Annotated in this window: 53 protein-coding genes and 5 tRNA genes (2 of these 58 cut by a window edge); 24 read left to right on the top strand and 34 right to left on the bottom strand. The window is 70.9% G+C overall.

All coding sequences use genetic code 11. From position 1 onward, the window contains the following. From ACIBSV_RS19665 to ACIBSV_RS19675, 3 genes are all read right to left on the bottom strand, one after another. Positions 1-570, bottom strand: partial view of a DEAD/DEAH box helicase gene (locus tag ACIBSV_RS19665; RefSeq protein ID WP_395864604.1) — the beginning only. 1740 nt of this gene lie to the left of the window's left edge; the window shows 570 of its 2310 coding nt (coding positions 1-570); it begins with the start codon at positions 568-570; its stop codon lies off the left edge, out of view. Positions 571-778: 208 nt separating this feature from the next. Continuing rightward, entirely contained in the window at positions 779-2188 is a 1410-nt protein-coding gene (locus ACIBSV_RS19670) for a hypothetical protein (protein WP_395864606.1), read from the bottom strand. A 125-nt stretch (positions 2189-2313) separates the two neighbouring features. Next, positions 2314-2673: a metallopeptidase family protein gene (locus ACIBSV_RS19675; RefSeq protein WP_395864608.1), complete on the bottom strand. Its 360-nt coding sequence runs from the start codon at positions 2671-2673 to the stop codon at positions 2314-2316. Positions 2674-2824: 151 nt separating this feature from the next. Between ACIBSV_RS19675 and ACIBSV_RS19680 the strand changes: the two genes are divergently transcribed. The 6 genes from ACIBSV_RS19680 to ACIBSV_RS19705 all read left to right on the top strand — a co-directional run bounded on the left by ACIBSV_RS19680 (position 2825) and on the right by ACIBSV_RS19705 (position 6108). After that, positions 2825-2897: transfer RNA gene (locus tag ACIBSV_RS19680), tRNA-Glu, on the top strand. Positions 2898-3003: 106 nt separating this feature from the next. Next, a tRNA-Asp gene (locus ACIBSV_RS19685) sits at positions 3004-3078 on the top strand. A 45-nt stretch (positions 3079-3123) separates the two neighbouring features. Next, a tRNA-Phe gene (locus ACIBSV_RS19690) sits at positions 3124-3197 on the top strand. A gap of 219 nt (positions 3198-3416) precedes the next feature. Beyond that, the gene (locus ACIBSV_RS19695; RefSeq protein WP_395864610.1) at positions 3417-4145 is read left to right on the top strand and encodes a VIT family protein; all 729 of its coding nucleotides are present in this window, start codon (positions 3417-3419) and stop codon (positions 4143-4145) included. A 321-nt stretch (positions 4146-4466) separates the two neighbouring features. Then, on the top strand, positions 4467-4865 hold the full coding sequence (locus tag ACIBSV_RS19700; RefSeq protein ID WP_395864612.1) for a hypothetical protein: 399 nt from the start codon (positions 4467-4469) through the stop codon (positions 4863-4865). A 31-nt stretch (positions 4866-4896) separates the two neighbouring features. Further along, complete coding sequence (locus ACIBSV_RS19705) at positions 4897-6108, top strand: glutathionylspermidine synthase family protein (RefSeq protein WP_395864614.1); 1212 nt, start codon at positions 4897-4899, stop codon at positions 6106-6108. Positions 6109-6904: 796 nt separating this feature from the next. Here ACIBSV_RS19705 and bldC read toward each other — a convergent pair. Both bldC and ACIBSV_RS19715 read right to left on the bottom strand, forming a co-directional pair. Continuing rightward, the gene (gene bldC / locus ACIBSV_RS19710; RefSeq protein ID WP_020555617.1) at positions 6905-7111 is read right to left on the bottom strand and encodes a developmental transcriptional regulator BldC; all 207 of its coding nucleotides are present in this window, start codon (positions 7109-7111) and stop codon (positions 6905-6907) included. 534 nt (positions 7112-7645) lie between these two features. Beyond that, on the bottom strand, positions 7646-8527 hold the full coding sequence (locus tag ACIBSV_RS19715) for a hypothetical protein (RefSeq protein WP_395864616.1): 882 nt from the start codon (positions 8525-8527) through the stop codon (positions 7646-7648). 147 nt (positions 8528-8674) lie between these two features. Here ACIBSV_RS19715 and ACIBSV_RS19720 point away from each other — a divergent pair, with 147 nt between their 5' ends. Both ACIBSV_RS19720 and ACIBSV_RS19725 read left to right on the top strand, forming a co-directional pair. Continuing rightward, positions 8675-9775: a Glu/Leu/Phe/Val dehydrogenase gene (locus tag ACIBSV_RS19720; RefSeq protein ID WP_395864731.1), complete on the top strand. Its 1101-nt coding sequence runs from the start codon at positions 8675-8677 to the stop codon at positions 9773-9775. 239 nt (positions 9776-10014) lie between these two features. Beyond that, positions 10015-10266 carry a DUF3073 domain-containing protein gene (locus ACIBSV_RS19725; protein ID WP_020555620.1) on the top strand — a complete coding sequence of 84 codons (252 nt, stop codon included), beginning with the start codon at positions 10015-10017 and terminating at the stop codon, positions 10264-10266. Between the two features lie 195 nt (positions 10267-10461). Here the strand turns inward: ACIBSV_RS19725 and purM are convergent, their stop codons facing one another. From purM to ACIBSV_RS19740, 3 genes are all read right to left on the bottom strand, one after another. Continuing rightward, on the bottom strand, positions 10462-11535 hold the full coding sequence (gene purM, locus ACIBSV_RS19730) for a phosphoribosylformylglycinamidine cyclo-ligase (protein ID WP_395864618.1): 1074 nt from the start codon (positions 11533-11535) through the stop codon (positions 10462-10464). A gap of 112 nt (positions 11536-11647) precedes the next feature. Then, positions 11648-13204 (bottom strand): amidophosphoribosyltransferase, encoded by a 1557-nt coding sequence (gene purF, locus ACIBSV_RS19735; protein WP_395864620.1) that lies wholly within the window; start codon positions 13202-13204, stop codon positions 11648-11650. A gap of 37 nt (positions 13205-13241) precedes the next feature. Next, positions 13242-14030: a sterol carrier family protein gene (locus ACIBSV_RS19740; RefSeq protein WP_395864622.1), complete on the bottom strand. Its 789-nt coding sequence runs from the start codon at positions 14028-14030 to the stop codon at positions 13242-13244. 105 nt (positions 14031-14135) lie between these two features. On the opposite strand from ACIBSV_RS19740, the gene ACIBSV_RS19745 reads away from it, so the two are divergent. The 3 genes from ACIBSV_RS19745 to ACIBSV_RS19755 all read left to right on the top strand — a co-directional run bounded on the left by ACIBSV_RS19745 (position 14136) and on the right by ACIBSV_RS19755 (position 16058). Further along, positions 14136-14483 (top strand): hypothetical protein, encoded by a 348-nt coding sequence (locus tag ACIBSV_RS19745; protein WP_395864624.1) that lies wholly within the window; start codon positions 14136-14138, stop codon positions 14481-14483. Then, positions 14468-15370: a hypothetical protein gene (locus tag ACIBSV_RS19750; RefSeq protein ID WP_395864626.1), complete on the top strand. Its 903-nt coding sequence runs from the start codon at positions 14468-14470 to the stop codon at positions 15368-15370. The genes ACIBSV_RS19745 and ACIBSV_RS19750 overlap by 16 nt, the downstream gene beginning before the upstream one ends. A gap of 121 nt (positions 15371-15491) precedes the next feature. Then, the gene (locus ACIBSV_RS19755; RefSeq protein WP_395864628.1) at positions 15492-16058 is read left to right on the top strand and encodes a hypothetical protein; all 567 of its coding nucleotides are present in this window, start codon (positions 15492-15494) and stop codon (positions 16056-16058) included. Between the two features lie 42 nt (positions 16059-16100). Here the strand turns inward: ACIBSV_RS19755 and purL are convergent, their stop codons facing one another. From purL to purS, 3 genes are read right to left on the bottom strand one after another with little or no spacing between them, the layout of a single operon-like run. Beyond that, on the bottom strand, positions 16101-18350 hold the full coding sequence (gene purL, locus ACIBSV_RS19760; protein WP_395864630.1) for a phosphoribosylformylglycinamidine synthase subunit PurL: 2250 nt from the start codon (positions 18348-18350) through the stop codon (positions 16101-16103). After that, positions 18350-19027, bottom strand: a complete 678-nt coding sequence (purQ, locus tag ACIBSV_RS19765; RefSeq protein WP_395864632.1) for a phosphoribosylformylglycinamidine synthase subunit PurQ — start codon at positions 19025-19027, stop codon at positions 18350-18352. The genes purL and purQ overlap by 1 nt, the downstream gene beginning before the upstream one ends. Then, positions 19024-19281, bottom strand: coding sequence for a phosphoribosylformylglycinamidine synthase subunit PurS (gene purS, locus ACIBSV_RS19770; protein WP_391589184.1), 258 nt, complete (start codon positions 19279-19281; stop codon positions 19024-19026). The genes purQ and purS overlap by 4 nt, the downstream gene beginning before the upstream one ends. Positions 19282-19779: 498 nt before the next feature. On the opposite strand from purS, the gene ACIBSV_RS19775 reads away from it, so the two are divergent. The 3 genes from ACIBSV_RS19775 to ACIBSV_RS19785 all read left to right on the top strand — a co-directional run bounded on the left by ACIBSV_RS19775 (position 19780) and on the right by ACIBSV_RS19785 (position 20557). Further along, on the top strand, positions 19780-20106 hold the full coding sequence (locus tag ACIBSV_RS19775) for an Lsr2 family protein (RefSeq protein WP_126636576.1): 327 nt from the start codon (positions 19780-19782) through the stop codon (positions 20104-20106). Between the two features lie 212 nt (positions 20107-20318). Beyond that, a tRNA-Gly gene (locus tag ACIBSV_RS19780) sits at positions 20319-20390 on the top strand. A gap of 91 nt (positions 20391-20481) precedes the next feature. Beyond that, positions 20482-20557, top strand: a tRNA-Gly gene (locus ACIBSV_RS19785). A 157-nt stretch (positions 20558-20714) separates the two neighbouring features. On the opposite strand, the gene ACIBSV_RS19790 is transcribed toward ACIBSV_RS19785, so the two are convergent. From ACIBSV_RS19790 to ACIBSV_RS19820, 7 genes are all read right to left on the bottom strand, one after another. Beyond that, entirely contained in the window at positions 20715-21617 is a 903-nt protein-coding gene (locus ACIBSV_RS19790; protein WP_395864634.1) for a phosphoribosylaminoimidazolesuccinocarboxamide synthase, read from the bottom strand. A gap of 130 nt (positions 21618-21747) precedes the next feature. Next, the gene (locus ACIBSV_RS19795) at positions 21748-23124 is read right to left on the bottom strand and encodes a hypothetical protein (protein ID WP_395864636.1); all 1377 of its coding nucleotides are present in this window, start codon (positions 23122-23124) and stop codon (positions 21748-21750) included. Positions 23125-23316: 192 nt separating this feature from the next. After that, positions 23317-24597, bottom strand: coding sequence for a phosphoribosylamine--glycine ligase (purD, locus tag ACIBSV_RS19800; RefSeq protein WP_395864638.1), 1281 nt, complete (start codon positions 24595-24597; stop codon positions 23317-23319). 38 nt (positions 24598-24635) lie between these two features. After that, positions 24636-25238: a hypothetical protein gene (locus tag ACIBSV_RS19805; protein ID WP_355545100.1), complete on the bottom strand. Its 603-nt coding sequence runs from the start codon at positions 25236-25238 to the stop codon at positions 24636-24638. A gap of 73 nt (positions 25239-25311) precedes the next feature. Further along, on the bottom strand, positions 25312-26034 hold the full coding sequence (locus tag ACIBSV_RS19810; protein WP_395864640.1) for a GntR family transcriptional regulator: 723 nt from the start codon (positions 26032-26034) through the stop codon (positions 25312-25314). Positions 26035-26320: 286 nt separating this feature from the next. Continuing rightward, positions 26321-27673 (bottom strand): aspartate aminotransferase family protein, encoded by a 1353-nt coding sequence (locus ACIBSV_RS19815; RefSeq protein WP_395864642.1) that lies wholly within the window; start codon positions 27671-27673, stop codon positions 26321-26323. Positions 27674-27781: 108 nt separating this feature from the next. Continuing rightward, positions 27782-29074 carry an adenylosuccinate synthase gene (locus ACIBSV_RS19820; protein WP_395864644.1) on the bottom strand — a complete coding sequence of 431 codons (1293 nt, stop codon included), beginning with the start codon at positions 29072-29074 and terminating at the stop codon, positions 27782-27784. A gap of 124 nt (positions 29075-29198) precedes the next feature. On the opposite strand from ACIBSV_RS19820, the gene ACIBSV_RS19825 reads away from it, so the two are divergent. Beyond that, the gene (locus ACIBSV_RS19825) at positions 29199-30149 is read left to right on the top strand and encodes a diacylglycerol kinase family protein (RefSeq protein ID WP_395864646.1); all 951 of its coding nucleotides are present in this window, start codon (positions 29199-29201) and stop codon (positions 30147-30149) included. 95 nt (positions 30150-30244) lie between these two features. On the opposite strand, the gene ACIBSV_RS19830 is transcribed toward ACIBSV_RS19825, so the two are convergent. Together ACIBSV_RS19830 and fbaA are read right to left on the bottom strand one after the other, a co-directional pair. Beyond that, on the bottom strand, positions 30245-30661 hold the full coding sequence (locus ACIBSV_RS19830; protein WP_395864648.1) for a DUF3151 domain-containing protein: 417 nt from the start codon (positions 30659-30661) through the stop codon (positions 30245-30247). Between the two features lie 98 nt (positions 30662-30759). Further along, complete coding sequence (fbaA, locus tag ACIBSV_RS19835; RefSeq protein WP_395864650.1) at positions 30760-31782, bottom strand: class II fructose-bisphosphate aldolase; 1023 nt, start codon at positions 31780-31782, stop codon at positions 30760-30762. A 615-nt stretch (positions 31783-32397) separates the two neighbouring features. Here fbaA and ACIBSV_RS19840 point away from each other — a divergent pair. Both ACIBSV_RS19840 and ACIBSV_RS19845 read left to right on the top strand, forming a co-directional pair. Further along, entirely contained in the window at positions 32398-33021 is a 624-nt protein-coding gene (locus ACIBSV_RS19840; RefSeq protein WP_395864652.1) for a SigE family RNA polymerase sigma factor, read from the top strand. Next, a complete protein-coding gene (locus tag ACIBSV_RS19845) occupies positions 33018-34019 on the top strand; it encodes a hypothetical protein (protein WP_395864654.1) in 1002 nt (333 codons plus the stop codon). The genes ACIBSV_RS19840 and ACIBSV_RS19845 overlap by 4 nt, the downstream gene beginning before the upstream one ends. A 92-nt stretch (positions 34020-34111) precedes the next feature. Here the strand turns inward: ACIBSV_RS19845 and ACIBSV_RS19850 are convergent, their stop codons facing one another. Beyond that, complete coding sequence (locus tag ACIBSV_RS19850; RefSeq protein WP_395864656.1) at positions 34112-35479, bottom strand: FAD-dependent oxidoreductase; 1368 nt, start codon at positions 35477-35479, stop codon at positions 34112-34114. 171 nt (positions 35480-35650) lie between these two features. Between ACIBSV_RS19850 and ACIBSV_RS19855 the strand changes: the two genes are divergently transcribed. Further along, positions 35651-36319, top strand: a complete 669-nt coding sequence (locus tag ACIBSV_RS19855; RefSeq protein WP_395864658.1) for a DedA family protein — start codon at positions 35651-35653, stop codon at positions 36317-36319. Positions 36320-36533: 214 nt separating this feature from the next. Here the strand turns inward: ACIBSV_RS19855 and ACIBSV_RS19860 are convergent, their stop codons facing one another. From ACIBSV_RS19860 to murJ, 4 genes are all read right to left on the bottom strand, one after another. Beyond that, positions 36534-37472: an LPXTG cell wall anchor domain-containing protein gene (locus tag ACIBSV_RS19860; RefSeq protein WP_395864660.1), complete on the bottom strand. Its 939-nt coding sequence runs from the start codon at positions 37470-37472 to the stop codon at positions 36534-36536. A 314-nt stretch (positions 37473-37786) separates the two neighbouring features. Next, positions 37787-38326, bottom strand: coding sequence for an orotate phosphoribosyltransferase (pyrE, locus tag ACIBSV_RS19865; protein WP_395864662.1), 540 nt, complete (start codon positions 38324-38326; stop codon positions 37787-37789). Between the two features lie 169 nt (positions 38327-38495). Beyond that, positions 38496-39296, bottom strand: a complete 801-nt coding sequence (locus ACIBSV_RS19870; protein ID WP_395864664.1) for a hypothetical protein — start codon at positions 39294-39296, stop codon at positions 38496-38498. 88 nt (positions 39297-39384) lie between these two features. Continuing rightward, positions 39385-41202, bottom strand: coding sequence for a murein biosynthesis integral membrane protein MurJ (murJ, locus tag ACIBSV_RS19875; RefSeq protein ID WP_395864666.1), 1818 nt, complete (start codon positions 41200-41202; stop codon positions 39385-39387). 174 nt (positions 41203-41376) lie between these two features. On the opposite strand from murJ, the gene ACIBSV_RS19880 reads away from it, so the two are divergent. Further along, a complete protein-coding gene (locus ACIBSV_RS19880; RefSeq protein WP_395864668.1) occupies positions 41377-42573 on the top strand; it encodes a lipid II:glycine glycyltransferase FemX in 1197 nt (398 codons plus the stop codon). A gap of 21 nt (positions 42574-42594) precedes the next feature. Here ACIBSV_RS19880 and ACIBSV_RS19885 read toward each other — a convergent pair whose 3' ends face one another. The 3 genes from ACIBSV_RS19885 to ACIBSV_RS19895 form a co-directional block, all read right to left on the bottom strand. After that, entirely contained in the window at positions 42595-44166 is a 1572-nt protein-coding gene (locus tag ACIBSV_RS19885; protein WP_395864670.1) for a polyamine aminopropyltransferase, read from the bottom strand. A 175-nt stretch (positions 44167-44341) separates the two neighbouring features. Further along, positions 44342-44767, bottom strand: a complete 426-nt coding sequence (locus ACIBSV_RS19890) for a DUF350 domain-containing protein (protein WP_395864672.1) — start codon at positions 44765-44767, stop codon at positions 44342-44344. A gap of 71 nt (positions 44768-44838) precedes the next feature. Continuing rightward, a complete protein-coding gene (locus ACIBSV_RS19895; protein WP_395864674.1) occupies positions 44839-45345 on the bottom strand; it encodes a DUF2617 family protein in 507 nt (168 codons plus the stop codon). 230 nt (positions 45346-45575) lie between these two features. Here ACIBSV_RS19895 and ACIBSV_RS19900 point away from each other — a divergent pair, with 230 nt between their 5' ends. Then, entirely contained in the window at positions 45576-46733 is a 1158-nt protein-coding gene (locus ACIBSV_RS19900) for a pyridoxal phosphate-dependent aminotransferase (RefSeq protein ID WP_395864676.1), read from the top strand. 69 nt (positions 46734-46802) lie between these two features. Here the strand turns inward: ACIBSV_RS19900 and ACIBSV_RS19905 are convergent, their stop codons facing one another. Next, positions 46803-47291: a YbjN domain-containing protein gene (locus ACIBSV_RS19905; RefSeq protein WP_395864678.1), complete on the bottom strand. Its 489-nt coding sequence runs from the start codon at positions 47289-47291 to the stop codon at positions 46803-46805. Positions 47292-47370: 79 nt separating this feature from the next. Next, a complete protein-coding gene (locus ACIBSV_RS19910; RefSeq protein WP_395864680.1) occupies positions 47371-48459 on the bottom strand; it encodes an RNA ligase (ATP) in 1089 nt (362 codons plus the stop codon). Positions 48460-48574: 115 nt separating this feature from the next. Here ACIBSV_RS19910 and ACIBSV_RS19915 point away from each other — a divergent pair, with 115 nt between their 5' ends. Continuing rightward, positions 48575-48937 (top strand): cupin domain-containing protein, encoded by a 363-nt coding sequence (locus tag ACIBSV_RS19915; protein ID WP_395864682.1) that lies wholly within the window; start codon positions 48575-48577, stop codon positions 48935-48937. Between the two features lie 58 nt (positions 48938-48995). Here ACIBSV_RS19915 and ACIBSV_RS19920 read toward each other — a convergent pair whose 3' ends face one another. From ACIBSV_RS19920 to ACIBSV_RS19935, 4 genes are all read right to left on the bottom strand, one after another. Then, a complete protein-coding gene (locus tag ACIBSV_RS19920; RefSeq protein ID WP_395864684.1) occupies positions 48996-49949 on the bottom strand; it encodes a hypothetical protein in 954 nt (317 codons plus the stop codon). 43 nt (positions 49950-49992) lie between these two features. Continuing rightward, entirely contained in the window at positions 49993-50823 is an 831-nt protein-coding gene (locus tag ACIBSV_RS19925; RefSeq protein ID WP_395864686.1) for a hypothetical protein, read from the bottom strand. Between the two features lie 85 nt (positions 50824-50908). After that, positions 50909-51859, bottom strand: coding sequence for a hypothetical protein (locus tag ACIBSV_RS19930; protein ID WP_395864688.1), 951 nt, complete (start codon positions 51857-51859; stop codon positions 50909-50911). Continuing rightward, complete coding sequence (locus ACIBSV_RS19935) at positions 51856-52917, bottom strand: hypothetical protein (RefSeq protein WP_395864690.1); 1062 nt, start codon at positions 52915-52917, stop codon at positions 51856-51858. Before ACIBSV_RS19935 ends, ACIBSV_RS19930 begins: the two co-directional genes overlap by 4 nt. Before the next feature lie 325 nt (positions 52918-53242). Here ACIBSV_RS19935 and dnaK point away from each other — a divergent pair, with 325 nt between their 5' ends. The 3 genes from dnaK to dnaJ all read left to right on the top strand — a co-directional run. Beyond that, a complete protein-coding gene (dnaK, locus tag ACIBSV_RS19940) occupies positions 53243-55093 on the top strand; it encodes a molecular chaperone DnaK (protein ID WP_395864692.1) in 1851 nt (616 codons plus the stop codon). Beyond that, positions 55090-55683 (top strand): nucleotide exchange factor GrpE, encoded by a 594-nt coding sequence (gene grpE / locus ACIBSV_RS19945; RefSeq protein ID WP_391589215.1) that lies wholly within the window; start codon positions 55090-55092, stop codon positions 55681-55683. Before dnaK ends, grpE begins: the two co-directional genes overlap by 4 nt. Before the next feature lie 121 nt (positions 55684-55804). Then, a protein-coding gene (dnaJ, locus tag ACIBSV_RS19950) for a molecular chaperone DnaJ (protein WP_395864695.1) crosses the window boundary here: on the top strand, positions 55805-56612 show its 5' portion. The gene runs 365 nt beyond the window's last position; 808 of the gene's 1173 nt are visible here — the first part of the coding sequence; it begins with the start codon at positions 55805-55807; its stop codon lies beyond the right edge, outside the window.

The following is a 56612-nucleotide window of genomic DNA, read 5'->3' on the forward strand; positions in this document are numbered from 1 at the left end:
CACCTGCATCGCGAGCTCACGCGTGGGCGTGAGGATCAGCGCGAGGGGGCGACGGGCGCGGGCCTTGCGACCGGACAGACGGGTCAGCATCGGCAGACCGAAGCCCAGCGTCTTGCCGGAACCGGTCCGGCCGCGGCCGAGGATGTCCTTGCCGGCCATCGCGTCCGGCAGCGTCGCGGCCTGGATCGGGAACGGGTGGGTCACGCCGCGGCGCGCGAGCGCGTCCACGACGTCCTTGTGCAGACCGAACTCGGCGAAGCTGGGGCCGGTCGGTTCGGGCTTGGCCTCGACCTCGTCCGAGGCGTCGTCCGCCTCGTCGAGCCCGGCCTCGTCGGCGGCGTCGTCCTCGACGCTCGCGTCGACATCCGTGTCGGTGTCGTCGTCGGTGTTCGCATCGGCGTCCGTCGCGGCCTCGTCCTGCGCCGCGAACCCGGTGTCGCCGTCGGTGGTGTCGTCGCTCTCGACGACCTCGGGAGTGATCTCGGTAATCTCCGCGGCGACCTCGGTCACCTCGGCTGCCTGCGCATCCGCCACACCCTCCTGCACCTCGGCACCTTCGGTGCCGGGCATGGGCGTAGCAGTGTCATTGGCATAGGGGGGCATGCAAAACCTTCCGGATGCGGCCCGTCTCGAAGGTCCGCAGCCGAAATGTGGTCGCACGAGAAAGCGACACTTCTGCGGAGCACCAGAACGAGCCTACGAGGCGCCGCGACTCATGGCGGCGCCTGGATATGGGCAAAGCGATTCACCAGCGTACCCGATCACTGCTCGTTCATGCCTATCGGGTGCGTTCGTACTCGACCCTCAGGCGTGCGTCCTCGTGCACGACGAGCAGCCTCGGACGCTGCCACGACCAGTGCTCGGGGAGCAGGAACAGCGTCCCCGGGGCACGGCGCAACAAGCGCAGTCCGGTGTAGCGGTAACGATAGGAAGCACCGATTTCTTCCTCGACCGCGACGCCGTCGTCCGATCGCATCCGCAGATCCTGCACCGAGTACAGCACCACGCCCGTCCGCCTGGGCAGTTGCTGCGCGACGGCCTTGCCCGCGTCGCGCCCGGACACCTTCGCGTACGCCCCCGAGGCCCAGAACAGGCACAACACCACGGCAGCGGCGACGAGCAGCGCCGACGGCGACCACGGCCGGGCCCCGGCTCCGGAATCGCGCCGATGCGCGCCGATCCGCCGCGACAGCAGCACCCCGTACGCGCAGACCAACAGCCCCGCCGCGAGCGCGCACGGCAACAACAGCGACCACCACTGGGCACCGCGGGCCGGCCACCGATGCACCGCGACCCAGGTCGCGCCGGGCACCGCGAACCACCCGCAGCGCAGCGCCCACGTGCACCACGCGGCGATCCGCCGGTGTCGGCGCAGCCACACCAGCAGCCGTGGATGCGCCGCCCGGGCCGCGAGCAGAGCCGCGACGGCCACGAGCAGCGGCCGGTACAACGCGCGCAGGCCGTCCGCGAGGTACTCCCGGGCCGGCGTGTCCAGCACGCTCTCGTCGAACCCGAGATAGGCGGACCGGGCCGAGGCACGAGCCCAGCCGAAGTAGTAGAGCAGCCCGGCGAGCACGAGCGCGGGCACCACGACGACGGCGGCGAACTCCCAGCCGACGCTTGCCGATCGCCCGTCCGAAACGCCCTTCGCGACCTCGGTGCGCGCGGTCTCGGCGGCCCGGTGGGCCCGGTGCGCGGACCTGCGCCGCCCGGTCGCCCGCCGGTTCGGCGACGCGGATCCGTGTTCCACCGCGCCGGCCCGCGGGGCGGCCGGTTCGCCGAACCACCGGGTGAGCATCGAGACCGGTTCGCCGTAGCAGACCCGAGCCAACTCGGAGGTGAGTTCGCCGGTCGTCCGGAACGGGGCGAACTCACCCGCCGGTGGCGCGACTTGGTCGACCGGGCCGGCCGACGGCGCGAACCGCGGGTCGGACCCGACGGACCCGCTCGAATCCGTCTCCTCGACGTCGCCGCCCGCCTCCCGCATCCGCGGCTCCGGGCTCCCCCACGCCTCACCCGCGACCGGCTCGTATGCCTCGGGGCCCGCCGACCGCCGCCACTCGCCCTCGCGAGCGCGCGGCACGGTCGAGTCGTGCTCGCCCACACGGGTCAACGACCCGGTTCCGGGAAACTCCGGCTCATCCTCGACGAAGTCCGGCACCGGCCCGATGTCCCCCTGCGTGGTCACCGCTTCAGCATGGGCACGGCAAAAGTCCCGCTCCAATTTCGGAGCATCGCCCGTCACCCGTTCGGCCGCGGCGCGTGAGCGCACGACGGGAGCGCACGCGATCCGGCCTGTCCCGGCTCGCCGGCTCAGCCGTACCCGTGCTCGTGCAGCCACTCGTCGCCGATCCCGAAGTGGTGTGCGACCTCGTGCACGACGGTCACCTCCACCTCCTCGACGACGTGTTCGTACGTCTCGCAGATCCGCAGGATGGGATTGCGGTAGATGGTGATCCGGTCGGGCAGCACACCCGCGTACCAATCCCCACGCTCGGTGAGTGGGATGCCCTCGTAGAGGCCGAGCAGGTTGGTCCCGTGCTCGCCGTCGGGGGCCGGTTCGTCCTCGACGAAGATCGCCACGTTGTCCATGAGCTTGGTCAGCTCAGGCGGGATCCGGTCCAGGGCCTCGGCCACCAGTTCCTCGAACTCCTCGCGCGACATCTCCAGCACGCCCCCATTCTGCGGCCTCCGCGCCCACTCCGGGGGGGTGCGTACGCGGGCCCGCGCGGGCCCCCGGCTATCTGTTTTGCAAGCGCCGCCGAAAACCCCGTATAGTTCGGGACGTCCCCGACGGCAACAAGACGCCGGACACGGCCAACAAGCCCCCATCGTCTAGTGGCCTAGGACGTCGCCCTTTCAAGGCGGTAGCACGGGTTCGAATCCCGTTGGGGGCACGCAACAAACCCCCTCGGGGGCCGCAACAAGCCGGACAGCCAGTACGGTAGGGTTCAACACGAAACACCGCGAGGGAAGCCCGGGAAGCCGGGTGGAGATCGTAGAGGTCCTGTGGAGCAGTTTGGAGTGCTCGTCACCCTGTCAAGGTGAAGGCCGCGGGTTCAAATCCCGTCAGGACCGCAAGATGGAAAGATCGGGGCGCCGAAAGGCGCCCTGATCCATCGAGGCCAGGTAGCTCAGTTGGTACGAGCGTCCGACTGAAAATCGGAAGGTCGGCGGTTCGACCCCGCCCCTGGCCACCGCAGCCGGATACACCGACGCCCCAGACGGAATCCCGTCCGGGGCGTTCTTGCGTGTGCGGATCGCCGGCCGGATCCCCGCCCGGCCACCACGACGACCGGGACGCGAAGGTCGGCCGCGACGAACCGGCCCGGCAGGACTGACCCGCTCGGGTTCCGCCCGGGGCCCGAGCTCGTGTCCACGCCGCCCGCATGGGACTTCGTCGTGATACTTCGTCCATGAGCGCCGCGGACGATCCCGATCGGATGCCCACCCATCCCCCGCACGACGAGGCGATGGGGACGCGGCTGAACTGGCTGCGGGCGGCGGTGCTGGGCGCCAACGACGGGATCGTGTCCACGGCGGGCCTGGTGGTCGGGGTCGCCGGAGCCACCGACGAGCGCGCGCAGTTGCTCACCGCGGGGCTGGCCGGACTGCTCGCCGGGTCGATGTCGATGGCCGCCGGCGAATACGTCTCGGTGAGCACCCAGCGCGACGCGGAGCGGGCCGCGCTGGTCCAGGAGCGCCGCGAGCTGACCGACGAACCCGAGGCCGAACTCGACGAGTTGACCGGGCTGTACGAACAGCAGGGACTCACCCGGCGACTCGCGCGCGAGGTGGCCGAACAGCTCACCGCACACGACGCGCTCGCCGCGCACGCCCAGGTCGAGCTCAAGATCGACCCGGACGAACTGACCAACCCGTGGCATGCGGCCGGGGCCAGCTTCCTGGCCTTCACCGTCGGCGCACTGCTACCGCTGCTGGCGATCGTGCTGCCGCCCGCCTCGGCCCGACTGCCGATCACGGTGGCCGCCGTCCTGGTCGCCCTGGTGTTGTGCGGGTGGAGCGGCGCCCGGCTGGGCGGCGCGCCGCCGACCCGCGCGATCGTGCGCATCACCGCGGGCGGGGCACTGGCGATGGCGGTCACCTACGCGGTGGGCAGCCTGCTCGGCGCGAGCGGGATCTGACCCGGCCCGCCGCCGGGATCGCCGGGCGCCCGGCCCGCGCCTTCTCTCGAGCCGTGACACTGCGTACACACCCCCGCACGGGCAGCGCCCGCCCGTGCACTCCGCCGTGACGAGCGGTCCGCACCCGCGTCCCGCCGCGTCGAACGCACGGACATCGCGGGGGTCGGACATCACCGACACCGATCGACAAATCACCCCGGGCACGTCGAGGACTTCCCGGTTTCCCCCTCCCGGGGCCACCGTTGGCCCGCAGGTCTCGGTACCGTCCTCGGAGTCGGTCCACACCGGACCGTCACCGGCAGCCCTTCGAGCGGAGGACCCGTGGCCACCCCATCTCGCGCCACCAGGCTCGTGTCGTCAGGCTCGCGTCCGCAACGCAAGGGCGGCGTGAAGTCGACCGCGGTCGCGGCGACCCTGACGCTGACCCTCGCCGGCGCACTCACCGCGTGCGGGAGCGGCGGCGGCAAGAGCTCGGCGAAGAGCGGTTACGCCGAGGTCTGCGCGGACCGGACGCACAACGTGCGCGTCGACGACTTCCGCTGCCTGGGCCGCACCGACCCGAGTCTGTCCTGGTACTACGTGCCGCATTCGTGCGGGCAGACGCTCAGTCCGACCAGGGGTATGACACTCGTCTCCGGGCAGGGATCCTTCGATCGCCCGCGCAAGGGCAAGATCGAACGCGGCGGCTTCGGCTCGTGCCCGTCGAAGAGTTCAAGCTGACGCGGTGTCACATCCGGGGAGGGCCTGAGCCATGCGTCGTATACCCAGCACGCCTCGACCGGGCTGGAAGCCACTCGTCGAGTCGCAGGGACTGCTCTACGCGGCCTGGGAGGACGACGACGGCACGGAGGTGCCGTACTGGCACGAGGAGGCGTACTACGAGCTGACCCTCGACGAGGTCGACCGGCTCGAGGACGTCACCGAGGAACTGCACGAGATGTCCGTGGCCGCCGCCCGGCACGTGATCGAGCGCGGTGACCTGACCGCGTTCGGCCTGCCCGACGAGGCCCGCGACTACCTGCGGATCACCCTGGAGGAGGAACACCCGAGCGTCTACGGGCGGTTCGATCTCGCGTGGGGCGGCGACGGGCGTGCGGCCAAGCTGCTCGAGTACAACGCGGACACCCCCACCGCGCTGATCGAGGCCTCCCTGGTCCAGTGGTACTGGTTGCGCGACTGCTTCCCCGAGCGCGACCAGTGGAACAGTCTGCACGAGCGACTCGTGCGCGCGTGGGGCCGGATCAAGCCCTATCTGCGCTCGGAGACGATGCACTTCGCGCACGTGGAGGGCACCGAGGACGAGGAGGAGTGGCTGCACACCGCCTACCTCCGGGACACCGCGACCGAGGCCGGGCTGACCACGATCGGTCTGGAGGTCGCCGAGATCGGCTGGGACAGCGAGCGGCTGCGCTTCGTGGACCTGGAGGAGCGGGGCATCGACACGATGTTCATGCTCTATCCGTGGGAGGACATGCTCGCCGAGCCGTTCGGGAAGCACCTGATCACCCACCCCCGGTCGTGCCTGTTCATCGAACCGGCGTGGAAGGCGATCCTGTCCAACAAGGCACTGCTCGCGGTGATGTGGGAGCTGTATCCCGGCCACCCGAACCTGCTGCCCGCCTTCCTGGACTCACCGCGCGGCATGGAGTCCTATGTGGCCAAGCCGCTGCACGGACGCGAGGGCGACGCGATCCGGATCGTCACGCCCGACGGCGAACACGTGCAGCCCGCCGAGGCGTACGGCGACGAGGGCTGGTGCTTCCAGGAGTACGTGCCGCTGCCCGACTTCGACGGCAACAAGCCCGTACTCGGCGCGTGGGTGGTGGACGGGAAGTCCGCCGGCGTCGGCATCCGCGAGTCCAGTGGTCCGGTCACCGACGGGTACGCCCGCTTCCTGCCGCACGTGATCGACGGCCCGGCGCCGGACGAGGACACCCGGCTCGCCTGGCTCGACGAGGACTGACCGGACACAGCGCGCGCACGCGTCCCCCGAACCCGGTCACCTTGCTCGCACACAGTCACGAAGGCCGGCGATTCGGCGGGATCCCGATCGCCGTGGATCGGCCCGGATACTCACTCAGCGTGGTCGATCGGCGATCGTTGGGCCGGGTCCGTTGAATCCCCCGACCCCGCGCGGTTCGGGTCCCCGCGACGCCCGCGGGCCCGGCCCGCGCATCCGCCGGGCCCGGCGCGGCGACCGCCCATCGACCCACCCGACGCGGCCCGGTGCCCCCGGCGTCGCTCACCGGCCCCGTGACGTCCGCGGAACCCCGGCCGACCGGGTCGCGGGCGCACCGGCCGGCGGACCCGGCCGACCGCCCTTCGACCGGCTCCCCGACGGAGAGGTTCGAACCACTGCCGTGAGCGGCCCGTCGAAGCACACACGGAGCCGGCATGTGACCAAGGTCACTGTTTTAAAGGGCGATGGTTTTCGTCGGCGGCCGGAAATCGACCGCGCATTCTATGTGATATTTTACTGGCCGCCGTCGGGAATCCCGGATGGAAGCGGCCGAGCGAGGCCCTCCGCAGCCCCCGACCGACCCGGATCCGACCGCGCCGCGGCCCCGGCACCCGCCCCGGAGCGACGCCGAACCGGCGTCCCAGCCGGCTCCCCCCGCTCCCACCTCCTGCGACCGTGCAGACGCGGAGTGGGACTCACAGGCACGCGCGGGGCACTTCCGGGCGCACAAAAAGAGTGCTGCACCGGACCCGGCGGGATCCGGTGCAGCACTCAGGGGAAAAGCTTTTCGACGCAGCCCTCAGGCTTCGCTGCGCTGCTGCGGAATGCCCGCGAGCAGGGCGCGGACCTCCACCTCGCGGTAGCGACGGTGTCCGCCGAGCGTGCGGATCGACGTGAGCTTGCCGGCCTTGGCCCAGCGCGTCACCGTCTTGGGGTCGACGCGGAACATGCTGGCAACCTCGGCCGGCGTCAGCAGCGGCTCGGCATCAGGCGTACGAGCGGTCATGAGCGGCCTCCTCGGGAGAACCGAACCAACACGGTTCTTTCTTCAAATTCTGCACCTTGACCCACGATGTCCTAAATAGTTCACGAGGGCCAAGTCGGTTATAGGACGAACGGCTTGTCCTTCACAGTACAAGTACACCATCCGCCGCACCCGGTTGGTCAAACCGCCGGAATTGGCATCCCAGGGTTCAAGCCACGCGATCCCGAAGGACCAGGCATAGCGGACAGTCACATGACTGTGACGATGAGTCACTCGAGCCCGAACGACCCCTCGTGTCCACCCCGTCCCACCAGCAACGAAGTATCCCCGATGACTCGACCCGGCCAGACCGACTACATCTGGTTTGTCCTTTTCATCATATACGAACCATTCGCTGGCGTATGCACCCTGTTGTGAGTCGATCTCCGTCAACCTGGAGGACTGGGAGTCCCACAACTCGAACCAGCAGGTTGAGAGGCTTTCAGATCACGGGGTGACTGAACACGAAAGAGTGACGACGGTCACGCCGAAACTTCATGAAATGCGGACGCTTGCTCAGCTCGCGTGCTCCAGGGCACGTACCGATTGCCAACGCTCCGTAATCCTGCGGTAGGCGGCCGATGCTCGCGCTCCGTCACCGGAGCCCAGTGCGGCGATGCCCTCCGCGACGTCCGCGACCGAGTTCTCGGCGGCCGGATCGCCCGACCCGATCAGCCGCACCAGACCGCCGTAGTCCAGCTCGACCAGCGCGCGCGGATGGAACTCCTCCAGCCAGCGGCCCACGCTCTCCAGCCCGGTGATCAGCGCGCCGTCCCCGACCGTCTCGCGGAGCACCTTCAGCGCCCTGGCCACCCGCCGCCGGGCCTGCACCATCGGCGTGCGGTAGTAGAGCTCGCCCGGTCCCGCCGCCGCGCCCTCGGCCGCGGGCACCAGGACCCGCTCGTCCGGCGCGAACAGCACGAACCAGCGCACCGGGACGTGCCACGTGCTGCTGTGGATGTGCGGCTGCACGTCGGGATGCGCGGACTTCCAGCGCTCGTGCTCGACGTGGGCCTGGTCGATCACCAACCGCGGCCAGAACACGTCCAATACCGCCGCCGGATACTCCCGACGCAACTCGGCCAGCGCCGTCCAGCAGCGCAGCCGGGTCTGCCGCGGGCAGATCACCGTGACGCCGTCCAGGACGTGCACGTAGGCGTCCTCGCTCTCGTGCGGTGGCGCGATCACCGGAGGGGTGGCCAGGAGGTTCTCCAGGCCGCTCCGGTGCTCCTGCGCGGTCAGTCCGGCGGGCGAGGGCGCCTCGGGCGACGCGGGGGTGCCTGCGGGCTGTGTGGCGGCGTACGCGGCCCACCGCTCGCGTTCCGGTTCGGGAAACGCGGCAAGCGGCTCGTACACCCGCAGGTACGCCGCGTAGGGGGCAACCACCGAAGTCCGCACGAGGGAATCTTGGCACGTCGGGCGGGCCCCGACGTGGAGAAGGTCCAACCCGGTGATCCGCACGGGTTCTAGGCTTGAACCGCCGCGCAGATCCGCGCGGCACCAACGTCACCACGATCCCATGGAGTCACCACAGTGACCGACAGGATGGAAGGCCCCGACGGCACGACGTCGGGCCTGGTGTTCGGCAGGTCGACCGGCCACGAACAGGTCGTCTTCTGCCAGGACCGCGCGAGCGGCCTGCGCGCGATCATCGCGATCTACTCCAGTGCCCTGGGACCCGCCCTCGGCGGCACCAGGTTCCACCCCTACGAGAGCGAGGAGGAGGCCGTCGCGGACGTCCTCAACCTCTCCCGCGGCATGGCCTACAAGAACGCCCTCGCCGGACTCGACCACGGCGGCGGCAAGGCCGTGATCATCGGCGACCCGACCCGGGACAAGACCGAGGTGCTGTTGCGCGCCTACGGCCGCTTCGTCCAGTCCCTGGGTGGTCGCTACATCACCGCGTGCGACGTGGGCACCTACGTCGACGACATGGACGTGGTCGCCAAGGAGTGCGCCTACGTCACCGGCCGCTCCCCAGAGAACGGCGGCGCGGGCGACTCGTCCGTGCTGACCGCGTACGGGGTCTTCCAGGGCATGCTGGCGTCCGCCGAGCACCGCTGGGGCAGTCCGACGCTGCGCGGTCGCCGGGTGGGCGTGGCGGGCGTCGGGAAGGTCGGCCGGCACCTGGTCGGGCATCTGCTCGCGGACGGCGCCTCGGTGGTGATAACCGACGTCGACGAGCGCGCCGTGGCGCGGGTGCGGCACGAGCACCCCGAAGTGGACTTCGTCGCCGACACCGACACCCTGATCCGCCTCCCGGACCTGGACGTGTACGCGCCCTGCGCGCTCGGCGGCGCACTCGACGACGTCACCGTCCCGGTGCTGACCGCGGCCGTGGTGTGCGGCGCGGCCAACAACCAACTGGCGCATCCGGGCATCGAGAAGGCGCTCGCCGAGCGCGGCGTGCTCTACGCGCCGGACTACGTGGTGAACTCCGGCGGGGTGATCCAGGTGGCCGACGAGCGGCACGGATTCGACTTCGAGCGGGCCAAGCGCAAGGCCGGCGGCATCCGCGCGATCACCGCGAAGATCTTCGCGTCGGCCGAGGAGGAGGGCGTGCCACCGGTCGTCGCGGCGGACAGATTGGCCGAGCGGCGCATGGCGGATGTGGGCCGCCTGCGTGACATCTACCTCCAAACCTGACCGACACGGTATCGTCAGACCCGGCAAAGGACCCCAGATCAGGCCCCTGACCAGCCGGAACGACAGAGCCCGGTCGGGGTCCGAGCCCCGCTGTCACCCATGCGACGTACCGTCCGGCGGCGGAAGCAGGTACCGTTAATCCCCTACGGGCCGGTTCTCAAGCGTCATCGAACCGTCCCTGACTATGAACGCGTGTCAAGACCCGGGGCCGTGAGCCCCGTCGTTGAGGGGGTCGAGCCATGGGGCGCGGCCGGGCCAAGGCCAAGCAGACAAAGGTCGCCCGCCAGCTGAAGTACAACAGCGGCGGTACGGATCTGAGCCGTCTGGCTGAAGAGCTGGGCGCGTCGTCGCCAACCGACTTGCCGATCGGCAAGCCAGAGGTTGACGACGACACGAGTGAAGACGAGTTCGACGACCCCTACGCGGGGTATTCGGCTCGTTACAACGATGACGAGGACGAGGAAGACGACGGCCGATCGCGCCATCGTTGACGCCCCGCTCCTCTTCTTCGAGCACGGGAGACAACGCCCAATTCAGCCGGGGCGCCCGTGCGCTGTGACACCGCCCGGTCCGGGACCGAGTAGGACGACTACTCGACCCCGGGCCGTTTGGCGTGTTCGCGAACGCGCCCACGGAGGTACCGCCGTCCCGATCCGGGACGACGGCGACCGCCGCGGGTGCTTTCGTCATGCCCGGTGATCGCCGCTCAGTACGGCCCGGCCGGAGCCGGTGACGATGTCGCCCAGGACCCAGGCCGGCACGCCGCGCTCGGCGAGCACCGCCAGGGCCGCGTCGGCCGCGTCCGCGGCGACCACCGCGATCATGCCCACGCCCATGTTCAGCGTCTTCTCCAGTTCGGCGCGGGCCACGTCGCCGAGCGAGCCGACCAGGCCGAAGATCGGTGCCGGGGTCCAGGTCGAACGGTCCAGGCGGGCGTCCAGGTGGGCCGGGAGCACGCGCGCCAGGTTGGCCTCCAGGCCGCCGCCGGTGACGTGCGAGAACGCGTGCACGTCGGTGCGTCGGGCCAGGTCGAGGCAGTCCAGCGAGTAGATCCGGGTCGGCTCCAGGAGTTCCGCGCCGAGGGTGCGGCCCAGTTCCGGCACGTCGCGGTCGAGCTTCCAGCCGGCGATGGTGAAGAACACGTGCCGGGCCAGCGAGTAGCCGTTGGAGTGCAGGCCGGAGGCGGCCATCGCGATCACCACGTCGCCCTGGCGCACCCGCTCCGCGCCGAGCAGGCCGTCGGCCTCCACGACGCCGGTGCCGGCGCCCGCGACGTCGTACTCGTTCGGGTCGAGCAGGCCGGGGTGTTCGGCCGTCTCGCCGCCGACCAGCGCGCAGCCGGCCAGCACGCAGCCCTCGGCAATGCCCTTGACGATCGCCGCGATGCGTTCGGGGACGACCTTGCCGGTGGCGATGTAGTCGGTCATGAACAGCGGCTCGGCACCGCACACGACCAGGTCGTCGACGACCATGCCGACCAGGTCGTGGCCGATCGTGTCGTGCTTGTCCATCGCCTGCGCGATGGCGACCTTGGTTCCCACCCCGTCGGTCGCGCTGGCCAGCAGGGGGCGTTCGTACCGCTTGAACGCGGACACGTCGAACAGGCCCGCGAAGCCGCCCAGGCCGCCGACGACCTCGGGCCGGGTGGCCTTGCCGACCCATTGCTTCATCAGCTCGACGGCGCGGTCACCGGCCTCGATGTCGACGCCGGCCGCGGCATAGGTCGCGGTACGGGGGGTGGGGGTGGACTGGTCGCTCACGGCGGCGGCCCTTTCGGGTCGGGTCGGTGGATCTTCTCGGGGCGCCCCGTCGCGGCCCCGGGTGGGGACGCGACGCGACGATCCGAAGGAGAGAACTCGGGGACTCGGCTGATCAGGGACGGCGGAGCGCGTCCTCGGCCCCGCCGCCGCCGAGGAGGGCCTGCACGCCGTCCACGTCGGTGCGGACGGTCTGCTCGATGCCTTCGAGGAGGTGCTTGCCCAGCCGCTCGGGGTCGGGCAGCTCGATCGGGTACTCCCCGTCGAAGCAGGCCCGGCAGAGCCGGTCCTTGGGGATGGTGGTCGCCTCGACCATCGCGTCGATCGAGATGTAGGCGAGCGAGTCGGCCCCGAGGGACTTGGCGATCTCGTCCACCGAGAGACCGTTGGCGATCAACTCGGCCCGGGTGGCGAAGTCGATGCCGAAGAAGCACGGCCACTTCACCGGCGGCGAGGAGATCCGCACGTGTACCTCGGCCGCGCCGGCCTCGCGCAACATCCGCACCAGCGCGCGCTGCGTGTTGCCGCGCACGATCGAGTCGTCGACGACGACCAGCCGCTTGCCCTGGATGACCTCGCGCAGCGGGTTGAGCTTGAGCCGGATGCCCAGTTGCCGGATGGTCTGGCTGGGCTGGATGAAGGTGCGACCCACGTAGGAGTTCTTGACCAGGCCGTTGCCGTACGGGATGCCCGACTGCTCGGCGTAGCCGATCGCGGCGGGGGTGCCGGATTCGGGGGTCGGCATGACCAGGTCGGCGTCGACCGGGAACTCCTGGGCGAGCCGTCGGCCCATCTCCACCCGGGACGCGTAGACGCCTCGGCCGGCGATCGTGGTGTCGGGGCGGGCCAGGTAGACGTACTCGAAGACGCAGCCCTTGGGCTTGGCCTCGGCGAACCGTCGGGTGCGCAGGCCGTGCTCGTCGACGGCGATCAGCTCGCCCGGTTCGATCTCGCGAATGAACGAGGCACCGACGATGTCGAGTGCGGCGGTCTCGCTCGCGACCACCCAGCCGCGCTCCAACCGACCGAGCACGAGGGGCCGGATGCCCTGGGGATCGCGCGCGGCGTAGAGCGTGGTCTCGTCCATGAAGACCAGCGAGAAGGCGCCCTTGACCTTGGGCAGCACCTGCATCGCGGTCTGTTCCAGGGACAGGTCCGGGCTGCCGGCCAGGAGCGAGGTCAGCAGATCGGTGTCGCTGCTGGCCTCGATCCGGCCCTGGTAGGGATAGTTGAGCTCGCCGCGATCGGGGCCCTGCTCGGCGACCAGACGGGACAGCTCACCCGTGTTGGTGAGGTTTCCGTTGTGGCCGAGCGCGATGCTGCCGGTCGCGGTGGCCCGGAAGGTCGGCTGGGCGTTCTCCCAGACCGACGAACCGGTGGTCGAGTAGCGGGCATGGCCGACGGCCATGTGCCCGCGGAGCGAACCCAGAGTGGTTTCGTCGAAGACCTGGGAAACCAGGCCCATGTCCTTGAAGACCAGGATCTGGGATCCGTTGCTCACAGCTATGCCGGCGGATTCCGTTCCGCGGTGCTGCAATGCGTAGAGACCGAAGTAGGTGAGTTTTGCGACCTCTTCGCCGGGGGCCCAAACGCCGAAGACGCCGCAGGCATCCTGCGGGCCCTTCTCGCCGGGGAAGAGATCGTGGTTGAGTCGTCCATCGCCACGTGGCACGTGATCGAGTCTACGACAGGGCCGGATCGGTCGCGGTTCACCCCATCAGTGGCAGGTATCCGGACAAGTCGCTGCGTTCTCCACTGGCCAGAACCCGACCGTCCTCGACCGCGTCCGCCCAGGTCAGGCGGCCGGTGGCGAGGCGGAGCCAGGTCCTGGGGTCGGTCTCGACCACGTTGGGCGGAACGCCCCGAGTGTGCCGGGGGCCTGTGACGCACTGCACTACGGCGAACGGCGGGACGCGGACCTCGACCGAGTGTCCGGGGGCCCTGGTCGCCAGCGCGTCGGCCAGCGCGCGGACCACGGTGCCCAGCGCGTGCCGGTCGTGCGGGAACGGCTCGCCGATCGCGCGTTCGAGGTCGTCGCAGTGCACGACGCCCTCCACCAGACGGGTCACCAGCATGTCGGCGACCCGCATCGGGCCGATCCGGGTGATGGTGATCCGGGTGTCCGGGACGCCGTCGAGGGCGGCGATCGCGTCGTCCACGAAGTCGGCGGGGGTGTGGCCGGCCTCGGCCATGTCGTCGGCGATGGCGGAGACCACCGCGGCGTACGCGGAGGTGCCGTTCGCCCACTGCTCGACGGTGATCGGGGGGCCGCCGGGGATCGGCTCGGCGAGCCAACGCGGCACCGCCTGCACGCTCGCGGCCAGGTGGCCGACCAGGTTGGCGGTGGACCAGCCGGTCAGCCCGGAGGGAGCCGCGAGTTGGGCCGGGGTCAGCCGGGACGTCACCTCCACCATCGCGTGCCACTGCGCGATCAGCGCGGCGCGCACCTTGACCGGGTCGACCTTGCGGGGGCGCGGGGCGGCGGGGCGGCTCGTCATGGGTGCAGATTAGAGGGCTCGATCGGGGACGAGTAGGCGATTCGTTTCTGCACCGATTCGCCGCGCGGGCGCCCGGCCGGGCGCCCGCGTCGCCACGCTGGGGACATGAGCAATTACGGGGACCCCGACCGGGTCGAGGCGATCGCGAGTGAGTTGGCGGCGGCCGGCGAGCGGGTGCGGCCCGGGCCGATGACCATCGAATGGCGCGGCACCGCGGCGGACGCCTTCGCGGCCCGGGCGCAGGCCTGGCGCCGCGAGTGCGCGGCGGCCGAACCGGCCGTGCTCGCGGTGGTCGAGGCGCTGCGGGCACACGCTGCGGCGATGCGGGCGGCACTGGCCCGGATCGCGGCCAACGAGCGGGCGGCCCGGGCTGCGGCCGGGCCGGACGCACGGGAGCGCCTTCCGGCCGGCGGCAGCGCGGCCTGGCTGGACGAGCGGTGGGCGACGCGGTGACCGCCGGGTTCACCGCGGTGCCGGACGCGCTGATGGCGCTCGCGGGCCGGCTGCGCGCGGTCGCCGGCGAGGTGTGGGCGCTGCGCGAGCGGGTCGCGGCGGTGGATGTCGCGGCGAGCAGGCCGCTGGCGCCGGCGACCTTCGAGGTGCTGCGGGCCCGGCTGCGCGACGCGGTGGAGACGCTGGATCGGGCCGAGCGCACCGGCGTGGATCTGGCCGACCGGCTGACCGAGAGCGCCCGGGCGTACGCGGAGGTGGACACGACCGCGGCGACCCGGTTGCCGGCCCTGGTGTCGGCCGGTCCCGCTCTCCCACCGCCGCCCGCCGCGTCGGTCCGGGTCGCCGAGCCGCCGTTCGTGCTGCCCGAGGCCTTCCGCGGCCCGGTCACGATCCGGCCGATGGGCCGCGGCGCGGGCATCGCCCGCATCACGTCGGTCGTGTCGGGCGGGGCGGGTGCGGCGGGTGCCGCGGCCCCGCCGGACGGCTCGCCCGCGCCGGACGGGGACGAGATCGTGGCCCGCGCGAAGCGGTGGGCCGACCTGCGGCTGGGCTACAGCATGACCGGGCTGCACGACGGCTACCGCACGGATTGCTCGGGGCTGGTCTCGATGGCCTGGGGCCTGCCGCCACCGGGGCTGACCACGGTGACCCTCCCGGAGGTGTCGCACCCGATCGGCAAGGACGACCTGCGTCCCGGGGACATCCTGCTCGACACCGCGCCCGGCGCGGCCGGGCACACGCTGATCTTCGCGGGCTGGGCGGACGCGGCGCACACGAGGTATCACGCGTACGAGGAGAGTGCCTCGAAGGGCGCGCACCATGGCACAATTCCCTACCCGTACTGGTCCGGGCACGGTACCTTCCGGCCGTACCGGTTGGGGACGTAGCGGTGCGGTCTCACCGCGCCGACGGGGGTGGGCGATGCGCCTGGGGACGAGGTCCGGCGCGGAATCGAGCAGCAGGACAAGCGCCGGCGCCGGCTCCACACGGCGTGCGGTCCCCATCGCGGTGATCGTCCGCAGAACGCTGCTGCTGGGACCTGCCGCCGTGGCGTTGATCACGTGGCGGATCGCGGCGGCCAATCCGTGGAACCTGGACGTGTTCGACCGGGGGATCCTGACCGGCGGGGTGGTTCCGGCCGCGCTCGGGATCTGCCTGATCGGGATCGAGGTCGCGGCCACGTTCCGCGCCCTCGTGGTCCGCGTGGCGGCACTGGGACTCGCGTTCGTGGCCGGGCTGGTGATGGCCCTCGGCACGGTGGTCACCGCACTCACCCTGGACGATCGCCCGGCCGGGAAGGTCGTGGCGGTGTCACCGGACGGCCGGATTCGGGCACTGCAGGTGGACGGCGCGGCCTCGTACTCGGTCGACTCGATCTACGACCTGGAGATCCGGTCGACTGCGGGCCTGGACCGGAGCACGAGCATCCTGAGCGAGTGCGAGGACCACGGGGCGACGATCACGGGCGTGCGGTTCCTGGACAACCGCACGCTGGAGTACACCCCGCCCCGGGGGACTCCCGTGCGCGTGAGCTTCGATCGCAACCTGAAGGCCGAAAGGCAACAGTGCCCGTGAGGGGTGCACGAGGCACCCCGCACGGGCACTGGATGTCGCCGGTCAGCCGAACAGGCCCTTGAGGGTCTCCTCGTGAGCGGTGCGCAGCTCGCTCAGCGCCACCGTGAAGTGGCCCTGGAAGTCGAGCGTGTCACCGTCGACCACACCGATCCGCGCGCACGGCAGGCCGCGCACCTTGCACATGTCGGAGAAGCGCAGTTCCTCGCTCCGCGGCACCGCGACGATCGCCCGGCCCGCCGACTCGCTGAACAGCGCGACGGTCGGGTCGAGGTCCTCGGCCAGCACCACCCGGGCGCCGTGGCCTCCGGCCAGGCACGCCTCGACCAGCGCCTGGGCCAGACCGCCGTCGGCGAGGTCGTGCGCGGCGTCGATCATGCCGTCCCGCGAACCCGCGATCAGGACCTCGGCAAGCAGCCGCTCGCGCTCCAAGTCGACCCTCGGCGGCAGGCCGCCGAGGTGGTCGTGCGCCACCTGCGCCCACGCCGAGCCGGACAACTCCTCGTGCGTGTCGCCCAGGAGCAGGATGATCTGCCCCTCCTCGGCGAAGCCGATCGGCGTGCGCCGCTCGACGTCGTCGATCACACCCAGCACGCCGACCACCGGCGTCGGGTGGATCGCCGTCTCGCCGGTCTGGTTGTAGAACGAAACGTTGCCGCCGGTGACCGGCGTGCCCAGGATCTGGCATGCGTCCGCGAGACCGCGCGTGGTCTCGGCGAACTGCCACATCACCGCCGGGTCCTCGGGCGAGCCGAAGTTGAGGCAGTCGGTGACGGCCAGCGGCTTGGCACCGGTGGTGGCCACGTTGCGGTACGCCTCGGCCAGCGCGAGCTGCGCGCCGATGTACGGGTCGAGCTTGCAGAAGCGGCCGTTGCCGTCGGTGGCGAGCGCGACCCCCAGGCCGGTCTCCTCGTCGATCCGGACCATGCCGGAGTCCTCCGGCTGGGCCAGCACGGTGTTGCCGAGGACGTAGCGGTCGTACTGGTCGGTGACCCACGACTTGTCCGCCAGGTTCGGCGACGCGACGACCTCGAGCAGGGTGGCCTTGAGCTCTTCGGCCGTGCCCGGGCGCGGCAACCGCTCGGCGGCGTCCGCCTGGAGCGTGTCCTGCCACTGCGGGCGCGCGAACGGCCGCTCGTAGACGGGGCCTTCGTGCGCGACGGTGCGCGGCGGCACGTCGACGATCTGCTCGCCGTGCCAGTAGATCTCCAGCCGGTCGCCCTCGGTGACCTCGCCGACGACGGTGGCGATCACGTCCCACTTGTCGCAGATCTCCATGAAGCGGGCCACGTGGGCCGGCTCAACGACCGCGCACATGCGCTCCTGCGACTCGCTCATCAGGATCTCTTCGGGCGAGAGCGTGTGGTCGCGCAGCGGGACGGTGTCCAGCTCGACCCGCATACCGCCGGAACCGGCCGAGGCCAGCTCGGAGGTCGCGCAGGACAGGCCCGCACCGCCGAGGTCCTGGATGCCCGCGACCAGGTGCTCGCGGAACAGCTCCAGGGTGCACTCGATCAGCAGCTTCTCCTGGAACGGGTCGCCGACCTGGACGGCCGGACGCTTGGCCGGGCCGTCGGCGTCGAAGGTCTCCGAGGCCAGCACCGAGACGCCGCCGATCCCGTCGCCGCCGGTGCGGGCGCCGTACAGGATCACCAGGTTGCCCGCGCCCGAGGCCTGCGCGAGGTGGATGTCCTCGTGCTTCATCACGCCCACGCACAGCGCGTTGACCAGCGGGTTGCCCTGGTAGCAGGGGTCGAAGACGATCTCGCCGCCGATGTTGGGCAGGCCCAGGCAGTTGCCGTAGCCGCCGATGCCCGCGACCACGCCGGGCAGCACGCGCCGGGTGTCGGGGTGCCCGGCCGCGCCGAAGCGCAGCGGGTCCATCACCGCGACCGGGCGGGCGCCCATCGCCAGGATGTCGCGCACGATGCCACCGATGCCGGTCGCGGCGCCCTGGTACGGCTCCACGTAGGACGGGTGGTTGTGCGACTCGACCTTGAAGGTCACCGCGTAGCCCTGGCCGACGTCGACGACACCGGCGTTCTCGCCGATGCCCACGAGCATCGCGTCGTTGGCGGGCATCTTGTCGCCGAACTGGCGCAGGTGCACCTTGCTCGACTTGTACGAGCAGTGCTCGGACCACATCACCGAGTACATCGCCAGCTCGGAGGAGGTCGGCCGGCGGCCGAGAATCTCCCGGATGCGCGCGTACTCGTCGGGCTTGAGGCCGAGTTCGGCGAAGGGCTGCTCGACCTCGGGGTGGTCGACCGCGTTCTTGACGGTGTCCAGGCTCATCAGGCGTTCACCAGGCGCTTCAGGATCGAGGTGAAGAAGGGGAGGCCCTCGGTCGTCGGACCGGTCAGCGGTTCGACCGCGTGCTCGGGGTGCGGCATCAGGCCGACCACGTTCCCGGCGGCGTTGCTGATGCCGGCGATGTCGCGCCGCGATCCGTTCGGGTTGACGTCGAGGTAGCGCGCGATCACGCGGCCCTCGGCCTCCAACATGTCCAGGGTGCGCTCGTCGGCGACGAAACCGCCTTCACCGTTCTTGAGCGGAACGGTGATCTCCTGCCCCGGCGCGAAGTCCGACGTCCACGCGGTGGACACGTTCTCGATGCGCAACTTTTGGTCGCGGCAGATGAAGTGCAGGTGGTCGTTCCGGGTGAGCGCGCCCGGCAGCAGGTGGGATTCGCAAAGAATTTGGAAACCGTTGCAGATGCCCAATACCGGAAGGCCGGCTTGCGCTTGCTCGATCACCGATTCCATGACCGGCGAGAAGCGCGAGATGGCTCCGCAACGCAGGTAGTCGCCGTACGAGAAACCGCCGGGGAGGACGATCGCGTCGACCTGCTGGAGGTTCTTGTCCTTGTGCCACAGGGCGACCGGCTCGGCGCCGGCGATACGCACCGCGCGCCGGGCGTCGCGGTCGTCGAGCGAGCCGGGGAAGGTGACGACGCCGACGCGGATCGTCACTTCCCCTCCTCCGCCTCGACGCGGACCACGAAGTCCTCGATCACGGTGTTGGCGAGGAACGACTCGGCGGCTTCGCGGATGCGGGCGAGGGCGGCCTCGTCGACCGGTCCCTCCAGCTCCAGTTCGAAACGCTTGCCTTGGCGGACGTCGGTGATTCCGTCGAATCCCAGACGCGGCAGCGCGCGCTGCACGGCCTGCCCCTGGGGATCGAGGATTTCCGGCTTGAGCATGACGTCGACGACGACGCGTGCCACAGGCACTCCCACTGTGATGGTTCGGGCCGGTCCGTATCCGGGATACGGGGGTTCGGACCCTGCTGCTGGATCGGGCCGGTCGACGCCGGCACCCGATGGATCGGCGGTATCAGGGTACCGGCCGGCTCCGGGAGGCCGTTCCGGCGCCAAGTTATCCACAGCTTTGGAGTTGTCCACAGGGGAGTCGACCCGGTCAAGATGCCGCTAAATCACCATCAAACGGGCAATGCGCCTCACTCGGGGCTCGCGCGAGCTCGACTCATCGTCGCGTTGTCCACAGGCTGTGGATCACGCGCCGGCCCGGCCTGCGGACACGCCCGTGCGCGCGCGGCGAGAGGAATATCTCGCGTATCGTGAAAACGAATCGCCGACCGGTAAATTAGCGCTTACCGAACCGAAGAACAGCGGACGACACCGCTACGGTTCGCGTTTAGCGCTTAGACTCGGCAATGTAGTTTTGTTTTTCGCCTCGGTGCTATCACCCGAGAGGACACCGCCATGGCCCAGCGTGTAGTCGTCAGCCTGCACGACGACATCGACGGAAGCGAGGCCACGGAAACCATCCGTTTCGGCCTCGACGGCAAGTCGTATGAAATCGACCTTTCGGAAGAGCACGTTCAGCAGATGCGGGATGCCCTGGCTCCTTATCTCGCGGTCGCGCGGCGCACCGCGCGCACGGGAAAGCCGTTCCGCCAGACGACCGTCACCTCCGACCCCGCGGCGGTGCGGGCCTGGGCTCGTGCACGCGGCATGGACGTGCCCGCCCGCGGGCGCATCCCGGCCCGCGTGTACGCGGAATTCGAGGCCGCCAACACCGCCAACTGACGGCAGCACCGTCCCGGGCGTCGGGCTCGATCGACGCCCCACCGGGCCTTTCGGCCCCCGTTCCGCACCTGTCGGCGGGACGGGGGCCGGGCCGTCCCGGAAGAACTTTCCCGGCAAATGCGGACATCTGTAGCGATCCGACTCCGGAGCGTACTCGGCACCTCCGGGGGTCCTATAGAGTTCTCTTGCACCCGGGAAACCGGGGAACACACGCAGGCGTAGCTCAGTGGTAGAGCGCCCCCTTTCCAAGGGGGAGACGCAGTGTTCGATTCCTGTCGCCTGCTCTGCTCGGCCCCTCGAACCGAGGTCGGTGGCAACCACCTCCGCGGATCGGGTAGGGTTGGGACACAACGCGGGGCCGAAACCCCGAGTCGTGCGGACGTGGCTCAGTTGGTAGAGCATCACCTTGCCAAGGTGAGGGTCGCGAGTTCGAATCTCGTCGTCCGCTCCATAAGAAGGCCGGATCACTTCTGTGATCCGGCCTTCTTGTCATCCGCGCTTGTCGTCCCTACCTGTCGGCCGCGCGGAATGCGGCGCACCATCCGTGGGCCGGCCGATCCGTCGTCGGCCCGGGGCGACCGGGGCCGACGACGGATCGGGTCACCGGGTCAGGCCCAGCGCCGTCCGGTCAGACGCTCGTACGCCTCGACGTACTTCTCGTGCGTGCGCTGCACGACCGCCTCGGGCATGGCGGGTGGCGGGGTGTCCGCCGCGCGATCCCAGCCGGACTCGGACGACGCCAGCCAGTCGCGCACGTACTGCTTGTCGAAGGACGGCTGGGCGTGCCCGGGCTCCCACTCGTCGGCGGGCCAAAAGCGCGACGAGTCCGGGGTGAGCACCTCGTCGGCCAGGACGAGGCCGCCCTGCGGGTCGAGGCCGAACTCGAACTTGGTGTCGGCCAGGATGATCCCGCGCTCGCGAGCGATGTCCCGGGCCCGGCCGTACACGGCCAGCGTGGCCCGGCGCAGCGTGGCGGCCAACTCGGCGCCGTGGTGCTCGGCGACGTACTCGTACGAGACGTTCTCGTCGTGCTCGCCGACCTCGGCCTTGGTCGCCGGGGTGAAGATCGGCGCGGGCAGTTCGGAGCCGTCGGTCAGGCCCTCGGGCAGCGCGATGCCGCACACCGTGCGCGAGGCGCGGTACTCCACCAGGCCGGATCCGGTCAGGTAGCCGCGGGCGACGCACTCCACCGGCACCATGTCCAGGCGGCGGCACACCAGCGCGCGGCCGGCCCAGTCGGCGGGGGCGCCGGCCGGCACCTCCGTGGAGATCACGTGGTTCGGGTACAGGTCCGCGAGCAGGTCGAACCACCACAGCGACATGCTGGTGAGGATCCGGCCCTTCTCCGGGATCTCCGGGTCCAGGACCCAGTCGAAGGCCGACATCCGGTTGCTGGCCACCATCACGAGGTTGCCCTCGGCGTCGGTGTACAGGTCGCGCACCTTGCCGGTGTGGATGTGGGTCAGACCGGGGACCTCGACCGGCTCGGGCTTGGTGACGAATCCGCTCACTGAAACCAGCGCTTTCTTGGGTCGTGGTGGGGTGAGGCGAGTCTTTCACGACGCCTTCCACGCCCCGACGGCCCCGACGGCGTCGAACCGGTCGCGGCCGTGCGCGGCCGTGCGCCGACGAGGGCACGCCTCAGGCGGCCGAGCCGCCCGGGTGCACCGGCTCTCGGGTGGCGATGCCGATCCGGGCCAACCAGGTGCGCAGCGGGGCGTCGTTGCCCTCGTCGACGGCGCGGGTGATCAGGGTCGCCAGGTCGACCGCGTGGCCGCTTCCGTCGACCAGGACCGGGCCGTCCAGCCAATCCACCGCCGGGTGCATCCGGCCGGTGTCCAGGGCCGCGCACGCGACCACCGCGAACAGGTGGTCGGCGGCCTTGCGGTGGTCCTCGTCCGGATCCCGGCGCAGCACCGCCAGGGCGTCGTCGACCGGGGCCGCGAACGCCTCGGCCCGGGCCCGCCAGACCGGCTCGATGACCGCCTCCGGGTACTCCGCCCAGTCGACCGGGTCCGGGGTCGGCCCGTCCGCGAAGATGCCCGCCGCGAGGCGGGAGATCTCGCCGTCCATGGCGACCGCGTCGGTGAGCAGGTCGCTGGCGGGCCGCTCGGCCAGGCGCGCGCCGAACGCGTTCGCCAGCTTGTCCCGTCGGGAGAGCTCGGTCAGCGCCGACACCACGCCCGCCATCAGCGCGTCCGGATGCCGCCCGATCGTCCACGCGGGGGCGGCGAGCCGGGTCAGCAGCCGGTCCCAGCCCGCGTAGGCCAGGCCGACCTGTTCGTGCGCGGTGGCCCGCAGCTCCGGCTCCAGCGGGATGGCCAGCGCCGCCGCGCCGACCGCGATCTCGCGCTCCATCAGTTCGGCGTGCCCCTGGCACAGGCCGAGCAGTTGGCGGGCGAACGCGCGGGAGGCCCGCCGGGCCGGGCGCAGCGGGACCGGGCCCAGCGGGCGGCGCACGTCGGCGACCGCGTCCAGCCGGCGCACCCAGCGCCGCGCGCCCGCGACGGCCGGTTCGGCGGAGGCCTCGGTGCCCGCCACGACCGGCGCGAGCAGCGCGCGCAGCTCGCCCACCCGCAGCCACCACAGGAAGGGCGCGCCGATCACCAGCACGGTGCGCCGGCGCCGGCGGGGGTCGGGTTCCAGCCAGCTGTCGCATTCGGGGCACAATCGAATGCCGTCGGGTGCCGGCACGTGCAGTTCCTCGGCCAGCTCGCGCACCATCGCGTGCAGCTCCGGGGCGTCCCGCGGGCCCAACGTGATCGCCGGGACACCCGTCCTGCGCACCAGTGCGAGGTCGAGCGCGACCCACGCGAGCACCGCCACCAGGGCCACCGCGAGGGTGGCCAGCAGCGTGCCCGGGGCGCTCTCGCCGAAGTTGCGCGAAGCGCCGTAGAGCAGCAGGCCTGCGGCCGTGAGCGCGGCAAGGACAGCGCCGTTGCGCACCCACAGCACCGCGCGCGCCAGCGCACGCGCCTCGGCCGGCGCAAGCGGTTCGGCCGACTCGCCCACACGCATCGCCCCCATCCGATCCTGGATCCGGGGATCACTCGTCCGGGTCGTCGGTCACGACCCGCGGTGCTCGCACGATAATGCGACGAGTTCGGGTGTTCAGCCCCTTCGGGCCGAACACCATCCCTGCGAGTGAGATCCGGGGCCGGACGGCTGCGTGGGTTTGAGCCGACCGATGACGGGACCGAACGGCCGAATTCAGCCGTTCGGGACGCGGTCCGCGATGCTGATCTCGCCCCGGATCGCCTTGGCCGCGATGTCGGTGCGATGGTGCGAGCCGGGCAGGGCGATCAGCGCGACGCCCTCGTACGCACGTTCGCGTGCCTGTTCCAGGGTCGCTCCGGTGCCGGTCACCGAGAGCACCCGCCCGCCGGAGGAGAGCACCTCGCCGCCCTCGCCGCGACGGGTGCCGCCGTGCAGGACGTAGGTGTGCGGGAGCTTGGCGACCTCGGCCAGGCCCTTGATCGGGTCGCCGGTGCGCGGCGTGGCCGGGTAGTCCTCGGCGGCCACCACGACCGTCACCGCAGCGCCCTCGTGCCAGCGCAGCGGCTCCAGCTCGCCCAGGCGACCGGTCGCGGACGCGTGCAGGACGCCGGCCAGCGGAGTGGCCAGGCTCGCCAGCACGACCTGGGTCTCCGGGTCGCCGAACCGGCAGTTGTACTCGATCACGCGCGGGCCGCGCGAGGTCAGCGCCAGGCCGATGAACAGCACGCCGGAGAACGGCGTGCCGCGGCGGCGCATCTCGTCCACGGTGGGTTGGGCGACGGTGCGCACCAGGTCCTCGGTCAGGCCCTCGGGGGCCCACGGGAGCGGGGTGTAGGCGCCCATGCCGCCGGTGTTGGGGCCGGCGTCGTCGTCGCCGACCCGCTTGAAGTCCTGGGCGGGCTGGAGCGCGACCACGTCGTTGCCGTCGCACAGCACGAACAGCGAGACCTCGGGGCCGTCCAGGAACTCCTCGATCACCACCCGGTCGCAGGACGCGGCGTGCTCGCGGGCGACCTCGAGGTCGTCGGTGACCACGACGCCCTTGCCGGCGGCGAGGCCGTCGTCCTTGACCACGTACGGCGGCCCGAACGCGTCCAGCGCGCGGTCGGCCTCCTCGGGGGTGGTGCACAGGTAGCTGCGCGCCGTGGGCACGCCGGCCGCGGCCATCACCTCCTTGGCGAACGCCTTGGAGCCTTCCAGGCGCGCGGCGGTGCCGGACGGGCCGAAGCAGTCGATGCCCCGGGCGCGCACGGCGTCCGCGACCCCGGCGACCAGCGGCGCCTCGGGGCCGACGACCACGAGGTCGACGCCGAGTCGTTGGGCGAGGTCGGCGACGTCCCCCGCGTTGAGGGCGTCGACCTGGCGCAGCTCGGCCACCTGGGCGATGCCGGCGTTGCCGGGCGCGCAGTAGACGGCGGAGACCGCGGAGTCGAGGGAGAGCGAGCGGCACAGCGCGTGCTCACGGGCACCGCTGCCAATCACGAGGACCTTCACACCCGGCAGCCTAGTGGGGCGCGCGGCGGGCATCGAACTCAGGCGAAGACCACCATCGCGCCCAGCGTCACGCTCTCCTGGGCGGCGGCGTACAGGGTCGCCCACACGAATCGCTCGCGGGCGAAGGGCGCGCCGTCGTAGGTGGGCGTGGGTCGGGGCGGGTCGAGCAGGTCCACGCCGATGTACGGGGCGAGGTCCTCCAGCTCGCGCAGCATGCCCAGGCTCGATCCCAGCGGCCCGCCGTCCTCGGGCAGCGGGTCGTCCATCAGCGGCTGCGGGAAGTCGACCGGCAGGTAGGCGCCGGCGTGGTCGTAGTGCCAGACCAGGTGGGAGAACTGGGCGGCGGCCTCGAAGGTCTCCAGGAGGCGGTCGTAGTCCTCGCCCAACTGCTCCACCGGGGTGACCGGGAACCCCGTGCGGTGCAGCAGGTAGGCGCGGCGCAGGTAGTGCAGCGACTCGTGGTCGAACGCGCCGGCCAGACGCACCTCGGCGGTGCCCGGCTGCCACGTGCGCACCGGCACGGCCGGCAGGCCGTTGCCGACGAGCGCGGCGTCGTAGGCGGCCAGTTCGTCGCGGAACGGATTCTCCGGGTTGTGACACAGCGCGTCCACGAGCGGAACGAGCCAGACGTCGCAATCCACGGTGCAGCTCCCGGTCTTGTCGGTGCGGGTGGCGTTCAGGGCGCCACCGTACCGCCCTGGGGCACGGCGATCGTCAGCGCGCGTCCGCGAGTTCGCGAGCGAGCCGGCGGCCGACCGAGGTGTAGTCGCGCATCAGCGCCATCGCGCCCTCCGCGTCGCGTCGCGCGACCCGGTCGGCGAGTTCGCGGTAGCGGCCCCAACCGGACTCGGTCGGCGGCGCCTCGCGCAGGTAGGGAACGATGTACATCCAGGCTTGGACCCGCAACACGGCCAGTACGTCCGCCAGTCGGCGATTGCCGCTCCAGCGCCCGAGTTCGCCGAAATAGCGGCGATCGAGCAGGGCCACCTCCGAGACGTCCCCGTTCCAGCGCGCCCCGTCGAGCCGGTCGCCCAGCGAGCGCAGTGTGGGCATCGCCTCCTCCGGCGCGGTGCGCGCGACGCGGCCGATCAGCGGGACGCCCAGCAGTCGGCGCGACTCGACGATCTCGGCGAAGTCGGTCCAGGTGAAGGTGCACACCTGGAAGCCGCGGTGGTGGCCGCCGAGCAGCAGGCCCTGCGCGGCCAGTTGGATCAGCGCCTCGCGTACGGGGGTTGCCGACACCCCGAAGCGCTGCGCGGTCTCGTTGACGGTGAGCGAGGTACCGGCGGCCAGTCGTCCGGTCACCAGGTCGTCGCTGAGCACCTCGGCGATCTCCTGGCGCAGGCTGGTCCGCCGCAACGGGGCCTGCCCGCCGGTGGGATCGGCCACGCCGAAAAGCAGGCCGCCGTCTAAAACACTGCCCTGTGCCGACTGCACGCGGTCTCTTCTCGCCGGCCGTCGGCACCGTCGCGCCGACGGGCACCCGTCCGATCAAGTCGATCGCGTCGATCATATGAACGGATATCCGATTTGGGGAGCAACGTGCCCATCCGATTTCGCCCGCGACGTCGGGAGTCGGCCGCCGAACGCCCGGGGATCGCACCGAGGGCACGCGAAAAAGCCGTACCCGCACCGGTCGGGGTGCGGGTACGGCTTTTCTCGACGGTCCGGTTCGAGCGCCCCGGGCGGGTCGACCGAAACCTGACGACCGATCAGGGCGGGGTCAGACGCAGAACGCGTCCGCGACGGTCAGCGCCTCGTCCAGGATGGCCAGGCCCTCCTTGACCTCGGCCTCGGTGCTCGTGCACGGCGGCACCACGTGGGTGCGGTTCATGTTCACGAACGGCCACAGACCCCGGGCCTTGCAGGCCGCGGTGAACTCGTTCATCGGCTGCGCGGCCGGGCCGGCGGCGTTGTAGGCGACCAGCGGCTCGCGGGTCTCCTTGTTCTTGACCAGTTCGATCGCCCAGAACACGCCGAGCCCGCGCACCTCGCCGATGCTCGCGTGCCGCTCGGCCATCGCGCGCAGTTCGGGTCCGATCACGTTCTTGCCGAGCGACTTGGCGTTCTCGACGATCTTCTCCTCGCGCATCGCGGTGATCGTCGCGACGGCGGCGGCGCACGCGAGCGGGTGACCGGAGTAGGTCAGGCCGCCGGGGTAGGGGCGCTCGCGGAAGGTCTCGAAGATCCGGTCGGAGATGATCACCCCGCCGAGCGGGACGTATCCGGAGTTGACGCCCTTGGCGAAGGTGATCAGGTCGGGCGTGATGCCCCAGTTGTCCACCGCGAACCACGCGCCGGTACGGCCGAATCCGGCCATCACCTCGTCGGCGATCAGGATGATCCCGTACTTGTCGCACAGCGCCCGGACACCGGCGAGGTAGCCGGCCGGCGGCACCAGGATGCCGGCGGTGCCCACCACGGTCTCCAGCACGATCGCGGCGATCGTGGCGGCACCCTCGAACACGATGGTGTTCTCCAGGTGCGCCAGCGCGCGCTCGCACTCTTGCGCCTCGCCGTCCGCGTGGAAGGCGGAGCGGTAGGCGTACGGGCCCCAGAAGTGCACGATGCCGGACACGCCGGTCTCGTTCGGCCAGCGGCGCGGGTCGCCGGTCAGCGCGATCGCGTTGGCGGTGGCGCCGTGGTACGAGCGGTAGGTGGAGAGCACCTTGTGCCGGCCGGTGTGCAGGCGCGCCATCCGGATCGCGTTCTCGTTCGCCTCGGCGCCGCCGTTGGTGAAGAAGACCCGGTTCAGGTCGCCCGGCGCGAGCTCGGCGATCAGCCGCGCGGCCTCGCTGCGGGCGTCGTTGGCGAAGGCCGGCTGGACCATGCACAGCTTGTCGGCCTGCGCCTTGATCGCCGCGACGACCTTGGGGTGTTGGTGCCCGATGTTGGTGTTGACCAACTGGGACGCGAAGTCCAGGTACCGGTTGCCGTCGTAGTCCCAGAAGTAGGAACCCTCGGCACCCGCGACCGCCAGCGGGCTGATGAGCCCCTGTGCGGACCAGGAGTGGAAGACATGGGCGCGGTCGGCGTCGTAGACGGCCTTCCCGGCCGCCGGGTCCAGAGTGCTCATGCGGCCACCCTACGGCGGGACAAACGACGTCCGAACCCGCAGGTTGTCAACGATCACGGGGCCCATCCGACAGTGTGTCGGACGGGCCCCGCAGTGCCTCGTCGCCCGCTACTTGCCGCGGAGCAGGCTGTTGATCTCGATGGTCTGCGTGCGGCCGGGGCCGACGCCGATCGCCGAGATCGGGGCACCGGACATGTCCTCCAGGGCCCGAACGTACGCCTGCGCGTTCTTGGGCAGGTCGTCGAAGGTCTGCGCGCCGGTGATGTCCTCGGTCCAGCCGGGGAGCTTCTCGTAGATCGGCTTCGCGTGGTGGAAGTCGGTCTGCGACATCGGCAGTTCGTCGTGCCGCACGCCGTCGATGTCGTAGGCGACGCAGACCGGGATCTCCTCCCAGCCGGTCAGCACGTCCAGCTTGGTCAGGAAGAAGTCGGTGAGCCCGTTGACCCGGGTCGCGTAGCGCGCGATGACCGCGTCGAACCAGCCGCAGCGCCGGTCGCGACCGGTGGTCACCCCGCGCTCGTGGCCGATCCGGCGCAGCGCCTCGCCGTCCGCGTCGAAGAGTTCGGTCGGGAACGGTCCGGCACCCACACGCGTGGTGTACGCCTTGAGGATGCCGATCACGCCGGTGATCTTGGTCGGGCCGATGCCGGATCCGGCACACGCGCCGCCCGCCGTCGGGTTGGAGGACGTCACGAACGGATACGTGCCGTGGTCCACGTCCAGCAGCGTGCCCTGGCCGCCTTCGAGCAGGACGACCCTGCCCTGGTCCAGGGCCTGGTTCAGGACCAGCGTGGTGTCGGCGACGTACGGCTTGAGCTGCTCGGCGTAGCCGAGGTATTCCTCGACCACTTCCTCCACGCGCAGCTCGCGGCGGTTGTACATCTTGACCAGCATCTGGTTCTTGTCCGACAGCGCGCTCTCGACCTTTTGGGTCAGGATGCCGACGTCGAACAGGTCCTGGACGCGGATCCCGACCCGGTTGATCTTGTCGGCGTAGGCCGGGCCGATGCCGCGCCCGGTGGTGCCGATCCTGCGCTTGCCGAGGAACCGTTCCGTCACCTTGTCCAGGGTGCGGTGGTACGGCGTGATCAGGTGCGCGTTGCCCGAGATGAGCAACTTGGAGGTGTCGATGCCGCGTTCGACCAGGGTGCTGATCTCGTGCAGCAGCACCCCCGGGTCGACCACGACACCGTTGCCGATGACGGGCGTGCACTCGGGCGTGAGGATGCCGGAGGGCAGCAGGTGGAGGGCGTACTTCTGATCGCCGATGACAACGGTGTGGCCGGCATTGTTGCCGCCCTGGTACCGGACCACGTAGTCGACGGATCCGCCGAGCAGGTCGGTAGCCTTCCCCTTGCCCTCGTCTCCCCATTGGGCGCCGACGAGTACGAGTGCGGGCATGAGGCGTACACCCCTTCCAGGCGGGGCATGTTTGACAACGGGAGCCCCGGACGGTCCAAGCCCCTTGACGCGGTGCGCGGCAAGGGGCTCTTGCGGGGAGAGGTTACCTGAGGAAGGACGACCGGTGTCGGCCGAGCGCTCGCTGCTCGTGATCACGGACCCTGCGGCTCGCTCGGCGGACGGCGAATCCGTCCGGGTCGCGCTCGATGTTCTGCGGGCCTGCGCCCCCAGCAAGATCGTCATTCCCACGGACACCGCCGACCTGCAGCGCGCGCTCGCGCGACGGGGCCGTCGGCGTGTCGTGGTGATCGGCGGGGATGCCGGTGTGCACGCCGTGGCCCGTTTACTGGATCGCCAGGGAGAGCTCGGGGACACCCCGTTGGGCATCGTCCCGGTGGACACCGGGAGCGGCCACAAACTGGCCGAGGCGCTCGGCCTCCCGGCCGAGCCGGCCAAGGCGGCACGCGTGGCGTTGGGCGAGAACGAACGTTCCTTCGACCTGATGTCGGACGACCTGGGCGGCCTCGCGCTGCGTTCGATCCGGATCGGCCACGGGGTGCGTTCCACCCGTCCCGCGCCGGTGCGGACGGTGCCCGGACGCGGTTGGCGCGGGCTGGTCGACCACGCCGTGCGGACCGTGTCGAGCACCGTCGGCGCGGCGGTGGGGCCCTCGGGTCACCGGCTGCGGATCGAGGCGGACGGGTGTGTCGTAGCCGACATGGATCGGCCGGTGTTGTCCGTACACCTGGGCTGTGACGGCTCGGTGACACCCGGGTCGAAGATGACGGAAGTCACGTCGAACGGGCCCGGCACCGGCAACGCCGGCAACGGGACGAAGAGTGCGAACGGGACGAACGGTGCGGGGTTCGCGAGCGTGATGATCACCGGTCATCCCGGTGCCGCCCGGTTCGGCGCGGCCCAGGCCCGGGACGCGCTCGTGCAGTTGCGCGCACACGAGATCACCGTGTGCGGTCGCGACTTCACCTACGCGGCGGACGGCATGGCGACCGGGCCGGTACGGCTGCGCACGTGGACGGTACGGCCGAGCGGCTGGCGGCTGTTCGTACCGGCGTAGCACCGCGTCGAAACCGCGGGCCGAACGCCGGCCGGGCCAAAGGATCCGGCCCGGCCGGGCGTTCGGGGCCACCTCGGCCCGAGGCCGGGGCCCGCTCAGCCTTCGAGCGCGTCCGCACCCGCCGGGCTGCTGTCCCGCAGGAAGATGGTGCAGCGCGAGTACTCCTCCTCCTCGCCGATGGACCCCGCCGCCCGCGCCAGCGCGTGCAGCGAGCGCAGGAAGCCCCGGTTCGGCTCGTGCTCCCACGGCACCGGGCCGTGGCCGCGCCAGCCGGAGCGGCGCAGCGCGTCCAGGCCGCGGTGGTAGCCGACCCGGGCGTAGGCGTAGGACTCGATCACGTTGCCCTGGGCGAACGCGGCGTCGGCCAGCTCGGCCCACGCGAGGGAGAAGGTCGGGAACTTCGCGGCCACCTCGACCGGCGGCACACCGTCCACGAGCAGCGCCAGCGGCTCGGGTTCCTCGGGCAAATAGGTGGGGTCGGGTCCGCCGAAGAGGTTCTGATCGATGGTCATGGGCCCATGATTGCCCATCACGATCGCCCGTCACGACGCGAAGCCCGCGACCTCGTGGTCGCGGGCTCCGGTCGGGCGGGGTGTGGCCCCGGCGGGTGCTACTTCAGCCGGGTGCCGGCGGAACGCAGGTCCCGGCAGGCCACGACGACCCGCTCGGCCATTCCGGTCTCGGCCGCCTTGCCGTACGAACGCGGGTCGTACAGCTTCTTGTTGCCGACCTCGCCGTCCACCTTGAGCACGCCGTCGTAGTTGCGCAGCATGTGGTCCGCGACCGGGCGGGTGAAGGCGTACTGCGTGTCGGTGTCGACGTTCATCTTGACCACGCCGTAGTCGAGCGCCTCGCGGATCTCCTCCAGGAGCGAGCCCGAGCCGCCGTGGAAGACCAGGTCGAAGGGCTTCTCCCGGCCGTACTTCGCGGCGACCGCGTCCTGGATGTCCTTGAGGATGCTCGGGCGCAGCTTGACGTTGCCCGGCTTGTACACGCCGTGCACGTTGCCGAACGTCGCGGCCAGCATGTACCGGCCCTTCTCGCCCAGGCCGATCGCCTCGACCGTCTCCAGCGCGTCGGCCGGGGTGGTGTAGAGCTTGTCGTTGATCTCGTTGTCGACGCCGTCCTCCTCGCCGCCGACGACGCCGATCTCCAACTCCATGATGATCCGCGCGGCGGCGCACTTGGCGATCAGCTCACGGGCGATCTCGAGGTTCTCGTCGAGCGGTACGGCCGAGCCGTCCCACATGTGCGACTGGAACAGCGGGTCCTGCCCCTTGGCCACGCGCTCGGCGGAGATGTCGATCAGCGGGCGCATGAACCCGTCGAGCTTGTCCTTGGGGCAGTGGTCGGTGTGCAGGGCGATGTTCACCGAGTACTTCTCCGCGACCACCTTCGCGTACTCGGCGAAGGCGACGGAGCCCACCACCATGTCCTTGACGGTGGTGCCGGACAGGAACTCCGCGCCGCCCGTGGACACCTGGACGATGCCGTCGCTCTCCGCCTCGGCGAAGCCGCGCAGCGCGGCGTTCAGGGTCTGGGACGAGGTCACGTTGATCGCCGGGTAGGCGAATCGACCGGCCTTCGCCCGGTCGAGCATCTCGGCGTAGACCTCGGGAGTTGCGATGGGCATGCGTCTGCTCCTCGTTGCTCAGCCAAGCGGTGATATGAGGGTTTTCGGACACGGATGGCCGTATCCCCGCTTGCCGCCCATCCTGGCAGACCGCTCCGAACGACACCGCATCCCGTCCTCCCCGTTCGGAGGAGCGGATGCGGTATCTGACGGTACGTCAGGTCGGCGTCGCGCGGTCGCGCCGAGCTCTCGGGAGGCTTCCGTACGAACTTGCGTCGGTGACGCAACCATCCCACCGGAGGTGCGTCCTGGGCAGTGAGAGCGGGCAAGCGGAGACACGGCGAGACGAACGTGCGGGGCCGGACGACACCGGCTTTCACGGCGTCCGCGGGCCCCGTCCGTCCTCGATTCTTTTTCCACAACCTTCCCCAAGGAGGCCCCCGGTCATGCGCATGACCGTTATGAGTTGATTTGCGGCGAAGGTGGTCGCGGTCTCCGCCCCGACCGCGCTTGCGAACGCCGGCTCGACGGGGCGCCGTCGCCGCCCGAACCGAGGTACGGGGAAAAGAACTTCGGTCGACCACGCAACCCTTCGGGGTGCGGCGCGTCACCAGGACACGGGCTGTGCACGGAGGGTGGGGACGGTCTCATGACAGCGAAGGGGGCGGCAGGGCTGTGGCGCTGCTGAGCATGCCGGCATTCGGGGGCGACCACGCGTCGCCCGGCTCCCCGTCGGAGGACCCGACAGTGCCCGACGCACCACGTCGTACGCGATTTCGGATCCTGCGCGGCGGCGAGGAACCGCCGGCCCGCCCGACGTTGACCGAGCTCTATCACGCCCAACGGCTCGGCATGGTCCGGCTGTCCATCCTGCTCGTCGACGATCTCGGCACCGCCGAGGACGTGGTGCAGGACGCCTTCACCGCGCTGTACCGACGCTTCGGCGAGGAACTGGACGACGTCGACAACGCGCTGGCGTACCTGCGCACCTCCGTGGTCAACCTCTCCCGCTCGGTGCTGCGGCGCCGGCGTACCGCCCGTGCCTACGTGCCCCCGCACGAACCCGACGCCTCCTCGCCCGAGGACGTGGTGGTCCTGTCCGAGGAGCACCTGCGGGTGCTCGGCGCGGTCCAGCGCCTGGCACCGCGACAGCGCGAAGTGCTGGTGCTGCGCTACTGGTCCGATATGACGGAGGCTCAGATAGCCGAGACCCTCGGGCTTTCCCGTGGAGCGGTGAAGTCCACGGCAAGCCGTGCCATCGACGCCCTCGAAAAACTCATGAAGGACGAACAGTCGTGACCGAACGCCATGCGCGCGACGAATCGATGGAGGATCTGCTGCGCGCGGCCCTGGCCTCGCGCGCGGACTCAGTCACGCTCGGCTCCCTGCGACCGCCGGGCCCACCCACCGCGAAGGACGCCCACCGCAGTCGGCGCACGAGGGTCGGCGTCCCCCTCGGCATACTGGCCGCCGTGGCCGCGGCCTTCGGCGGGGTGTCCCTGATCGGGGCACCACGACACCAGGCCGGCGCGCCCGCCCAGGGGCCGATGTCGGTGAGCGCGTTGCCGACCGCGGAGCGCACCGCGGCGCCCGAGGCGCCGGCGCAGGCCGCGCCGACCACGAGCGTCCCCCGAACCACCGCTCCCCCGGTGGATCCGGACCCGGATCCCGACTCGCCGTCGACGAGCGAGAGGACGCGGACGTCGCCTCCGCCGAGCCGAACCGGCACCCCCAGCACATCGACCACCACCCGGCCGGTCGACAAGACCTTCGGCGCGCAGGCGATCAAGGTGAACCTGCCGGCCGGATGGCACGAGCAGGCCGGCGAAGCCGACTCCGGCGGGGTCCGCCGCAGCCGCTGCTTCCTGGCCGCCGGGACGTCGGGGAGCGCGGTCACCTGCGATCTGAACTCCGTGGAAATCCGCGTCGACGAGTTGGACGGCCCGGCCCGGTGGAGCTACGCGACGACGATCGATCGCAGCCCGTACGGCTACGCCACCCAGCCGATCTGCGCGAAGGACGGGCGCCTGGTCGTGCTGAAGGACACCGAGACGATCACGGCCAAGGTGGTGACCAAGGAGAAGCGCACCGTCGGCGGGCGCGGCGCGGAGTACCGCGTGGTCTCGGTGACCTGCGCGGGCGGCCAGAACTTCAAGGTGCGCACCTGGTCGATCGTGGATCAGGGCATCGAGATCATGGCCACCGGCGCGGACGCCGGGACCGAGGGCGCGATCGACAGCCTGATCGCGTCCATCGACGCGACCGGCTTCAAGCCCCGCCCGTATTCGGCGCGCTGACCGCTCCGCGCGCCGCCGCCCGATCGGGCGCCGGTGGCCCGCCCCGCCGTCCGTTGGGGCGGCGGGGGCGGGCGTCGGGCCGGAGCGCCGGGTCAGTGGTCCTCGGCGACCCGTTGGGCGGCCTTGCGCGCCGCCACCAGGATCGGATCCCACACCGGCGAGAAGGGCGGCGCGTAGCCCAGGTCCAGGGAGGTCATCTCCTCCACCGTCATCCGGTGGGTGAGCGCGACCGCCGCGGTGTCGATCCGCTTCGCGGCGCCGTCCCGGCCGACGATCTGCACGCCCAGGAGCCGGCCGGTGATCCGCTCCGCGATCATCTTGACCTTCATCGAGCGCGCGCCCGGGTAGTAGCCGGCCCGGCCGGTGGACTCGATGGTCGCGGTCACGAACTCGAATCCGGCCCTCTCCGCGTCCTTCTCGCGCAGCCCGGTGCGGCCGATCTCCAGGTCGCAGACCTTGCTCACGGCGGTGCCGACCACGCCGGGGAAGGTCGCGTAGTCGCCGCCGATGTTGGTGCCGATCACCCGACCGTGTTTGTTCGCGTGGGTGCCCAGCGCGATGTGCTGCCGGCGGCCGGAGACCAGGTTGAGCACCTCGACGCAGTCGCCGCCCGCCCAGATGCCGTCCGCGGTGACCCGCATCCGCAGGTCGGTGCGCAGCCCGCCGCTCGCGCCCAGCGGCAGGCCCGCCTCGCGGGCGAGTTCGGTGGCCGGGCGCACTCCCAGGCCGAGCACCACGATGTCCGCGGGATAGCGGCCGTCGGCGGTCAGCACGGCGCTCGCCCGACCGTCCACCAGCTCGATCTCGCGGGCCTCGGTATCGGTCACCACGTCGATGCCCAGGCCCTCCATGGCCTCGTGCACCAGCGCGCCCATGTCCGGGTCGAGCGTGGACATCGGTTGCGCGGACCGGTCCACGACGGTCACCGACAGGCCCTTGTGGACCATCGCCTCGGCCATCTCGATGCCGATGTAGCCGCCGCCGATCACCACCGCCGTACGGTGCTCGGGGGCCAGCCAGTCGATCAGCTCGCGCGCGTCCTCCAAGGTCTGCACGCCGTACACGCCGGGCGCGTCGATGCCCGGCAGCGGCGGCCGCACCGGTACCGCGCCGGTGGCCAGCACGAGCTGGTCGAAGCCGATCCGTTCGGCCCGGCCACTGCCCAGGTCGCGGACCGCGATCTCGCGGCGATCCAGGTCCAGGCCCTCCGCCTCGACGCCCATCCGCAGGTCTATCCCGCGTTTGCGATGCTCCTCGGGCGTACGGGCGATCAGCGCGTCCGGACCGTCCACCTCACCCGACACCAGGTACGGGATGCCGCACGCGGAGTACGAGGAGAACCGGCCGCGCTCGACCACGACGATCTCCAGGTCGTCCTCGCCGCGCCGGCGCCTGGCCTGCGAGGCCGCGCTCATTCCGGCGGCGTCGCCGCCGATCACCACCAGCCGCTCGATGCCCACGTGCTGCCCCTGACTCTGTGTGCGTACGGGTGTCGCCGGGTCTGCGGGACCCCGCCCGACCGGCGCGCGATCGGCGCGCCATCACCCGGCAAGGTCCCGACCTCGTAATGATGCGCGGTTCACGACGGGGACGGGTGACGGGGCACGCGTCGCGCGGACTACCCTCCAGAGGTGGAATTCCAAGCTGTCAACGTCCTCGACGCGACGTCCCTCATCTCGACGTTCGGACTCATCGGCATTCTCGCGATCATCTTCGCGGAGACGGGTCTGCTGGTCGGGTTCTTCTTCCCCGGCGACTCGATGCTGTTCCTGGCCGGCGTCGCCGCGTCCTCGTCGGCTGAGGAGATCGTCGGCACGTCCATCTCGCTGCCCTGGTTGCTGGTCGGCGCGCCGGTATGCGCGATCGCCGGTGCCCAGCTCGGTCACTTCCTCGGCGCCCGGTTCGGCACCAAGATGTTCAACAAACCGGACTCGAAGCTGTTCAAGGCCGAGTACGTGACCAAGGCCGAGCAGTACTTCGAAAAGTTCGGCCCGGCCAAGGCAGTGGTGCTCGCCCGGTTCATCCCGATCGTCCGCACGTTCCTGAACCCGGTCGCGGGTGTTTTGGAGATGCCCGCCCGGACGTTCTTCGTGTGGAACGTCATCGGCGGCCTGGTGTGGACCGACGGCATCATCCTGCTCGGCTACAAGCTGGGCGACACGATCGGCAGCAGCATCGACAAATACCTGCTGCCGGGGGTGTTCGTCATCGTGCTGATCTCGTTGCTGCCGATCATCATCGAGGTCATTCGCAGCAAGCGTGAGGCGAAGCGCGAAGCGGCATCGTCGTCGGGTAGCTGAACACATACGCTCTGAAGCGGCGGCGCACATATGTGCGCCGCCGCTTTTTCATTGCCCGGACCACCCGTGTTAATCGGTCGTATCGAAATGCATCCGCGTACAACCTTTTCCCGGCGTCATGCGTCGTGTCGACCGCGACTATTGCGGGGAACGAAAACACCCTGCCCCCGGACGGGGACCGGGGGCAGGGCGGCTTTGGGAAGGGCAGCCACCGTCAGGCGGAGGCACCGTTTCGGCGGCGACGCGCGATGACGACGAAGCCCGCGCCCACGACGAGCGCGGTGCCGGCGGCGGCACCGATCAGCACCGGGGTGTTGCTGTCGTCGGCGCCGGTGGCGGCGAGCTCCTTGCCGGGCTTGACCGTGCCGGGCTTCGGCTTCGGCTTGGGCTGCGGCTTCGGCTTGGTCCCGGGGGTACCGGGGGTGCCACCGGGAGAGTCGGCCTTCGCGATCAGGAAGCCGAACGTGTCGGACAGCGCGAACGCGGAGCCCTCCTCGTCCTCGTCGAGGAAGCCGACGGTGGCGTTGAAGCCCAGGTTCTTGCCCAGCGGCGCGTCCTTGGTGACCGCGATCCGGAGCTGGATGGTGACCGACTTGCCCGCCGCGACCTGGTAGGGGGTCTCGACGTACTCGCCGTCCATCGCCAGGAAGCCGCCCACGGCGCCGTCCTCGTCGCCCAGCTGGGCACGCTTCCAGGTGGTGCCGTCCAGGTACTCCAGGACGATGTGCGACGCCTTCAGGCTCTTGTCGGCGTTCCAGAACTGGAAGCCCGGCGCGAGCGCGAGCGACTTCTTGCCCTGGTTGGTGATCGTGGTCGAGAACGGGGTCGCCTTCGCCCCGCCGACGAGCTTGCCCGGGAAGCCGTTGACCTTCGCGGAGATGCCCTCGCTGACGGCACCGCCACCGACGAGGACGGGCGGCACGTCCGCGTCGCCCTTCCCGGCGGCCGGGGCCGCGGTGGTCGGAGCGGTGCTCTTGGCGCCCGCTCCGGGCTTGTCCGCCTCGCCCTTGGGCGCCGCGGTCGAGGACGCGGTGCCGGACGGGGCGGTGGAGCTGGTCGAGCCGGCGGCCATCGCGGCGGGAGCGGCGAAAAGCGCGACCGAGGAGACCATGGCCGCGACGGCGGTCGTGGAAAGGCTGCGGCGCAACTGCATCAAGACCTCTTCGAATGGTGGAGCGGAGATGGCCGCCGGGTCGGACGGGGAACCGACCCGGCGGCCCGAGGGGAAAGAGCAGGGGTGTTTACGCCCCGTTCGGCGCGAATCGACTCAGCCGCGAGATCACGGCCGGCGCGCACGGGACGACATACACGAAGAATTCACACTTCCCCCCCGGGAAGTCCGGTCGGCGGACGCGCCGACGTCGGAACTGGTCCGACAATATCCGAGACCGCGAAAAAAGCAATGGCCGCCCCATGAATGCGCAAGGCATCACACGGGGCGGCCCGAGCGGAATGTACGGGTGGGCGTTAATTCAGTTCGAGATCTTCCAGGTGGTAGGCGACCCGGTACTCCAGGCCGGCCTTTTCCACCGTCGGGGCGGCTCCGCGCTCGACGATCACCGCGACCGCGACGACCTCGGCGCCGGCCTCGCGCAGCGCCTCGACGGCGGTCAGCACCGAACCGCCGGTGGTGGAGGTGTCCTCGACGGCCAGCACCCGGCGGCCCTTGACGTCGGGCCCCTCGATGCGGCGCTGAAGCCCGTGCGCCTTGCCGGCCTTGCGCACCACGAACGCGTCCAGCCTGCGCCCCTGCGCGGCCGCGGCGTGCAACATCGCCCCGGCGACCGGGTCGGCGCCCAGCGTCAGGCCGCCGACCGCGTCGAACTCCAGGTCCGCGGTGAGCTCAAGCATGACCCGGCCGACCAGCGGCGCGGCCTCGCCGTCCAGGGTGATCCGGCGCAGGTCGACGTAGTAGTCCGCCTCCCGGCCGGAGGAGAGGACGACCTTGCCGTGCACGACGGCCTTGGTCTTGATCTGGTCGAGGAGCGCATCGCGGTCGGAACTCATGGCACCGGAGCCTAGGCCCTGTCCGGCGGATCTTGGTGGATCGGGCCGCGTCGTCCGGTGGCGTGCCTCGGCGGGCCGGAGAAGCAGACGCATGGTGGCTCTATTCGGCTGCTTCTCCGGCACGGCGAGGCGCAGTGCCGGGCGGCGCGGACCCACCACCGGAGAGGGCCTAACCGGCGCGGCGGCGACGCACGTGCACCCGACGCCAGACGAACAACGCGCCGAGGACGGGGACCAGGACCCCGACCGCACGGCGCGCGGCGCGGCCGGTGCCGTGGCCCGCCCGGGACCACAGATCCGGCTCCGCGTCGCCGTTCGCGCCCGGGCGCGACGCCGACGGCCGGGCGCCCTGGGTCCGGGCTCGCGGCGCGAACGGGTCCGGGATCGGCACCACCGACTCGAACGGGGTGTCCGCCGGCGCCGGCGACAGTTCGTCGGTCAGCGCCGCGGCGAACAGGTCGGCGGCCCGGGTGAACGCGGCGGCCGGGCGGATCGGGTCGGCACCGAAGGCGTCGTTCGCGTCGTCCGCGTCGCCCCCGTCGGACGCGTCCCACGCGTCGGTGAACACGATCCGGGTCCGGCTCGGGCCGTCCTCGTCGTCCGCGTCCAGGTCGTACAGCCGCACGGCGAACTCCGCGCCGACGCGGATCGTGCCGGACTCCGCCGTGCCCGAGCCACCGTCGCCACCTTCGTCGCCGTCACCGGCGCCGTCCACGCTCTCGACGCCCTCGACGCTCGCGACCAGCGCGAGCGGCTCGATCGCGTCCACGAGCCGCAGCGTGCCGCGATGGGTGATGGTGTCGGCACCGACCCGCAGTTGCCACCGGCCGGTCAGCTCGATGCCCTCGGCACCGGTCCGGGCCGGCTCGTCGAGCAGCAGGCCGGGAACACATCGGGCCAGCCGCTCGGCGTCGTGGAAGGTGTCCCAGACAGATCGGACCGGGATCGGCACGACGACTTCGTACTGCATCCGTTCTCCCCGTTCATGGCGGCGGACGACGCTCGACCGGCTCACCCGTGGACCGACCCGTGCGGTCGGCAGGTACGGTCCCACCCCATCACACCCGCCGGTGTCGTCCGGTCGGCGCGTCGGGGTCGATCACGCGCGGCGTGGCGCCCGGGTCGGGATCCGGGCGCGGCGGCTCCCGCGGCAACCACAACCGACGCGCCCGCGGATACGCGATCGGCACGACGAGCACCGCGAACAGCACCGCCGCGCCGACCAGCGCGACCGCCGAGCCCACCGGCCCCGAGCCCAGCGTGTGCGCACACCGACGGGCGAGCAGCCACGAGCCGCCGGCCGCGGCGGCGGAGACGATGGCCAGGCCCGCGTGGGTGCGCGCCACCCGGATCGTGTCCAGCCCGCCCAGCCGCCGGCGCAGCACCCGGGCCAACCACACCAGGCCGATCACCTGCGCGGCGCTGTATCCGGCCGCCATCCCGGTGACCGCCCACTCTGCGGGCAGCGTGCCGTAGGCCACGAGCGCGAACAGCGCCCCGGCCGCGGTCATCGCGACATTGGCCCAGAACGGCGTACGGGCGTCCTGGACCGCGTATAGCCCGCGCTGGATCAGGTACTGCGCCGAGTACGCGATCAACCCCGGCGCGAACGCGGACAACATCAGGCCCATCGCTCGGGTGTCCGCCTCGGTGGTGACGCCGTGCCGGAAGACCACCGCGGTCACCTGCGGGCCGAGCGCGAGGAACAGGAACGACACCGGCACGATCACCAGCGCGTTCAGCCGCAGGCCCCGGGAGATCGACTCGCGGACCCGCGCGGGGTGTCCGTCCGCCGCGGCCCGGCTGATCCGGGGCATCAGCATGGTCGCGATGGACACGGTGACCACGCCGTGCGGGACGATCCACAACAACTGGGCGTTGGCGTACGCGGTGTAGCCGACGCCGTGGCCGACCCCGGAGTCCACCGCCTTGTCGGAGACCTCGACGGCGAGCCGGGTGACCAGCCAATAGCCCACCTGCGAGACGCCGACCAGGCCGACCGCCCATCCGGCCATCCGCAGCGGCGTGCCCAGTCCGTGGCCGCGCCAGTCGAAGCGCGGTCGCCAGCGCACCCCGGCCGCGCGCAGGTACGGCACCAGCGCGGCCGCCTGCACCACGATGCCCAGCGTGGTGCCCAGCCCGAGCAGTCGAGTCTGCGCGGGCGTGATGCCGTGCGCGTCCCGAACGTCGTGCGCGACCAGCAGGAAGGACCCGAAGACCGCGATCACCACGAGGTTGTTCAGGATCGGCGTCCAGGCCATCGGCCCGAACCGGCCGCGCGCGTTGAGCACTTCGCCGACCAGGGCGAACACGCCGTAGAAGAGGATCTGCGGCAGGCACATCCGGGCCAGCGCGATGGTGAGGTCGCGCTGCGCGCCGTCGTAGTCCGCGTACGCGGACACGATCGCGGGCGCGGCGAGCACGCCCGCGATGGTGAGCACGAGCAGCAGGCAGCCGACCGCGGTGAGCAGACGGTCGGTGTAGCCGGCGCCGCCGTCCGCGTCCCGCCGCGCGGCGCGCACCAGTTGCGGCACCAGGACCGAGTTGAGCGCGCCGCCGACGAGCAGGATGTACAAGATGTTGGGCACCGTGTTCGCGACGTTGTAGCCGTCGGCGAACAACCCGGTGCCCAGCGCCGCGACCACCGTCGCGCTGCGGGCGAAGCCGGTCAGTCGGGACACCGCGGAGCCCAACGCCAGGCTCGCGCCACCGCGCAGCACCGGCCGGCCGGCGCGCCCGGCACCGTCTCGCGCGGCCCGGCCGGCCACCGGTTCCACCGGCCGCGCCGACACCGCCGCGGGCGCGGTAGAGGCGTCTTCGCGGCCCTCGCCGCGAGCGTGCCGACCGCGCGGCGGCGCCGCGACGACATCGCTCACAAAAGCCTCCGATTCGGGCTCGATCGGGGCTCCGGACATGGTCCCCCTCTATCTGAGTCCTCGGCGGGCCACTTGTGTTGCATCCGAATTTTCCGGTGACGAAACCCCGCTGCCACGGGCTCTTAAAGGGATGCGGGGCTACCCCGCATCCCTCCGTCCCCGAGGAGACGTCCCGTGGTCACGCTGCTCCCGGCGCCGCCCGCGCGCTCGACCGTTCCCGCCGCGCCCGCCTCCGCGGCCCTGGTGCCCGCCGCGGCCGGCGATCCGAGGCTGCGGGTCGCCCCGCTGACGCCCGACGTGCACCTGGCCCATCTCGACGGACGCGGCGACGCGGGCTTCCTGCAATACCCGTCCTGGGCCGTGGTCAAGGAGGCGTGGCGCAGCGAGGGCATCGGCTGGTACGACGCGGACGGCGTCGTGGTCGGGTCGGCGCTGGTGCTGTACCGCAAGATGCCCAAGGTGCCGTACTGGTTCGCGTATCTCCCGGAGGGTCCGGTGATCGACTGGACCGACCCGAACCCGCAGCGGTGGTTGGCGCCGCTGATCGAACACATGCGCACTCGGCATGTGTTCACGGTCCGGATGGGCCCGCCGCTGGCGCACCGGCGGTGGCAGGCGCAGACCGTCAAGGACGCGGTCAAGCACGGTCTCAAGCACCTGGACCGGGTCACCCCGGACGAGATCGACCCGCTGGGCGCCACCGTCGCGCTGCGGTTGGGCGACCTGGGCTGGCGCGCGTCCGGCGACGGTGCCGACGCGCAACCCCGGTACACCTTCGAACTTCCCTTCCAGGAACGGTCGTTGGATCAGGTCAAGGCGGGCTTCAACCAGGAGTGGAAGCGCGCGATCGGCAAGGCCGGCAAGGCCGGGGTGGACATCACCGTGGGCGGCTACGAGGACCTGCCCGCCTTCTTCGAGCTGCTCCGGGTCACCGAGCGCCGCAACGGGTTCCGACTCGGCCGTGAGCTTCCCTACTACGAACGCCAGTTCCGTGCGCTCAACACCGAGTCGGCGGGTCGGATGAAGCTCTACCTGGCCCGCTTCGAGGATCGGCTGCTCGCGGCGCACACGCTGATCAGCGCGGGCTCGCGGGTCTGGTACCAGACCGGCGCCTCCACCGACCACGGGCGCGGCGTGCGGCCCAGCCACGCGTTGCAGTGGCGGATGATCCGGGACGTGCACGAACGCGGCGTGCCGGTCTACGACATGCGCGGGGTCAGTCCGGTGATCGACCCGGACGACCGGCTGTTCGGGGTGCTGCGCTGGAAGCTGGGTACGAACGGACGGGTCGTGGAGAACCTGGGCGAGTGGGAGTACCCGGTGTTGCCCACGCTGCACAAGGCGTTCCGGGCGTACATGTCGATCCGCTGAGGAGCGGGCGGCGGTTGTCGCTCAGCCGCGCGCGTAGTCGGCGATGCGCGGGTTGTTCAGGGTGGACGGGGGCACGTCCACGCGTGCCTCGTGCGGCGGGAACCACCCGGCCAGGGCCAGCCGGTCGGCGGCCAGGAACGGGACCACCGCCGGGTCCGGGGCGTCGTCGGCGGCCCGCAGGCCCGTGCCGGGCGCGACCGCGGCGAGCACGAAGCCCCGGTCGGCCGGGCCCGGCACGCTGACCCGATACGGCACCGTGCGCAGGCCCGAGGCGCGCAGACCGGCCTCGGCGCACCAGTACGCGCGAGGATGCGCGTCCGGCGCGGGGGCGTGCACCACGATCCGGCCGGCCGGGCGCAGTACGGTCCGGGTCAGGCCGTAGAACTCCTGCGTGTACAGCCGCGCGGAGGCACCGACGGTGGGCCCGGGCAGGTCGGCCACGACCACGTCGAAGCGCTCCGCGGCGCCGCGCACCCACGCGAACGCGTCCGCCCCGACCACCCGTACCCGCGGGTCGGCGAACGCGTCGCCGGCCAGCGCGCGCAACCGCGGGTCGCTCCGCGCGGGCGCCGTCTCGGCGACGCGCGAGACCACGAGCACGACCTCGCGCACCGCCGCGTAGCGCAGCACCTCGCGCAGGGCCAGCCCGTCGCCCCCGCCGAGCACGAGCACCCGCTCGTGCCGGCCGGCCATCGCGGGGTGCACGAGCGCCTGCGCGGTCTCGCTCGCGCCCGGGGCCGCGACCCGCCGCTCGCCGGCCACGTACAGCTCGGGACCCGCGCCCGTGTGGGTGAGCACCACGTCCTCTCGCGCGGACACCACGTCCCCGTCGTAGAGCACCTCGCGCGCCGCCCGTTCGAAGGCGGGCGTGTACGCCCAGGTGCCGGCCAGCAGCGCGAGCACCGCGGCCACGGCCGCGTACATCACCACCCGCAGCCGGACCGGCAGGTCGGTGCGGAACAGCCACAACACCACGAGCGCGCCCGCGATCGCGTTGATCACGCCGGCGAGCACGACGGTGCGCAACTGGCCCAGGTGCGGCAGCAGCAGGAACGGGAAGAGCAGACCGCCGATCAGCGCGCCCACGTAGTCGGCCGCGAACAGGTCGGCCACCGCGCTGCCCGCGTCCTGCGGGCGGATCCGCTGCACCAGCGTCATCAGCAGCGGAATCTCCGCCCCGATCAGCAGCCCGAGCACGGCCGCGACGGCGATCATCGGCCAGCGGTAGACGTCGTACCAGGCGAAGGTCGCGTACAGCACGGTCGCGCACATCCCACCGCACGCCGCGAGCAGGATCTCGGCGGCGACGAAGGCCGCCGCGGCCCGGCGCGCGAGCGGCTTGGCGGCCAGCGCGCCCACGCCCATCGCGAAGACCATCACCGAGAGCACGATCGAGGTCTCCACCACCGGGTCGCCGCCGAGCGTGCCGCCGAGCGCGGCCAGCGCGAGTTCGTAGACCAGCCCGCACGCCGCGCAGACCAGCACGGCGAGCAGGACCACGAACCGCGCGGGCCCCGCGGCGAGCGCGGCCGGGCGGGCCCGGGCCGCGGACGCGCGCACGATGGTGGGGGCGCGCGGCGCGGGGGAGGTCACCCCGAGCACGGTAGGCGCGGAGCGCTCAGGGGTCGTCGGACGCGCCGACGGTTCACCCGAACCGGTTACGCGCGGGACGTGTGGGCGGGCCCGGGGCCGGGTCCGGCTCGCCCCGGGCCGAGCCGGCCCAGGGCCGGAGGTCGGGCTCGGGCTCGGCCCGGGCCCGACCCCCGGCTCAGGCGATACACGCCGACACGATCGCGGCGATCGCGATCTGGGAGGACGCGGTGACCCAGACGCACGGGTGCGGTTCGCGCTCGACCACGGTGGCACCGAGGCGGCCCGGGGTGACCAGGTCGATCACCAGGAACGCGATGGCCATCAGGATCAGCCCGGAGACCCCGAAGAGCGCCGTGGAGGCCAGCCCCTTGCCGAACTCCTCGTAGGTGGTCGCGATCGCCGTGGTGACGATCATGCCGACGCCGAGCAGTGCCGAGGAGAGCACCAGCGCCGCGTTGCGATTGCGTTCGATCCAGATCTGCCGACCGAGGTTGCCGGGTGTCAGCAGGTCCACGAGCACGAACCCCAGGACCATGAGCACGATGCCCACGCCCCCGTAGGCGAACGCGTAACCGACACCCTCCGCGAGATCCCTGAACATGGCGCCGTGTCCCCCATCGTCGTCGGATCACCTGATGGGGCGTCATTGTGTCGGATCGTTTGGTGCGATCGTCACATCGCGCGACTTCGAGTGTTCACGATTCGGCACTCCTGCGGGTACGTGTGCCACGTGGACCAGACCGCACCGGCCCCACAACCCTCGACCACCATCGCGGTGACCGCGTACGGCAGCCCGGGGTATTCGCCGATCAGGCCGTATCGGTGCCCGGTCGCCAGGGCCACGATCTCGCGCACGCGGGCGACGAACGCGGCGTCCTCCAACCGCTGGGTCAACGCGGTGAATTCGTATTCCCACCGGCCGAGCCGGGTGGCCGCCCGGGCGGGCAACGGGGTGGCCGCGCCCGGCAGGCACGCGACGGTCTCCGACACCGCGTCGCCCTCCCCCCGGTCGGGAGTGATCAGCATCTGGTGCGACGCGCCCAGCAACCGCAGCTCCAGCTTCAGCCCTCCGATTTCGACATGGCGCTCGGCCAACGCGGGGAGCGCCGGCAGGCCCAGGCACCAGCCGAGGGCGTCCGCGCGGGTGTCGGTGTACGTGGTGGTGAGTGTGGCGTGCATTCTCGCGCTCATCTGTCCGGGCAACGGGGAAGACCCACGGGAGGCTCCCGGGGGCGACAATCGGCTGCAAACCAGGGGACATGACTCACGGTAGGCGCCCAAAGGCACAGCGTCGTCACCCGTAAAGGTGAAAGGCATTGACACGAACGGGTGAAGGACACCCTGTGGACCGGACCATCCGGCACGCGAGGATGGGCGGGTAGACCAACCCCCGCGAAGGAGCCGTACGGATGAACCGACCGCTGTTGGCCCGACACCTGGACGGCCTGGGCACCACGATCTTCGCCGAGATGTCCGCGCTCGCGCGCAGCACCGGCGCGATCAACCTCGGCCAGGGTTTCCCGGACACCGACGGCCCGGCGGAGGTGATCGAGATCGCGGTCGCCGCCATGCGCGACGGCGTGAACCAGTACCCACCGGGCGACGGCATCCCGGACCTGCGCCTGGCGGTGGCCGAGCACCGGCAGCGCTTTCGCGGGCAGACCTTCGACCCCGACTCCGAGGTGCTGATCACCACCGGCGCGACCGAGGCGATCGCGGCCACCCTGCTCGCGCTGCTCGAGCCCGGCGACGAGGTGATCGCGCTCGAACCGTTCTACGACTCGTACGCCGCGTGCATCGCGATGGCCGGCGCACGCCGCGTCGGCGTCACCCTGCGCCCCCCGTACTTCCGCCCGGACCCGGACGAGATGCGCGCGGCGGTCACCGACCGCACCCGGGTGATCATGCTCAACAGCCCGCACAACCCGACCGGCACCGTGCTCACCCGGACCGAACTGGAGTCGATCGCCGCCATCGCGATCGAGCACGACCTGATCGTGGTCACCGACGAGGTCTACGAACACCTCGTCTACGACGGCGAGCACATCCCGATCGCCGGACTGCCCGGCATGCGCGAGCGCACCGTCACCGTCTCGTCGGCGGGCAAGACCTTCTCGTTCACCGGCTGGAAGATCGGCTGGGTGTGCGCGCCGCGGGAGCTGATCGCGGCGGTACGCACGACCAAGCAGTTCCTGACCTACACCTCGGGCGCGCCGTTCCAGCCCGCCATCGCACACGCCCTGCGGCTGCCGGACGCCTATTTCGACGGGCTGCGCGAGGACCTGCGGTACAAGCGCGACCTGCTCGGCGGCGGCCTGCGCGCGGCCGGACTGACCGTCTACGAACCGCAAGGGACCTACTTCACCACCACCGACATCACCCCGCTGGGCTACGCGGACGGCCTCGACTTCTGCCGTCGGCTGCCCGAACTGCGCGGTGTGGTCGCGATTCCGGAGGTGGTCTTCTTCGACGACGTCGAGGTCGGCCGACCGCTGGTGCGGTTCGCCTTCTGCAAGCGCGTCGAGGTGTTGGAGGAGGCCGCCAAGCGGCTCGCGGCGACCGGCTGAGCCGGGCCCGCCCGCACGGGCACCGGCGTACGTGTGGGGGCCGACGGCCCCCACACACGCGCCGTCGGACTACGCCTGGCCGTCGGCCGGCTTGTCCTCGGGGCCGAACTGCTCGTTGATCCAGTTCGCGAACGAGATACACGTGCTGATCCACGCGCGCGTGGTGAACACGAACAGCTCGCGGTTGATGCCGGGCTCGCAGTCGAGCTGAGCCTCGCCGATCAGACGCAGCTTCCCCTCGTGCTCGTGCGTGTAGACCTTGGGCCAGAAGAACTGGCGGTGCCACTCGTCGAGCTGCTCCAGCATCCGCGGGCGCTCCGCCGGTTCGAACTCACGGTCGAGGAACATTCGGACCGTGAAGATCTCCTGCTTGTCGCCGCGCAGCATGAAGTAGACGCGGAAGCCGTCCCAGGGCGCGCAGATGTCGCCTTCCTCGTCGGTGAAGTGGTTCACCTGGAGCTCGTCGAGAACCTGGTTGATCAGGTCCGCCGACGGCTTGACGACCGGTGCGGCCGGGACGAAGGTCGACCTCGGAAGCGAGGACGGGTCGATGCTCATGAAAAAAGATCCTCTCCAGACGTATGGACGCCATCCTCTCTCATTCGGCCCAGAGCGGTAGGCCCCAGCGCGCGAGGCCTCATTCGTATTCGGTGCCACCCTTACGGGTGAGGTAGGCCGCGGAGACGATCTTGCCGATCGCCCGCCCGCCGACCACGTCGCTGTACCGCTCGCGAGCCGGGCGGATCACGATCCCCTCGCGCAGGTGCGCGGCGGTGCCCGAGACGGTCTCCCGGCCCTCCGCCAGGGCCAGCAGCGCGGCCTCGTCGTAGGGCCCGGCATACAGCGTCGGCACCATCGGAAGCACCGTCTGCAAGCCGCCGAGCAGTTCGGCGAGTCGCTCGGCGTCCACCCGGCGTACCGCGCCGCCGGCGTCCGCGAGCGCGACGTCGAACACCGCGAAGCCCGGCAGCTCCGACCGACCCTGCGCGCCGTACCCCAGGTCCTGTACGCCCTGCCCGAACACCTCGCCGAACACGCCCACCCGGGCCGCGCCGTACCGCGCGGCCAACTCCGCGGCGGCCTCGGGCAGCCGGTGCGCGAGCACGCTGCGCCAGTACAGGTTGTGCTCGTCCCGGACCAGCGCCTGCGACCTGGCACCGAAGCCCTTCGAGGACACGAAGCTCTCACCGGTGTCGGCCACGTAGGTGTACAGGCACGCGGTGCCGTGGATCTTCTCGGTCGCCACCACCGGCTCTCCGGCCGTGAACAACTCCGGGTAGCGGCGCACGTTCTCGATGTCGACCCACGGCAGCAGGTCGGCGGCGGGCACGATCTCGCCGCTCATGTGCACGGGGATGGGCGGCACCCACTTGACGATGCCCAGCACCTCGGCGAAGTCCTCGTCACCGGCGAGCGCGGCCGACAGGTCCCGGCCCTCGAGCGCGCTCGGCCGGCAGACGATGCCCTGCGAGAGCTCGCCGCGCAGCCGGATCGCCCGAACCCGGTTCTTGGCCGACCCGGCGAGCCGCCCGGTGAGGCCGAGCTCGTCGATCAGCGGGTCCGGCAGCACCGCCTGCTCGGGGATGTACACCGCGACGTCACCGGTGACGTAGGCGCCCTTCGCGACGACGGCTCGGTACAGGCCGACCTGGGCCAGCTCCAGCGCGTCCGCGTTGGGGTGCTCGTGCACCACCAACCGTTCGGCCGTGACCTTGAGTGTGGACATGCGTCGCCCCTTCCCCGAAACCGCACAGGGGTGTCTTCCCCGTCGACTCCACGGTCCCAAGTGCCCGGGCGGGGCCGCCAACGATTTACCGGCGTCCCGGTACAGGATGGGACACATGCCGAACTTCATCGAGAAGCCGACGGTCGTCGAGGCCGCCGGCAACATCCCCAAGACCATTCGCGAGTACGTCGGCCGGGTCAACACCGGCGACCGGGCGCTCAGCATCGCGCACATGACCAGCCCCGGCGGCTGGGAGGAACCGGGCCAGCGCCCCGAGTTCGACGAGTACACGGTGGTCCTGCGCGGCGTTTTGACCGTCGAGTTCGAGGGCGGTGTCCAGGAGGTCGCCGCCGGCCAGGGCATCCACACACCCGCCGGCGAGTGGGTCCGCTACAGCACCGGGAACTCCGAGGGCGCCGACTACATCGCCGTCTGCCTCCCCGGCTTCGCCCCCGAAACGGTCCACCGCGACGAGTAGGCCGTGCGCCCGGCGGGTGGCGATCGCCGCGACCCGCCGGGGTCCCGGGCGCGTCCGGTCAGATCTTGGCGCTGATGGTCGCGACGAACTTCGGGAGCAGTTCGCTCTGCCAATTCATCCAGGGCCGGTCGGTGCCCTCCATGGTGAGACTGCCCGTCGCGTCGACCTGCAGGTCGTACTGTCCCTTGCGCAGGCGCACCTTCTGCACGGCGTAGTAGGCGTCGTCGACGCCCGGTGCGGTGATCGCCTTGAAGTCGGACTGGATCCGCTGCGCGCCGTTCTTGTTGAGGTTCCAGATGTAGTCGAGTTCCTTGGGGGCGTCGATGTTCCTGATCTCGATGGTCAGCTTGATCACGTTGCTGTAGCCGAAGCCCCGCTTGGTGTTCACCGTGTAGAGGCAGGTCGTGCTGCGCAGCGCCGGGCCGCGGGAGGCATACGAACCGGCGGCCTTGGCGGTGCCCTGTTCCTCCTGGGTGGTCACCTCGGGGATCACCTTGGCGATCTCCTCGGGGGTGATCAGGTCGCACACGTCCGGCCAGGTGGACATGTCGGTCGCCACGGGGGCGAACTTGCCACCGCTCTTGGGCGCGGGCGGCGCCGAGGGACGCGAGGCCTCCTTGGACGCGGGAGGAGCGCTCGGAGCGTTCTGGACCGCCTTGGGGTCGAAGCTCTCCAGCTTGCGCACGGACTCCGTGGGCGGCAGCTTGACCGCCTCGTTCTTCTTGCCGTCCGTGCCGTTGATCAACAGCGCGGCGATCACCGTCGCCGCGGTGCCCCCCGCGAGCACCGCCAGCCAACTGAAGACCTGCTTGCGGCGGTTGGGGCGCGGCGGCTCCGGCGGATACGGCGGCGGATAGCCGGGCGGGCCGTACCCGGGCGGCGGCCCGTACTGGCCCGGCGGCCCGCCGTACTGGCCGGGCGGCGGCTGTTGGCCGTAGCCGCCCGGCGGCGGATAGCCGGGCCCCTGGCCGGAGTATTGGCCGGAGTTCGGGCTGTTGTACTGGCCGGTCATCGAGAGCTCCCGTGGGGACGAACCGTCGAGGGACGACGGCGAATCAGTCGTCCGTCATCTTGATGTTGAGGACGCGCACGAGGGCCGGTCCGGCCTTCTTGGTCCAGGCGTCGGGTGCTTCGTTCGCGCCCGTCGATTCCTTGGTCTGCGCGCTGACGTCCAGGACCACGTAGTAGCCGGGCGAATCCGGCTTGGCGCCCTGCTTGTACAGGTTGAGCTTGCCGTTCTGGCGGAACGCGTCCTGTACGAACAGCTTGTTGGCCAGGTCCTCGTAGCCGGTGAAGGGAGCCGCCTCCGCCTTGGCCTTCTCGTACATGTCCTTGACCGGGGCGGCGTCGCCGATCGCCTTGATGGTCATGGTCAGCTTGGCCGGCGTGGCCGGGTCCTGGAGGTTGGGCAGCTTGAGCTTGACCGTGCACTCGTAGTTCCGGGGCGTCTTGGCGCCCTTGCGACCCTCGCGCGCCCCGACGATGCTCGCGTCGGGGACCGCGTTCTGGATCTCCTTGTCGGACAACATCGTGCACGCGTCCGGCCACGTCCCGGTGTCCCCCGACGCCCGGAACTTGGCGCCGTCGACGAACGCCACCCCGGGCGGCGGGGTGTAGCCGTCGGGGAAGGCGACCCCGTTCTCGGCCACCGGCTTGTCGCCCTTGTCGTTCTTCTTGTTGATCTCGTCGACGATGTACGACGCGGCGACGGTGGCCAGCACACCGCCGACCACCACGCCGACCCAGCCGAGAATGGGCTTCAGCTTGCTCCGGCGCGGCGGCGGCTGCGGCGGGTACGGCTGCTGGTACATCCCGGGATGACCGTACTGCGGCTGCTGCTGCGGCCCGCCGTACTGGTTCCCTCCTGGGTTCCCGATTCGTACCATCCCCGTATCCTCCCGATGCCTGTTCCGATGCGCTGTTCCGATGCGCTGTTCCGATGCGCTGTCGCCGATGCTGCGGTACCGCGGGTTACATCCGTGCCACGAGGTAACCGATGAGCGTCGGCCCGTACTGCTTGACGGCGTCGTCGTCCGCCAACTTCGCCCCGCCCGGACCCTCCAGTCCGGAGGACACGTACAGCTCCACGTAGTACGGACCCTTGTGGAACCAGATGTACGAGTCGTCGCGGAACGCGTCGTCGGTGCCCAGCTTCGTGCCGAGTTCCTCGAACACGCCGAACGGCTTGCGCCCCCGGTTCTTCTTGGTGTCGCCGTAGTGGCCCTTCGCGGTCGCCGGGGTGCTCACCTCGTGCAGTGTGAGCTCGATCCTGGCGTACGACGGATACTTCGGATTGTTCGGGTCCGGCACGGACAGTTCGAACCTGCACTGATTATCGGCCGCGCCCGGGAAGTCGTACTTGACCGAAACGGTCGTGTCGGACTTCCTGGTCTTGACCGTGGCGCCCTTGACGACCTTCCCGATCTGCGCGTCCGACAGCATGTCGCACGCCTTCGGCCAGGTCTTGCCGTCGTTGGTCGCGTTGAATTTTGCCCCGGCGTCGGCGGGCGGCGCTGCGGGGAAAACCATCGGACGCTCGAGCGGCTCGGCACTCTGCCCGGCCTTGGAATCGCCGCTCTTGCCGCCGCCGCTCGCGGCCGGTGCCACCGAAGTCGGGTTGGGCTTGGCGGTGTCCGAGTCGTCGTCCTTGTTCAGCAGCACGAAGCCGCCGACGCCGGCACCGACGAGCACGACCGCGATCGCGGCCCACAGCGCGAGCCGGTTGCCCCGACGCGGCGGGTCCGGCGGCCCGTACGGCCGGCCGGGCGGCCCGTAGTGTCCCGGCGGCCCGTAGCCCGGCTGCGGAGGCGGGTAGCCGGGCTGCTGCGGCACGTAGCCCTGCTGCTGCCCGAACCCCGGCTGCTGCTGCGGATACTGCCCGTGCGGCGGCCCGCCCGGTCCCTGCTGCCACCCACCGCTCACAGCTTCTGCCCGACCACCGCGGCCATCGACGGGCCGTACTGACGCACCATGGTGTTGCTCTTGAGCGGGTTGCCCTGCGAGTCCTCCAGCTGGGCCGACAGGGTGACCCAGACCCGGAAGCCGTTCTTGGAGATCTGGATCGTGCGGTTGTCCCGGAACGACCCGTCCACCCCGATCTTGTCGGCCGGGATGTCGTCGTACTGGTCCGGGTAGGGCTTGGTGGCCGTCTCGGACTGCGTCTTCTCCTTCGCGAAGGAGGCCTTCTCCTCGGCCGGCGTCTTGTAGCCGTACGTGGTGACGTTGATCTTCGCGGGGTAGTCCGAGGACTGCTGGTTCGGCAGGTCGAGCGTGATGTCGCACTCGTTGTCGTTCACGCTCTTGCCGAGCAGGTTCGAGTACCGGCCCATGAAGCTCTTGCGCTCGCGGATGGTCCCCTCGGGGATGACCGACTTGATCTCGTCGTCCGTCAGCAGATCGCAGGCCTTGGGCCAGGTCTTCGGATCCACCGAGATGCCGCTGATCTTGGGTCCGGTGATCGGCGGCAGCGTGTCCGGGATCTTGAGCTGGTTGGTGATGTCGGCCTTCTTGGGCCCGGCGGCCGCGCTGTTGCTCGGAGCGGCCACCTTGCCGGTCACGATCGGCGCGGGCGCCGACTTCTGCGCGTCCGGGTCCTTCTTGTCGGTCGGGTCGTCGAAGCCGACCACCGCGACCACGACGGACGCGACCACGGCGCCGGTGACACCGGCGATCCAGGTGCCGATCACCTTCTTGCTGCGCCCACCGCGCGGCGGCCGGCCGTCCGGACCCAGCGGGACCGGGTTCTGCGCGTACTGCTGGTAGTGGCCGTACTGGCTGTACTGCGGGTACGGGTAACCGTCGGGCTCCTGGAACCCGCCCTGTTGTTGCTGCTGTTGCGGATAACCGGCAGGCGGCGGGTAGCCGCCCTGCTGCGGATAGCCACCCTGTGGCGGGCCCGGCTGTCCCTGTTGTCCCGGTGGTCCCGGTGGTGGGCCGGGCGGCATCGGTGGCACAGGCGGATAGCCCTGACCATCGCTCATCGGGAGGTCCCCCTCGGATCTCGGGTTTGGCCTGGCGTTCGCTTGCAGGCATCAGGCGCCACGACATGCTGCCATGCGCATGAAGAGGCTGCAGGCGTCAAGGGTGTCGTTTGTGGCGACATTCACCTAAATAAGTCTCCGGAGGCGCACAACGTTTCGATGACGCCGAGCGTCCGGGTGGCGACAGCATGCCTTCGAACCCGCCCCTCACACGTCGCGAGGCACTAAAGTTGAGTCAGGAATACTCAAGCGATTTGACCGGTTGCACCCGACGGCTCATCCTTGAGCGACAAACACTCAACTCTCCCCGTGGAGGAACCGAATCATGGCACGTGCGGTCGGTATCGACCTCGGTACGACGAACTCCGTCGTCAGCGTTCTGGAAGGCGGCGAGTCGACCGTCATCACCAACGCGGAGGGGTCGCGGACCACACCGTCCGTGGTTGCCTTCGCGAAGAACGGTGAGGTTCTGGTCGGCGAGGTGGCCAAGCGTCAGGCCGTCACCAACGTCGACCGGACCATCCGGTCCGTCAAGCGTCACATGGGGACCACGTGGTCCGTGGCGATCGACGACAAGAAGTACACCGCGCAGGAGATCAGCTCCCGCATCCTGATGAAGCTCAAGCGCGACGCCGAGGCCTACCTGGGCGAGAAGGTCACCGACGCGGTCATCACCGTGCCGGCGTACTTCAACGACGCCGAGCGGCAGGCCACGAAGGAGGCCGGCGAGATCGCCGGTCTGAACGTGCTGCGCATCGTCAACGAGCCCACCGCGGCGGCGCTGGCGTACGGCCTGGACAAGGCCGACGAGCAGACCATCCTCGTCTTCGACCTCGGCGGCGGCACGTTCGACGTGTCGCTCCTGGAGATCGGCGACGGCGTGGTCGAGGTCAAGGCCACCAATGGTGACAACCACCTCGGCGGCGACGACTGGGACCAGCGGGTCATGGACCACCTGGTCAAGCAGTTCCAGAACGCGCACGGTGTGGACCTGTCCAAGGACAAGATGGCCCTCCAGCGCCTGCGCGAGGCGGCGGAGAAGGCCAAGATCGAGCTGTCCTCCTCGATGGAGACCTCGATCAACCTGCCCTACATCACGGCCTCGGCCGAGGGCCCGCTGCACCTGGACGAGAAGCTCACCCGCGCCCAGTTCCAGCAGCTCACGCAGGACCTGCTCGACCGCACCAAGGTGCCGTTCCAGAAGGTCATCGAGGACGCGGGCATCCCGCTCTCGGCGATCGACCACATCGTCCTGGTCGGCGGCTCGACCCGGATGCCGGCCGTGGCCGACGTGGTGCGCGAGCTCACCGGTGGCAAGGAGCCGAACAAGGGCGTCAACCCGGACGAGGTCGTCGCCGTCGGCGCCGCGCTTCAGGCCGGTGTGCTCAAGGGTGAGGTCAAGGACGTCCTGCTGCTGGACGTGACGCCGCTGTCGCTTGGTATCGAGACCAAGGGCGGCATCATGACCAAGCTGATCGAGCGCAACACCACGATCCCGACCAAGCGTTCGGAGATCTTCACCACGGCCGAGGACAACCAGCCGTCGGTGCAGATCCAGGTGTTCCAGGGTGAGCGCGAGATCGCCTCCTACAACAAGAAGCTCGGCATGTTCGAGCTGACCGGTCTGCCGCCGGCCCCGCGCGGGTTGCCGCAGATCGAGGTCACCTTCGACATCGACGCGAACGGCATCGTGCACGTGTCCGCGAAGGACCTGGGCACGGGCAAGGAGCAGTCGATGACCATCACCGGCGGCTCGGGCCTGCCGAAGGACGACATCGACCGGATGATGCGCGAGGCGGAGGCGCACGCGGAGGAGGACCACCAGCGTCGCGAGGCCGCGGAGACCCGCAACCAGGCCGAGCAACTGGTGTACACCACCGAGAAGTTCATCAAGGACAACAGCGACAAGGTGCCCGCCGACGTCAAGACCGAGGTCGAGACGTCGCTCACCGAGCTCAAGGACGCGCTCAAGGGCGAGGACCTGGCCGCGATCCGCGACGCCGCGGAGAAGGTCAGCACCACGAGCCAGAAGCTGGGCACCGCGATGTACGCGAACGCGCAGCCCGGTACCGAGGGCGCGGCCGGTTCGCCCGGCGACGGCGCGGGCAACACTGCCGACGACGACGTCGTGGACGCCGAGATCGTCGACGAGGACCGTAAGGGCGGTGCTGCGTGACCGAAGGGACCGGCTCGAACCACGGCGCCGTCCCGGGCGACGCCCAAGAGACAGAGCCGAAGCCGGAAACCGGGACCGCCGCCTCGGCGGCGGCCCCGGCCCCCGGGGCGGCGGAGGCCGCCGAGCTGCGCAACCAGCTCGGTGAGCGCACCGCCGACCTGCAACGGCTCCAGGCCGAGTACGCGAACTACCGCAAGCGCGTCGAGCGGGACCGCAACGTGGCGGGCGAACTGGCCGCCATCAAGGTGCTGAGCGAACTGCTGCCGGTGCTCGACGACATCGGTCGGGCCCGGGACCACGGCGAACTGGCGGGCGGCTTCAAGTCGGTCGCCGAGTCGCTGGAGTCGATCGTGGCCAAGATGGGGCTGCAGAGCTTCGGTTCCAAGGGCGACCCGTTCGACCCGACGGTGCACGAGGCGCTGCTGCACTCGTACGCGACCGATGTCACCGAGCCCACGTGCGTGGAGATCCTGCAGCCCGGCTACCAGGTCGGCGAGCGGATCATCCGTCCGGCGCGGGTGGCGGTCGCGGAGCCCACAGCGGACGCCGAGGGCGGTCCGGAGGAGTCGGGCGAAGCGGCCGGAAGCTGAACCGTCACCGGGAACCAGACAACGAGAAGCGGAGAGGAGGGACGCCGATGCGCGGGTGGAGTGGATCCGGAAACGGGCGCTCGGAGCACGAGGGCACCCCGACCCGATCGGCGAGGGGCGCATGAGTACGAAGGACTACCTGGAGAAGGACTACTACAAGGTGCTCGGCGTCCCCAAGGACGCCGGCACCGCCGAGATCAAGAAGGCCTACCGTAAGCTCGCCGTCGAGTTCCACCCGGACAAGAACAAGGGTGACACCAAGGCGGAGGAGCGGTTCAAGGAGATCTCGGAAGCCTACGACGTGCTCGCCGACGACAAGCGGCGCAAGGAGTACGACGAGGCACGGACCCTGTTCGGCAGCGGGGGTGGCTTCCGCGGCCCCGGCGGCGGGCAGGGCGGGGCCGGCGGCTTCCCCTTCGACCTCGGCGACATCTTCGGTGGCCAGCAGGGCGGCGCGGGCAACACCGGCGGCCTGGGCGACATCTTCGGCGGGCTGTTCGGCGGCGGTCGGCAGACCGGACGGCAGCAGCCCCGACGCGGCTCGGACGTGGAGTCCGAGGTCACCCTCGGCTTCGCGGACGCGGTGGACGGCGCGACCGTCCCGATCCGGCTGACCAGCTCCGAGCCGTGTCGGCACTGCAACGGCACGGGCGCGGCCGCGGGCACCACCCCGCGGATGTGTCCCACCTGCGCGGGTTCGGGCAACGTCAGCCGTCCGCAGGGCGGCTTCGGCTTCTCCGAGCCGTGCCGCGACTGCAAGGGCCGCGGGCTGCTGGTGGACGACCCGTGCATCGTGTGCAACGGCAGCGGTCGGGCCAAGAGTTCGCGCACGATGCAGGTCCGGATCCCGGCCGGGGTTCAGGACGGACAGCGGATCCGGCTCAAGGGCAAGGGCGCTCCCGGCGAGCGCGGCGGCCCCTCCGGCGACC

Origin of the sequence: Embleya sp. NPDC050154, assembly GCF_044460165.1 — a bacterium.
Lineage (GTDB): Bacteria > Actinomycetota > Actinomycetes > Streptomycetales > Streptomycetaceae > Embleya.

Coding starts and splice junctions, on each gene's coding strand:
- purL (WP_395864630.1), bottom strand. CDS start 18,350: ATGAGCCTGGACACCGTCAAGAACGCGGTCGACCACCCCGAGGTCGAG.
- dnaK (WP_395864692.1), top strand. CDS start 53,243: ATGGCACGTGCGGTCGGTATCGACCTCGGTACGACGAACTCCGTCGTC.
- ACIBSV_RS19905 (WP_395864678.1), bottom strand. CDS start 47,291: ATGAGCATCGACCCGTCCTCGCTTCCGAGGTCGACCTTCGTCCCGGCC.
- ACIBSV_RS19870 (WP_395864664.1), bottom strand. CDS start 39,296: ATGCAGTACGAAGTCGTCGTGCCGATCCCGGTCCGATCTGTCTGGGAC.
- bldC (WP_020555617.1), bottom strand. CDS start 7,111: ATGACCGCTCGTACGCCTGATGCCGAGCCGCTGCTGACGCCGGCCGAG.
- ACIBSV_RS19725 (WP_020555620.1), top strand. CDS start 10,015: ATGGGGCGCGGCCGGGCCAAGGCCAAGCAGACAAAGGTCGCCCGCCAG.
- ACIBSV_RS19860 (WP_395864660.1), bottom strand. CDS start 37,472: ATGCAGTTGCGCCGCAGCCTTTCCACGACCGCCGTCGCGGCCATGGTC.
- ACIBSV_RS19695 (WP_395864610.1), top strand. CDS start 3,417: ATGAGCGCCGCGGACGATCCCGATCGGATGCCCACCCATCCCCCGCAC.
- ACIBSV_RS19910 (WP_395864680.1), bottom strand. CDS start 48,459: ATGTCCACACTCAAGGTCACGGCCGAACGGTTGGTGGTGCACGAGCAC.
- ACIBSV_RS19705 (WP_395864614.1), top strand. CDS start 4,897: ATGCGTCGTATACCCAGCACGCCTCGACCGGGCTGGAAGCCACTCGTC.
- ACIBSV_RS19815 (WP_395864642.1), bottom strand. CDS start 27,673: ATGAGCACTCTGGACCCGGCGGCCGGGAAGGCCGTCTACGACGCCGAC.
- fbaA (WP_395864650.1), bottom strand. CDS start 31,782: ATGCCCATCGCAACTCCCGAGGTCTACGCCGAGATGCTCGACCGGGCG.
- ACIBSV_RS19820 (WP_395864644.1), bottom strand. CDS start 29,074: ATGCCCGCACTCGTACTCGTCGGCGCCCAATGGGGAGACGAGGGCAAG.
- ACIBSV_RS19895 (WP_395864674.1), bottom strand. CDS start 45,345: ATGCACGCCACACTCACCACCACGTACACCGACACCCGCGCGGACGCC.
- ACIBSV_RS19925 (WP_395864686.1), bottom strand. CDS start 50,823: ATGGTACGAATCGGGAACCCAGGAGGGAACCAGTACGGCGGGCCGCAG.
- ACIBSV_RS19890 (WP_395864672.1), bottom strand. CDS start 44,767: ATGTTCAGGGATCTCGCGGAGGGTGTCGGTTACGCGTTCGCCTACGGG.
- ACIBSV_RS19920 (WP_395864684.1), bottom strand. CDS start 49,949: ATGACCGGCCAGTACAACAGCCCGAACTCCGGCCAATACTCCGGCCAG.
- ACIBSV_RS19795 (WP_395864636.1), bottom strand. CDS start 23,124: ATGCGTGTGGGCGAGTCGGCCGAACCGCTTGCGCCGGCCGAGGCGCGT.
- ACIBSV_RS19740 (WP_395864622.1), bottom strand. CDS start 14,030: ATGACGAGCCGCCCCGCCGCCCCGCGCCCCCGCAAGGTCGACCCGGTC.
- pyrE (WP_395864662.1), bottom strand. CDS start 38,326: ATGAGTTCCGACCGCGATGCGCTCCTCGACCAGATCAAGACCAAGGCC.
- ACIBSV_RS19830 (WP_395864648.1), bottom strand. CDS start 30,661: ATGACCATCGATCAGAACCTCTTCGGCGGACCCGACCCCACCTATTTG.
- ACIBSV_RS19775 (WP_126636576.1), top strand. CDS start 19,780: ATGGCCCAGCGTGTAGTCGTCAGCCTGCACGACGACATCGACGGAAGC.
- ACIBSV_RS19900 (WP_395864676.1), top strand. CDS start 45,576: ATGAACCGACCGCTGTTGGCCCGACACCTGGACGGCCTGGGCACCACG.
- ACIBSV_RS19745 (WP_395864624.1), top strand. CDS start 14,136: ATGAGCAATTACGGGGACCCCGACCGGGTCGAGGCGATCGCGAGTGAG.
- ACIBSV_RS19935 (WP_395864690.1), bottom strand. CDS start 52,917: ATGAGCGATGGTCAGGGCTATCCGCCTGTGCCACCGATGCCGCCCGGC.
- ACIBSV_RS19915 (WP_395864682.1), top strand. CDS start 48,575: ATGCCGAACTTCATCGAGAAGCCGACGGTCGTCGAGGCCGCCGGCAAC.
- ACIBSV_RS19720 (WP_395864731.1), top strand. CDS start 8,675: ATGGAAGGCCCCGACGGCACGACGTCGGGCCTGGTGTTCGGCAGGTCG.